The 44,217-nt window shown below is 61.4% G+C and carries 31 protein-coding genes and 8 pseudogenes; 30 read left to right on the forward strand and 9 right to left on the reverse strand.

Annotated features, from left to right (window positions below):
* The 4 genes and pseudogenes from EJ079_RS33860 to EJ079_RS10840 all read right to left on the reverse strand — a co-directional run.
* Positions 1-329 (reverse strand): annotated as a pseudogene (locus EJ079_RS33860) (TCP-1/cpn60 chaperonin family protein); the annotation flags it as partial.
* 10 nt (positions 330-339) lie between these two features.
* Positions 340-965: pseudogene (locus tag EJ079_RS10830) on the reverse strand (TCP-1/cpn60 chaperonin family protein); the annotation flags it as partial.
* Positions 966-1,030: 65 nt separating this feature from the next.
* Positions 1,031-1,255 (reverse strand): annotated as a pseudogene (locus tag EJ079_RS10835) (co-chaperone GroES); the annotation flags it as partial.
* A gap of 61 nt (positions 1,256-1,316) precedes the next feature.
* On the reverse strand, positions 1,317-1,664 hold the full coding sequence (locus tag EJ079_RS10840; protein ID WP_063169239.1) for a hypothetical protein: 348 nt from the start codon (positions 1,662-1,664) through the stop codon (positions 1,317-1,319).
* A 1,011-nt stretch (positions 1,665-2,675) separates the two neighbouring features.
* Between EJ079_RS10840 and EJ079_RS10845 the strand changes: the two genes are divergently transcribed.
* From EJ079_RS10845 to EJ079_RS10875, 7 genes are all read left to right on the forward strand, one after another.
* On the forward strand, positions 2,676-2,999 hold the full coding sequence (locus EJ079_RS10845) for a DUF736 domain-containing protein (protein ID WP_029354915.1): 324 nt from the start codon (positions 2,676-2,678) through the stop codon (positions 2,997-2,999).
* A 180-nt stretch (positions 3,000-3,179) separates the two neighbouring features.
* A complete protein-coding gene (locus EJ079_RS10850) occupies positions 3,180-3,449 on the forward strand; it encodes a helix-turn-helix domain-containing protein (RefSeq protein ID WP_127808966.1) in 270 nt (89 codons plus the stop codon).
* Positions 3,446-3,994 (forward strand): S26 family signal peptidase, encoded by a 549-nt coding sequence (locus EJ079_RS10855; protein WP_029354919.1) that lies wholly within the window; start codon positions 3,446-3,448, stop codon positions 3,992-3,994. Before EJ079_RS10850 ends, EJ079_RS10855 begins: the two co-directional genes overlap by 4 nt.
* Complete coding sequence (locus EJ079_RS10860; protein WP_127808967.1) at positions 3,982-4,665, forward strand: lytic transglycosylase domain-containing protein; 684 nt, start codon at positions 3,982-3,984, stop codon at positions 4,663-4,665. The genes EJ079_RS10855 and EJ079_RS10860 overlap by 13 nt, the downstream gene beginning before the upstream one ends.
* A 178-nt stretch (positions 4,666-4,843) precedes the next feature.
* The gene (gene rlxS, locus EJ079_RS10865; protein ID WP_127808968.1) at positions 4,844-6,814 is read left to right on the forward strand and encodes a relaxase/mobilization nuclease RlxS; all 1,971 of its coding nucleotides are present in this window, start codon (positions 4,844-4,846) and stop codon (positions 6,812-6,814) included.
* Between the two features lie 354 nt (positions 6,815-7,168).
* The gene (locus EJ079_RS10870) at positions 7,169-8,155 is read left to right on the forward strand and encodes an ATP-binding protein (RefSeq protein WP_127808969.1); all 987 of its coding nucleotides are present in this window, start codon (positions 7,169-7,171) and stop codon (positions 8,153-8,155) included.
* 17 nt (positions 8,156-8,172) lie between these two features.
* The gene (locus EJ079_RS10875; protein ID WP_127808970.1) at positions 8,173-10,641 is read left to right on the forward strand and encodes a S8 family peptidase; all 2,469 of its coding nucleotides are present in this window, start codon (positions 8,173-8,175) and stop codon (positions 10,639-10,641) included.
* Positions 10,642-10,847: 206 nt separating this feature from the next.
* Here the strand turns inward: EJ079_RS10875 and EJ079_RS10880 are convergent, their stop codons facing one another.
* Genes EJ079_RS10880 through EJ079_RS10895 form a run of 4 tightly spaced genes read right to left on the reverse strand, consistent with a single transcriptional unit; the run spans position 10,848 to position 13,802 of the window.
* Positions 10,848-12,407, reverse strand: a complete 1,560-nt coding sequence (locus tag EJ079_RS10880) for an E2 ligase fold family C protein (protein ID WP_127808971.1) — start codon at positions 12,405-12,407, stop codon at positions 10,848-10,850.
* Between the two features lie 3 nt (positions 12,408-12,410).
* Positions 12,411-12,899: a Mov34/MPN/PAD-1 family protein gene (locus EJ079_RS10885; protein ID WP_126057777.1), complete on the reverse strand. Its 489-nt coding sequence runs from the start codon at positions 12,897-12,899 to the stop codon at positions 12,411-12,413.
* Positions 12,896-13,513, reverse strand: a complete 618-nt coding sequence (locus EJ079_RS10890; RefSeq protein WP_126057778.1) for a putative metal-binding protein — start codon at positions 13,511-13,513, stop codon at positions 12,896-12,898. The genes EJ079_RS10885 and EJ079_RS10890 overlap by 4 nt, the downstream gene beginning before the upstream one ends.
* Positions 13,506-13,802 carry a DUF2604 domain-containing protein gene (locus tag EJ079_RS10895; RefSeq protein ID WP_127808972.1) on the reverse strand — a complete coding sequence of 99 codons (297 nt, stop codon included), beginning with the start codon at positions 13,800-13,802 and terminating at the stop codon, positions 13,506-13,508. The genes EJ079_RS10890 and EJ079_RS10895 overlap by 8 nt, the downstream gene beginning before the upstream one ends.
* 903 nt (positions 13,803-14,705) lie before the next feature.
* Between EJ079_RS10895 and EJ079_RS10900 the strand changes: the two are divergent.
* From EJ079_RS10900 to EJ079_RS10975, 17 genes and pseudogenes are all read left to right on the forward strand, one after another.
* Positions 14,706-15,547: pseudogene (locus tag EJ079_RS10900) on the forward strand (hypothetical protein).
* 85 nt (positions 15,548-15,632) lie between these two features.
* Positions 15,633-16,680: pseudogene (gene fni / locus EJ079_RS10905) on the forward strand (type 2 isopentenyl-diphosphate Delta-isomerase).
* Positions 16,681-16,766: 86 nt separating this feature from the next.
* Positions 16,767-16,997, forward strand: a pseudogene (locus EJ079_RS33865) (IS5/IS1182 family transposase); the annotation flags it as partial.
* A gap of 665 nt (positions 16,998-17,662) precedes the next feature.
* Entirely contained in the window at positions 17,663-19,969 is a 2,307-nt protein-coding gene (locus EJ079_RS10910; RefSeq protein WP_127808973.1) for a S9 family peptidase, read from the forward strand.
* Positions 19,970-20,804: 835 nt separating this feature from the next.
* A complete protein-coding gene (locus EJ079_RS10915; RefSeq protein WP_245481859.1) occupies positions 20,805-23,915 on the forward strand; it encodes a Ulp1 family isopeptidase in 3,111 nt (1,036 codons plus the stop codon).
* A gap of 479 nt (positions 23,916-24,394) precedes the next feature.
* Positions 24,395-26,419, forward strand: coding sequence for a conjugal transfer protein TraG (locus EJ079_RS10920; RefSeq protein ID WP_127808974.1), 2,025 nt, complete (start codon positions 24,395-24,397; stop codon positions 26,417-26,419).
* A 116-nt stretch (positions 26,420-26,535) separates the two neighbouring features.
* Positions 26,536-26,949, forward strand: coding sequence for a CopG family transcriptional regulator (locus EJ079_RS10925; protein WP_024502849.1), 414 nt, complete (start codon positions 26,536-26,538; stop codon positions 26,947-26,949).
* On the forward strand, positions 26,946-27,914 hold the full coding sequence (trbB, locus tag EJ079_RS10930; RefSeq protein WP_024502850.1) for a P-type conjugative transfer ATPase TrbB: 969 nt from the start codon (positions 26,946-26,948) through the stop codon (positions 27,912-27,914). Before EJ079_RS10925 ends, trbB begins: the two co-directional genes overlap by 4 nt.
* A 12-nt stretch (positions 27,915-27,926) precedes the next feature.
* Positions 27,927-28,235 carry a TrbC/VirB2 family protein gene (locus tag EJ079_RS10935; protein WP_024502851.1) on the forward strand — a complete coding sequence of 103 codons (309 nt, stop codon included), beginning with the start codon at positions 27,927-27,929 and terminating at the stop codon, positions 28,233-28,235.
* Positions 28,235-28,507 (forward strand): VirB3 family type IV secretion system protein, encoded by a 273-nt coding sequence (locus EJ079_RS10940; RefSeq protein ID WP_024502852.1) that lies wholly within the window; start codon positions 28,235-28,237, stop codon positions 28,505-28,507. Before EJ079_RS10935 ends, EJ079_RS10940 begins: the two co-directional genes overlap by 1 nt.
* Positions 28,501-30,951 (forward strand): conjugal transfer protein TrbE, encoded by a 2,451-nt coding sequence (gene trbE, locus EJ079_RS10945; protein ID WP_127808975.1) that lies wholly within the window; start codon positions 28,501-28,503, stop codon positions 30,949-30,951. Before EJ079_RS10940 ends, trbE begins: the two co-directional genes overlap by 7 nt.
* Positions 30,948-31,673, forward strand: a complete 726-nt coding sequence (trbJ, locus tag EJ079_RS10950; RefSeq protein WP_024502854.1) for a P-type conjugative transfer protein TrbJ — start codon at positions 30,948-30,950, stop codon at positions 31,671-31,673. Before trbE ends, trbJ begins: the two co-directional genes overlap by 4 nt.
* Positions 31,674-31,706: 33 nt before the next feature.
* Positions 31,707-33,029, forward strand: coding sequence for a P-type conjugative transfer protein TrbL (gene trbL / locus EJ079_RS10955; RefSeq protein WP_127808976.1), 1,323 nt, complete (start codon positions 31,707-31,709; stop codon positions 33,027-33,029).
* Positions 33,030-33,761 (forward strand): conjugal transfer protein TrbF, encoded by a 732-nt coding sequence (gene trbF, locus EJ079_RS10960; protein WP_127808977.1) that lies wholly within the window; start codon positions 33,030-33,032, stop codon positions 33,759-33,761.
* A 1-nt stretch (position 33,762) separates the two neighbouring features.
* Positions 33,763-34,788 carry a P-type conjugative transfer protein TrbG gene (trbG, locus tag EJ079_RS10965; RefSeq protein ID WP_127232321.1) on the forward strand — a complete coding sequence of 342 codons (1,026 nt, stop codon included), beginning with the start codon at positions 33,763-33,765 and terminating at the stop codon, positions 34,786-34,788.
* On the forward strand, positions 34,785-35,999 hold the full coding sequence (locus EJ079_RS10970) for a TrbI/VirB10 family protein (RefSeq protein ID WP_126057785.1): 1,215 nt from the start codon (positions 34,785-34,787) through the stop codon (positions 35,997-35,999). Before trbG ends, EJ079_RS10970 begins: the two co-directional genes overlap by 4 nt.
* Positions 36,000-36,011: 12 nt before the next feature.
* Positions 36,012-36,255 (forward strand): annotated as a pseudogene (locus EJ079_RS10975) (DUF2274 domain-containing protein).
* A 228-nt stretch (positions 36,256-36,483) separates the two neighbouring features.
* Here EJ079_RS10975 and hemN read toward each other — a convergent pair.
* Positions 36,484-37,833, reverse strand: a complete 1,350-nt coding sequence (gene hemN, locus EJ079_RS10980) for an oxygen-independent coproporphyrinogen III oxidase (protein ID WP_024502860.1) — start codon at positions 37,831-37,833, stop codon at positions 36,484-36,486.
* A gap of 152 nt (positions 37,834-37,985) precedes the next feature.
* On the opposite strand from hemN, the gene EJ079_RS10985 reads away from it, so the two are divergent.
* The 6 genes and pseudogenes from EJ079_RS10985 to ccoG all read left to right on the forward strand — a co-directional run.
* A complete protein-coding gene (locus tag EJ079_RS10985; protein WP_024502861.1) occupies positions 37,986-38,729 on the forward strand; it encodes a Crp/Fnr family transcriptional regulator in 744 nt (247 codons plus the stop codon).
* 491 nt (positions 38,730-39,220) lie between these two features.
* A complete protein-coding gene (gene ccoN / locus EJ079_RS10990; RefSeq protein ID WP_024502862.1) occupies positions 39,221-40,840 on the forward strand; it encodes a cytochrome-c oxidase, cbb3-type subunit I in 1,620 nt (539 codons plus the stop codon).
* Positions 40,840-41,571: a cytochrome-c oxidase, cbb3-type subunit II gene (ccoO, locus tag EJ079_RS10995; protein ID WP_063169224.1), complete on the forward strand. Its 732-nt coding sequence runs from the start codon at positions 40,840-40,842 to the stop codon at positions 41,569-41,571. The genes ccoN and ccoO overlap by 1 nt, the downstream gene beginning before the upstream one ends.
* Positions 41,572-41,582: 11 nt before the next feature.
* Positions 41,583-41,732 (forward strand): cbb3-type cytochrome c oxidase subunit 3, encoded by a 150-nt coding sequence (locus EJ079_RS11000; protein ID WP_024502864.1) that lies wholly within the window; start codon positions 41,583-41,585, stop codon positions 41,730-41,732.
* Positions 41,733-41,734: 2 nt separating this feature from the next.
* Entirely contained in the window at positions 41,735-42,598 is an 864-nt protein-coding gene (gene ccoP, locus EJ079_RS11005) for a cytochrome-c oxidase, cbb3-type subunit III (protein ID WP_063169223.1), read from the forward strand.
* A gap of 167 nt (positions 42,599-42,765) precedes the next feature.
* Positions 42,766-44,217: pseudogene (ccoG, locus tag EJ079_RS11010) on the forward strand (cytochrome c oxidase accessory protein CcoG); the annotation flags it as partial.

The raw sequence follows: 44,217 nt of genomic DNA on the forward strand, positions 1-44,217 counted from the left end.
GCACGACGAACGATGTTGATGCCGGCGGCCTGGTCGGCGTTGACGCCGGTGGCCTTGATGTTGGCCGAAGCGCGCAGCAGGGCTACGCCGCCGCCTGCAACGATGCCTTCTTCGACGGCCGCACGGGTCGCGTTGAGGGCGTCATCGACGCGGTCCTTCTTTTCCTTGACTTCGACTTCCGTCGCACCGCCGACGCGGATCACCGCAACGCCGCCCGCGAGCTTCGCGAGGCGTTCCTGCAGCTTCTCCTTGTCGTAGTCCGAAGTGGTCTCTTCGATCTGCTGCTTGATCTGGGCGACGCGGCCCTGGATCTCGGCCTTCTTGCCGGCCTTGCCGGCGCGCACGACGAACGATGTTGATGCCGGCGGCCTGGTCGGCGTTGACGCCGGTGGCCTTGATGTTGGCCGAAGCGCGCAGCAGGGCTACGCCACCACCAGCAACGATGCCTTCTTCGACGGCCGCGCGGGTCGCGTTGAGGGCGTCATCGACGCGGTCCTTCTTTTCCTTGACTTCGACTTCCGTCGCACCGCCGACGCGGATCACCGCAACGCCGCCGGCGAGCTTCGCCAGACGTTCCTGCAGCTTCTCCTTGTCGTAGTCCGAAGTGGTCTCTTCGATCTGCTGCTTGATCTGCTTGATCTGGGCGACGCGGCCCTGGATCTCGGCCTTCTTGCCGGCGCCAGAACGGTTGCGGTCGTGGTGCCGTCGCCGGCGATGTCGTTGGTCTTCGAAGCAACTTCGCGGACCATCTGCGCGCCCATGTTCTCGAACTTGTCCTCAAGCTCAATTTCCTTGGCGACGGTGACGCCGTCCTTGGTGATGCGCGGGGCGCCGAACGACTTGTCGATGACCACGTTGCGGCCCTTGGGGCCGAGCGTGACCTTCACCGCGTCGGCGAGAATGTTGACGCCGCGCAGCATGCGCTCGCGGGCATCGCGGGAGAATTTTACGTCTTTGGCAGCCATTTTTAGCTCCTGGCAGGGGCTTCAATCGAGCCCGGGAATTCAGTTGACGAAAGGGCCTGATATGAGCCGATGATGCCCATGATGTCGGATTCCTTCATGATCAGAAGGTCTTCGCCATTGAGCTTGACTTCGGTGCCCGACCACTTGCCGAACAGGATGCGGTNCTCGCCTTCCTGCGGCTTTTCCTTTGCCGTGTCGGGGATGATGATCCCGCCAGCGGTCTTGGATTCGGATTCGACCCGGCGAACGACCACGCGGTCATGCAGCGGGCGGAACTTCGACTTTGCCATTTTCGGATTTTTCCCTGGTGCGCTGTTGAGGGGTTTTGTTAGCACTCGCGATGGACGAGTGCTAACGCGATAGTGAGGTAGGCTGTAAGCGGGCACTCGTCAAGACGGACGAGGGCAGGCGAGGAGCTCTGGCCCCCTCCCCGGTGGAACCCAACGCATACGCGGCATCCGCGTTGATGGCTGCGAGCCCCACATTTCCATTGAATTCGGCGTCATGACGCCAACTTGCTCGCGCCGCTTCCAAGTCGTCAGTCGTGCTGCCGTCAGCACGAACATAGGGCTGCGCTTCACTTCCCGTCGAAGCCGCGGCAAGCAGCGTCGCCGTCAGCACGCTCCTTTGCAGATGCTTGCCAAAGGTGGACAGTGAGCGCACCTGCGCCGGGCTGTTGGTGCGAACGTAAGACGTCATTGACAACTCCTTTTTGCAAGTCGAGCCCCTTCTCCACTTTCGGCCGCCGTCGACGCGAAGAAGTCCGCATCGCGTTGAAGACGAGCTGCGAAAAAGAGAAAGATGTGTTTGATGGCTGCGGCCCCAACGGTGCCTTCAGATTTGAGATCACTTCCGCCGCGAGCGGCTGAAGCTCCTCGCAACGTCAAATCGAATCTGCTGCCAAGCCTCCAGGAAAGGAGAGCATTGCTCATCTCGCGCTTGTGCATGCAGTCAACCTCGATCCGTGTTGCCACATCTCAAGAGCAAATGCCGTGCCAAAGCTCACTGGGAAGTGAACGCATGGCTCTCCCTGAAAACCTCACAAACCCAGCATGGTCAATTGTGCGGAACCCGACATGCGTCTTCTGCCACTGTCAGCTTTCGGACAGGCATGACGCGTTTCGCGCCGACCACCGGTCGATCGGTTTTGGGGCCGGTCTGTTCGCCTCATAAGAGCGCGTCACATTGCGTAGCGGTTTCCCGAGCGCCGCCACATGACACTGGACCTGCAGGTAGCACCGGCTTCTCATCCAGCCTTACTTTGGCCCCTTCGCGTATCAAATTCCCGCTGGCGAGCCCTGCTTTCATAGATCGCACCATGCCGGATGTGTGCTCTGGCGCCCGACCCGCTGGCACGATCTCGATCCGGCATAAGGGCGCAGCATCTTTGCAGGCCGTTTCATCCCGGCGTCCTGCTTGGCTGACAGACCGCACTTGGCGAGCGGTCTCCATGCTCTCTCCAAGGACCATCCCTGCAGCTGGCTTGTCGACCTATGGGCGGGTCCGGCCGCCCGAAACCCTCGCGCCATCAGCTTTTTTCCCCGCCGCCTGCGGCGGCTTCCTCGCGCCGCTTCGCTCACAAAAAAGCTGCCCGCTCGGGTCCTTCACTGTCGCTGCGGCCCTGTCGGATTCAGGCGGCCCTGACGCGCCCATTACGGTGCGCCATCGCAGGGGATGGTCCCCGGCGAAACCACAAAAGGAGACTTCGAAATGACCGCGATCGGTTACGTCAACAAGCAGGAAAACGGCGCCTACAAGGGCCAGCTCAAGACGCTCAGCGTCCGCGCCGACATCGATATCGTCCCCAACCAGGCCAAGAGCGCCGATAACCATCCCGACTTCCGGGTGCTTACGCAAGGGGTCGAAGTCGGCGCCGGCTGGATCCGCACCGGCGAGACTTCCGGCAAGGATTATGTGAGCCTGTCGATTGCAGCGCCGGAGTTCGGACCGCGCAAGCTCTACGCCAATCTCGGCCGCGCCGCCGGCCAGGACGATCACGACACCTACGCCATCATCTGGAACCCGGCCGACTGACCGGCCGAGATAAGAGCCTCGCGCCGCAGCCCCGGCGCGGGGCTCATCCCAGGAGTTCCACCCAAACCCCGTCCGCCCTAAAGGGCGGCGAAAACTCTCCCCCGACTCTTCGCCCGTCCCCAAGACGATCTCCCTCGCCCATCCTCGCCCTCGCTTGTCCGAAGCGAAACGAGGATCATCATGGAAGACGAAAACGAACGCGCGGCCCGCGCGAAAAAGGGCAGCCCGTTTCTCAGCACAGCCCAAGCCGCCTTCTATATCGGGCTCTCCCAGCGCACGCTCGAAAAGATGCGGCTCAAGGGCGGCGGCCCGAAATTCCGCAAGCACGGCCGCTATGTCCGCTATCACATCGACGAACTCGACCATTGGTCGAAAGGAAACCCGCAGCACTCCATCGCCGGCGATGGCAAGGCCGGTTCCGGCCAGGGCGGCACGGGAGGCCGTTCATGAGGCGGCGCCCTTCCATCCATCTGATCGGCAGCCGCCTGAGGCGTGTTCGAGCCCGTAAGACGGTCGCCTTGGCCGCGGCCGGTCTCGGTCTTTTGGGCTTCACGGCGCTGGGAAAGCCCACCCCTTGGCTGGTCTGGAACGCCTCGGCCAGCGCGCCGATCGGCCTTTACCGCATCGCTGCGGGAGCGCTGGCGCGTGGCGATCTCGTGCTCGTGCGCCCGCCTGAATACGCGGCGTATCTCGCCGCCGAGCGCAGCTATCTGCCTCGCAATGTGCCGCTGGCAAAACGTCTTGCAGCGCTGCCGGACGATAATGTCTGCGCCTTCAATGACGCCATCATCATCGGCGGCGACATCGTCGCGCGCCGGCTCAAAATCGACGCCGAAGGCCGACCTTTGCCATGGTGGAACGGCTGCCGAGCGCTCGGCGATAACGAGGTTTTCCTGCTCGGCAGCGACAAAAACCGCTCCTTCGACAGCCGCTATTTCGGGCCTGTTCCCACTCAAAATGTCATCGGGAGGCTCGTACCACTATGGACCGAGTGATCCTCCTCTTGTTGGGCATGATCGCCATTGCGCCATGCGCCTGTTCCGCCTCGACCGGCGCTGAGCCGGTCGCCATCTCCCAAAGTCCGCAGCTGCGAAGGTGGCAGACGTTGGTATCGGAAGCAAGCCGGCGCTTCCATATTCCCCAAGCCTGGATCTATGCCGTCATGGCTGCCGAAAGCGGCGGCAAGACAATGCGCGGCGGCCGCCCCATCACCTCCCCCGCTGGCGCCATGGGCCTCATGCAGGTGATGCCCGGCACCTATGAAGAGATGCGGGTCGAACACGGCCTTGGGCCTAACCCCCACGATCCGCGCGACAATATCCTGGCCGGTACGGCCTATCTCAGTGCCATGTATGACCGCTTCGGATTTCCTGGCCTGTTTGGCGCCTACAATGCCGGTCCCGAGCGCTACGCCGGGCATTTGAAGCGTGGCAAACCGCTGCCAGAAGAGACCGTCGAGTACCTCGACCAACTCAAGGCGGCCGGAGTTTCGGCGGCCGACATCGAGGCGTTCGAAAGCCAATCTGTCGCTCCAAAGGCGCAAATCGCTCCTCTCGGACGGTCGCTGTTCTTCATTCATGACGGTGTTCACTCAGGCGTGCGAAACGGCGATCTCTTCGTGCCGCTCGGCAAGGACGGCGCGCAGCCGAAGGAGCCGGTGCGTTAGCCATGGCGGACGGGGGCGCGTCTGGCGGGGCTGGGCGCGTAAGGCAAGATAAAGGTACCGCCTCCAGGAGGCGGTTAAATCTTTGTCTGCACATCGTTTTTCCGGGAGGCTGCCGCCGGTGCCAAGAGGGTTGGACGTGTAAGTGTCTGATTTTGCTTGATATGTCTGGGAGGCTCGCATGAAGGATGACGAGTTCAGGCCGAAGCTCGGCAAAATCGGGTCGCGCGGCTCGAAGGCCGGCAAACGCTATGCCGGCCAGGTTCGTGCGGCGATCAACCGGGCTGGCGGCCGGCCGCAACGCGGTGGTCGCTTCACCGGAATCCGGACAGGGCGCGGCGGGGCGGCCGCCGCACTGCTGAAATCGCGCGACCGGTATGCCGCCTTCCGCCAGCGCCGGGTGATCGTCAAGGCGCGGGTCGTCAAGCTCGCCGGCAAGGGCGCGGACGGGGCGCGTGCCCATCTACGCTATCTTCAGCGCGACGGCGTCACCCGCGAAGGTGAACCTGGCGAGCTCTACGGCGCCGACAGCGGCCGCGTCGACGGCAAGGCGTTCATCGATCGCGCGGACGGCGACCGCCATCAGTTCCGCTTCATCGTCGCTGCCGAAGACGGCATCGAGTACGACGACCTCAAGGCGCTGACGCGGCGGCTCATGGCGCAGATGCAGGAAGACCTCGGCACGAAGCTCGACTGGGTCGCGGTCGATCATTTCAACACCGGCCACCCGCACAGCCACATCATCGTCCGTGGCAGGGACGACCGTGGCGAGAACCTGGTCATCGCGCGCGAATATATCTCATCTGGCATCCGCGAGCGGGCGGCCGAGCTGGTCAGCCTCGATCTCGGTCCGCGAACCGACCGCGAGATTGAGCTTCGCCTGCGCCGGGAAATGGAGCAGGAACGCTTCACCAGCATCGACCGTCGGCTGCTCAGCATGCGTGATGATGACGGCCTGGTCTCGCCGGGCGGTCCCGACGCCATTCGCCAGACGCTGCACCAGGGACGGCTGCGCAAGCTCGAGCGGATGGGTCTGGCCGCGGAGGTCGGCGCTGGCTCCTGGCGCCTCGACGATGAGCTCGAAGCCACGCTGCGCAGCACCGGCGAACGCGGCGACATCATCAAGACCATGCACCGCGAACTGACCGGCAAGGGGCTTGCCCGCAGTGCCGCCGACTGGGTGATCCACGATCGAGCCGGCGAGCCCGTCCAGTCTCTCGTCGGTCGCGTTGTCGCGCGTGGACTGGCCGACGAGATCAATGACCGCCATTACATGATCGTCGACGCCGTCGACGGTAAGAGCCATTGGATCGACATCGGTAGAGGCGAGGCGATGGAAACGATGCCTAATGGCTGCATCGTGCGTGTCGCGCCAAGGAACACCGAGCCGAGGCAGGTCGATCGTACCATCGCCGAAATCGCCGCCGCGCATGGCGGCCGTTACGACGTCGATATGCACCTGAAGCATGACCCATCCGCCACCGAGAGCTTTGCGCGAACGCATGTGCGGCGGCTGGAGGCGATCCGCCGCGCGACCGGCGGCGTCGAGCGAGAGCCGAACGGCACCTGGCTCATCGCGCCGGACCATCTCGATCGCGTCGCGAATTATGAGGGCCAGCGGGCCAGGGCCGAGCCTGTCGTTGCCGACAAGCTCTCCTCAATGGCGCTGGAGCGACAGGTCAGCTTCAACGGCGCCACCTGGCTCGACCGGGAGCTGGTTGCCGATAGACCCGAGCCTTTGCACGGATCCGGCTTCGGCCGCGACGTGAGAGAGGCGCAAGCTCGCCGGCGGCAGTGGCTGATCGCGCAAGGCCTCGCGCATAAAGAACAGGATGGGATCGTCTATCGAGCCAACATGCTTTCGATCCTGCGCCAGCGAGAACTGAACCGTGTTGCTGGCCAACTGTCGGAGGAACTTGGCCTGCCCTATGCCGAAGCGCGATCCGGAGGACGAGTAGAGGGTACGCTCCGCCGCTCCGTCGAGCTTGCCAGCGGAAAATATGCCGTCGTTGAAAAGTCGCGCGAGTTCACGCTGGTGCCATGGCGGCCGGTGCTTGAGCGCCACGTGGGCAAGGAGGTCTCCGGTGTCGTGAGTGGGGAGGGGATTTCATGGACCGTCGGCCGGCAAAGGAGCGGACCTGGTGTTTCGTGAGATGGTGTACAGCTTTTTAGCCAGCGGCGCGGGCAGCCATGCGAGCCCGCGTAGACCTTATGGCCGCACGCCCGCAATCGGTCGCATGGACCTGCCAGGCGGGGCGGCTTTGGAGCGTTCGGACCCGACACGCTGCGTGAGTGGCCAGACTTCGAGCGCTCGAAGATGCGGACTGTTGTCTGCTGGCCGGCGTTATTCCGGCTGGCCTATGACCGCGGCGCAACAGTTCACCGCTGAAGTTGCCACGGGCGAACATCGACAAGAGAAAAAACACCATTGCGCGATACAAATCGCCGTTGAAAGCGTTTAGGTTGCATGCGCTTCGCCAAGTAAACGGATACCCAGAAGAGAGCCATGACCACGGCCCGCCATATCGTGACGCTGCTTAAAAGCCACATTGCCGGCGACGAGGATCGTTTCCTCTCTATCGCGATGCAGCTTGCTGCGCATGAGGCACGTCAAGGCCATGGCAAGCTTGCTCAGGAGCTCAAGGATCTGGTCGACGCAGCCAAGAGCAGGGACGCCCGGATTGCCAAGAGCAGTCGGCCGGTTCCCCTTTTTCAGCCAAAGGGCGAACTCGCAGGCCTCCTGCATGTGCGCTATCCGGACCTGCGACTGACGGACATGATTTTGCCGGACAGTCTGCGCTCGCGCCTGCACCGCGTCCTGGGAGAGCAGCGCCAACAAGCAAGCTTGCGCGAGCACGGGCTTGTTCCCCGTCGCAAACTGCTTCTGGTCGGCCCGCCAGGATCAGGCAAGACGATGACCGCATCGGCATTGGCCGGGGAGCTTCATCTGCCCCTTTTCATGATCGTCCTCGATGGTTTGATCACCAAGTTCATGGGAGAGACTGCCGGAAAGCTGCGGCTTGTTTTTGATGCAATGCAGGCGACGCGGGGCGTCTACTTCTTTGACGAATTCGATGCCATCGGCGCGCGTCGAGGCGAACGCCAGGATGTTGGCGAGATTCGGCGCGTGCTGAATTCGTTTCTGCAGTTTCTCGAGCAAGACGACAGCCACAGCCTGATTATTGCGGCAACAAATCATCCCGAGCTGCTCGACAGAGCTTTGTTCCGCCGTTTCGACGATGTCATCGAATACGCCGTGCCCGATCGGCCGATTATCGAGGCGCTGCTTCGGGCTCGACTCGACCGCTTCGACACCAGAGGGCTTGCCTGGAACGAGGCGATCTCTCAGGCAGAGAGACTGTCGCAGGCCGACATCACCCGCGCGGCCGACGACGCTGCAAAAACCATCATATTGCGGGGGGGGAAGCGGATCACCTCGGAAGCGCTCATCGACGCTCTGAAGGAACGCCGGCAGGCTTCGCTGTCTGAGTAGCGACAGCACAGATCATAATGGCAGACGATTTTCCGCGCGACCGCGCCCATATCCACCTTCGCAACAACGGCATTCGGGAAGCCTATCGGCGGCCCAACCAACTTATACATGCACCGCCGCTGCCGGCGCGTGATCGGGCGTCGCATGCTGCGGCCTTGACGCAATCCATCGAACAAGCGGTCGAAAGTGCACGCCAGCAGATTGCGGCGCGTGACCCCCAGCTGTCGGTCGGCACGCCTGGCTTTTACCTCGAGATCGATCTGCCCATGTCCGGACGGGCGGCCCTCGACCAGTTGGCCGATCGTCGCCAGCACATGGAGCTGGTCGCCGTCCATGAGCCAACTCAACCCGGTGCTCCCATCACAGCGTCGGTGTTCCTGCCGCAAAGCGCGCAAGCCTATTATTTGCGGAAAGTCGAGGCGTATCGAGACGTTGACACTGACCGCGGCAGACCGCGCAACGAGCCGCTCGTCTCCCGCATGGAGACAGTCAGGCTGGCGACTGCACGATCGTTGTTTACCGACCACGACGACCTCTTCCCCCAGGCCGCTGACGAGCAGGTGTGGTGGGAAGTCTGGCTGCGCGACGGTCGCCGCGAGAACTTCGAGCACATTGCCGAAGCCCTGAACATCACTTTGCGCACGCATGCGGTCAGGTTTCCGGAGCGGGTGGTCATGCTGGCACTCGCCAGCACGGCAATGCTCGACCGCATGATTGCGCACAGCGATGTCGTCGCCGAGCTGCGGCGCGCGAAGGATACGCCGTCCTTCTTCATGGGCCTTGGCGGCGCGGAGCAAAGGGACTGGAGCGACGAGCTTCTCGGGCGCGTCAGACCGCCTCAATCCGATATTGCGGTCTGCATTCTCGACAGCGGCGTACGTCGCACCCACCCGTTGATCGAACCCGCACTTGCCGTTGAAGACTGGCACACCGTCAAACCGGCATGGGGCAGCGACGACACACCTGCGTGGAGCGGCCACGGGACGCGAATGGCAGGTGTCGGCCTGTACGGTGATCTGGTCCCGCTCCTGGTCGGAGGCGATCCAGTTCCATTGCCCTTTCGGCTGGAGAGTGTCCGTATCCTTCCGCCAGAAGACGAGGCAAACGATCCAGAACTCTATGGCGCGATCACCGCGGAAGCGATCGCCCGCGCCGAGGTGCAGGCGCCGGAGCGCCGCCGCGCGATCGCAATGGCTGTGACAAGCGCCAGTCCGGCGCGTGGAAGGCCCACATCGTGGTCTGCCGCTATCGACCAACTCTGTTTCGAAGAGGAGCAGCGACGCTTGATCGTTCTCTCTGCCGGCAACATCGGCGATGACCTCATGCCGGCCGAGCATTTGACGCGCAACGATCTGGAAGCAGTCGATGATCCTTCTCAGGCCTGGAATGCGCTGACGGTCGGCGCTTTCACAGAAAAGGTCGATATCATTGACACCGACTTTGCGGGCTACGCTCCGATCGCGCCGGTCGGCGAGCTCTCGCCGCGCAGTCGCACTTCGGTCGTTTGGGACAGGCAGTGGCCGGTGAAGCCCGAGGTCGTCTTCGAAGGGGGCAATCTCGCCCATGACGGTGTGTTGCCTGGCGAGCCGATCGACGATCTGCAGATATTGACCACTTTCTATCGACCCGAACTGCGCCACTTCACCACCCTCGGAGATACGAGCGCGGCAACGGCCCATGCCGCACGGATGGCGGGACTAATTCTATCAGCGCGCCCCGAACTGTGGCCTGAAACGGTTCGCGCCCTGATCGTCCACTCGGCCGAATGGACTCCGGCGATGCGCGCACGCATCGATGCGTGCAACGGAGCGAAGGGCGAGATCCAGGCGCTCGTGCGGCGCTATGGTTACGGCGTGCCAGATCTTGGGCGCGCGCTTCTGTCAACGGTGAACGACCTCACGCTTATCGTTGAAGATGAGCTTCAGCCTTTCCAGCGCGAGGGCGGCGCGGCTGCCAAAACGCGTGACATGAAGCTGCATCGCCTGCCTTGGCCGAAGGAGCAACTCGCGGCGCTCGGCGCTGCCCAGGTCGAGCTCCGCGTCACGCTGTCCTATTTCATCGAACCCAACCCCGGTGAACGCGGATGGACCCGCCGGCATCGTTACGCGTCCCATGGTCTTCGGTTCAGAGTAAAGTCAGCGACCGAGACAGTCGACGAATTCCGAGCCCGCATCAATCAGGCCGCTCGGGACGAGGAGGAAGGGGCGCCTGCTGGAGGCGGAGAAGAGTGGCTGCTCGGCACCTTCCGCGATCGCGGCTCGTTGCACGCCGATTTCTGGTCGGGCAGCGCCGCCGATCTCGCCGAGCGTGACGCGATCGGCGTGTTCCCGGTCGGGGGCTGGTGGAAGGAGAAGCCTTACCTGGAACGCGTCGACGCTCTAGCTCGGTACGCCCTGATTGTGACGATTCGGGCGCCTGGGGTCGATGTTGACATCTTCACACCCGTCGAAGCAGCCCTGACTGTCGAGACGTCGGTCGAGACCTGATGCAGCACTGTCCAAACCGGCCAACAACGGAGGTTTGACCAGCCTCTGGTGCCATGGCGGCTGGTGCTGGATCATCACGTCGGCAACAGGGATCATGCGCGGAGGACGATAGGCCGGCAAAGGAGCGGGCCAAGCGTGTCATAATGGCGCCCATGGTCACGCCCACAAGCCGCGCCCCCTGCGTCTACGGAGAGGTGCGCGTCTGCTTAGGCGGCCGAGACATCGCTTACCTGATCAACGCGCTCGCCGTATTTGCGCCTGTAAGCGGCAATGAAATCGTCGTCGCCACAGATGCAGCGGCCGCTGGAGTCCTTGGCCTTCGGATCGTGCAAGTGAGAGCCAAGGGGGCGCAGAAGATTCACCCGAGTGCTCGTCGTCGGGCTCATGGGAAACCCCGCACTATGTTTGACCAAATCCGCGGCAAGCATAATCCCGGCAAGCACCGACTGAAAGGCCATCGGAACCACAGTTCGAACGCGGCGACTTCCTTCGCTAAGCTGGAACACCAGACCGCCGCAGATAGCCTGCTGATAAAAGGAGCGCAGGGGCTGGCCGACAAACGGGGCTAGCGGTTCAAACGGCACAGCCATCGCTGTAGCCACGCGAACTACAAAGTCGTTGGGAACTCCGGCATTGGTCTGCAGGAGCGTTTTCACCTGCTCGTGTGCTTCCGGTATTCCGAGTTCCTCGGCAATCAGCTGGTGCTCGTCCTTGGATTTTCCGGATGGCAGGTACATGCAACAAAGGCAAGCCTGGCCGTCATCGAAACCATGCCGGGAAATACCGAGATCGTGCTCCTGCGTCCAAGCGTTTGCGATCCATCGCGGCAGTGCACCTTGGACAGCCAGACGGTCGGCGGCGGTGTCAAGCGCCACACCCACTTGGTCGAAGACCCAATTGCCCCGGCGCGCAACATATTCTGCCCACGTCAGAGGGTGCGCCTCGACCTCAAGGGCAGTCGATCTAAGGGCGGTGGCTGCAAGAACCGCTTTGGACATACCAATCTCCGCCTGGCCAGCCAATGCGTAGCGCTGCAGGTTTGAGAGTTCGATCGCTTCGTGATCGATTACATGCAGACGACCCTTGAGATCGGGTTGTCTCGCTAGCGCCCAAAGCGAGCCATGGCCTATCGCACCGAGCCCAACGAGGTGGGTTTCGCCAAGGTCGACTGGGAAGTCGATCGGGCCAGGCTCTCCGGCTTTGGTCTTGTCGTAGCTGCATAGCGAGAGGTCGATGGTTTCGTCCAACTCGGCGCCGGTCAACTGGGCGGCGAAGATAGTTCGAAAGACGTTGGCGGCGCCGAAGCAACTGGCGGCGCCAGCTCCATAAGGCAGCAGACTTGGGCCAGAGCCCACCGGGTCCGTACGCGACAGCTTTGCCGCCCAACCGTCCGATCCCACGAAAAAGATCGGGCACCGGAGTGATGGGCGCGTTACCCCTGCAACGACGCAGACGGTGGCAGACTTGCCGGAACGCCGGATGCCGACTTTTGGATTGATCGACTTTGCCAAGCGCTCCAGCGCTTGGGCTTGAGAGCTCGCCGCGCTGTCCAGCGGGAGTATCGCCAGAACCGGGTAGAGCCTAGCGAGCAATCTCACCGCAAGATCTAGTGTCGCCTGGCCTTCGGCGCAGGAAGCGGCCTGATGGTCGAAGGCGACTGCCACGACCTGCTTTTCAAGAGCTGCTTTGAAGTCTCCCAGATGAAAATCGGCCAGGACCTGAGATGCCGCCGTGGCGGCGCGATCGATGAAGTTAGCGAATGCCATTGTTCAACTCGATATCATGATCATTCGCGACAGTGCCGCGGGAGGGAGCGCATTCCATTTGGCCTTTTCGTCAAGCCGATAGGCGGCGACCCGAGCAAAATCGAAAGGCTCGCGGGCGAAGTTCGGCACTACCAGCGACAGACACCCAACCGTGGTAGCAACCGCATAAGCGTCGTCCGTCGTCGAATGGTAGGCGCGGCCCGGATGGCTGTGAATCTGGGCCAAGAGTTTCAGGCCGCTTTTGTAGAGCCAGACATTGAGCCGGTGCAGTTCTTCGGCCGCAACGATCACGCAAACGCCATCGTTTGTCCGAATGTGACGCTGCGCCGGGATAACCGTCTCTGTTACGGCAAAGTGCCGGTCTTGCTGAACGCCGACCCAGAGCGCCATCCCCTCATTGCCTTCGCGACCAACTGAGCGCAGATGCCCATGCGTGGTCGAGATGCAGCCGCGCGGGAGAGTCACGATCGTTACATCTCTCAAACCAGTCATTCTTGTATCGCCTGAGGGGATACCACCATTCCTACGATTGCCGGTGGGAGTTGAATCTGCAACTGCTCTATAGGAATGATTCCGTACTTGATGATCTTGTCCAGGATGAAGGCCAAACAGCCTTCGCCAGAACCCCGATGAAGCAGCCATGGATCACCTGAATGGGCTGGATTGTCGTGGTATTCCCGGACGCCCGCCATGCACAGGAATGGTTCGTCCTCGGGACTGTTGGCCTGGATGAAGTCCGTCAGCGGCACGGCGTTCTGCTGGATGAGAGCTCCTATCATCTCCGGCGGCGTTCCGGGCAGCGGCGGACGTCTAAGCATTTTCAGGTATAGATCTTTCCGGGCAATCGGATGACGCGTAAACGGATCGACGAAGACCACGGACGGTGGTCTTAAGTCGTAGTCGGTGAAGTCGACCTCGCTCGCTGCGCTGATCACCCGTGGTTTTAACTTGAGGCTTGCGAAAATGAAGAAAGCGCGCGGAAAGGTCGCCTCGATCAAGAAGCAGCCCTGAGCCCGATAGACATCAGCATATGGCCGGAACCGGCCGATCTCCCGATCAAACTTCGCTCGGGAGACCTCCGGATCCACACTTTGGGGTTTAGGCACCTGCGACGCCCGCCTTCAGGCTGAGGAACAGGGTCATAGTATTCGGGAAACCGAAATCGCCAAGCTTCTTGTCGACGTCGAGCAAGTTGCCGGCCTCATCCTTCAATTCCCAATTCTCGGCTGGTTGGGCGACGTTCTGCGTGTTCTCAAGGGCTTTGGTACGAATGACGTGAAGCGGCTGGTTGGGACTGGCTTCGACCTGCGTGGGCTGGCCGTTCACCACCACCGTGATCTCGATCTTGCCCGGTCCGCTGCCGTGATTATCGCCCTTACCCGAATCCTTCGACATTGTCCTACTCCTGTGGCTTGCCAACCGCCCCACGCCCTGGCGCCCACCTGCGAGTGAGACCGGCGGTCTTCAATCGTTCACCCGGCGCCACGGCCGCGAGTACGCGAAAGACAGGGGATAAGCTACCGAATCGGTGCTTGCCTTCTTTTATGGGTGACTTGAGCCGCAAGTAAATGGTCTCAAATTGCTCCTCACAACTATAATCGATTAGAGCAATGCGGAAATATTGGCGACACGCCTATTCATCTGCTCTCTCACTCGCCTGCTCCGTGCTTGGCAAGGGGAGCTTTGACTGCGTCACGCGTCCCCCAAGCAGCCGATTGCGCCGGCAGCGCCGTAGGAACCGTCGTTCAGAGTCTTCACCACTCAAGCAGCCGCATGGATGCAGCCGACGCTCGTCTCCACAAACAGCGCAAGTGGTGCCTTGTTGGATAAGGTCGCCTCGTCCCTGGTGCAGCATCTGTCGGAACGGGTCCGCTGCGAGACCATGCCTCATCATCGCGCATGCGCAGCAGCCGGCGGTCGATGCTCGTAAGGCGTTCTGCTCATTTCGTGGCGAAGGCGCTGCTCGACTCGCGGACATATGCGGGCACCGAGGCGGAGGCTGACCAGTCGGCGCCGCGTTCGCGGATATCGCTTGCAATGTGCTCGCGTGCGTTTGCCGCCGGCGACCTTGCCGTCCTCGCCTGCTATGGCGAGCCGGCGCAAGCGGATTGCTCGATACTGCCGGCGAGGCTGCGGGCCGGCTCCAAACGGCCGTTCACAAGAGCTTGCATTAGCAACTGGCAATCGGATCGATAACTCCGCGATCGCCGTTATGGCGCGGAGATGCGGTCTCGCCGGGTTGTGGCTGGCGCTTCGTTGGGGGCGGCGCGTCGTAGCCGAGGGAGCAGGGGCGGCGCCATGATCCAGACCGAACGCGCGCTGCAGCAGGTGCTTGAGTGGGGGCGTGCCCTGACCGGTTTCGCGGATGAGCATGCTGAGGAAGCGGTAAGGGGCGGCCAGTATATCCTGCAACGCATTCACCCGAGCCTGCGCGGCACCAGCGCCCGCACCGGCCGCGATCCGCTGATCGTGGCGTTCTATCCCGAACTGGCGCTGCTGTTCTGGCTAGACGATTGCAACGACGTTGGCCTGATCGCGCCGGAGCAACTCGCCGCCGTGGAGCAGGCGCTGGGGCACGGCGTACCGTGCGTGCTCTCCGGATTCGAGGGCTGCGCTCAGCTGCGCGCTTCGCTGGCTGCGCTCGCTTACGATCGTCGCGACTATGCTCGGCTTCTCGACTATACCCGGTGCTACTGCGCGGCGCTGCGCGCCGGACACGCGCAGGCGGCAGGGGCGCGACGCTGGTCCGGGAACGTGTTCTGTGCCTGTTGCTGCTGTGGGGGCTGGACATGGCGACCTTGCGCGCGCGTCCAGCGTTTCGCCAGGTCCTGCGGCTCATCTCAGTGATAGGGCGCCTACAGAACGATCTGCATGGACGCGACAAGGACAGGTCGGCCGGCGATAACGCGGCGATCCTGCTTCTGCAGCGCTATCCGGCTATGCCTGTGGTTGAGTTCCTCAACGACGAATTGGCCGGCCATATGCGCATGCTGCACCGGGTGATGGCGGAAGAATGCTTTCCCGCGCCGTGGGGACCGTTGATCGAGGCGATGGCGGCGATCCGCGCGCAGTACTACCAGACTTCGACCAGCCGCTACCGCAGCGACGCTGCAGGGGGAGGCCAGCGTGCGTCGGCCTGAACGCGCCGGAGGCGGCGGCTTGGGCGCGCTGCCGTCGGTTCGATCCGACGCAACGCCGTCGCCCGCTGCTACGGATGGAGCGAGCATGAGCGACACCGCCCTGAGCCGGCGAAAGGACGAACATCTGGACATCGTGCTGGACCGGCGAACGGCGCCGGCCACGGTGGCCGCTGGCTGGGAGTACATCCATTTCGAACACTGCGCACTGCCCGAGTTGGACCTGACGCAGATCGACCTGCGCGCCTCGCTGCTGGGCAAGGCTATGCGCGCGCCGCTGCTGATCAGCTCTATGGCCGGCGGCATGCCACGGGCCGAGGCCATCAACCGGCATTTGAGCGAGGCAGCGCAAGCCTTGGAGATCGCCATGTGCGGTTCGCAGCGTGTGAGCCTGCAATCCCGCAACTCCCAGGGGCTAACGCGCGCGCTGCGCCGCCTGGCGCCAGACATTTCCCTTGCTGGCCAACATCGGCGCCGCGCAACTGCGGGAGGCCGGCGGCCTGGACCTGGCGCGTCGCGCGGTGGACGCGCTGGAGGCCGATGGGCTCATCGTCCATCTCAATCCGCTGCAGGAAGCGGTACAGCCGGAGGGCGACCGCGACTGGCGCGGCGTCCTGGGGCTGATCGCTGGCGTCGCGCGCATCGTGGGCGTGCCGATCGTGGCCAAGGAAGTGGGGGCGGGCCTTTCCGCCTCGGTGGCCTGTGCGCTCGTCGAGGCGGGCGTGGCGGTAATCGATGTCGCCGGCGCCGGCGGCACCAGTTGGGCCGCAGTGGAGGGCGAGCGCGCCCGCAATGCCGCCGACCGTGCAGTGGCGATATCATTCGCCGATTGGGGGATTCCCACCCTGACCAGCGTGCAGGCGGTACGTCGGGCGCTGCCAACGGTGAAGCTGATCGCGTCGGGCGGGATCCGCGATGGCGTCGACGTGGCCAAGGCCATCCGCCTGGGCGCGGACATCGCCGGGCAGGCGGCCAGCGTGCTGGGCGCGGCGACAGTGTCCACCGAGGCCGTTGTCGCGCATTTCGAGATCGTCATCCGCCAGTTGGCCGTCGCCTGCTTCTGCACCGGCTCGGCTGATCTGGTGGCGTTGCGTCAGGCGCGCTTGTTGCCCTCGTCGCATTTGTCCGCCGGTTGATGTCGGCGTCGTCCGCACGCTAACAGCAGGCTGCTGAAATACCTACGCCAAAGAGAGACTATTGATCCCCCTGGCGAGACGGCTCGATTGACGGGAGCGATGTGTTCATGGAGCAGCTGTTCACGATGAAGCGGTTGGAAGATTTCGTTCCAGCCGGTCATCCTGGGCCCGCACCGGCTGATGATCAATGGAGCGCTGGTGCGGCTAGACGGCATCCTTTCCGGCATGTACGCCTGCAGTGCCAAAGGCGGTCGCCCCAGCGTTGCGCCGGAGAAATTGCTGCGGGCCGTGTGTTGCAGGTGTTCTACAGCGTCCGTCGGAATTGATGCAGCAGGTGCTGCTGTGGCAAGGCCAAGACCCGGGAATGCCGTCAGCTTTGATCAGGCGCTTCGGGCCGTCGGAAACGCGCGAAGAGTCCGGCTTTTGAAAAAGCCGAACGCCTCAGATAAAGCCAGAACTCCTTGGGTCACCATCAAACCAATTTGACGCCCCGGGACAATTTCGTCCGGCATTGTCCGGTGTGCGACGATGTTGGGGATGCGACATAGGCGGATTGCCGTGTATTTAAACCGCTTTTCCTTTGGCACGCATATTGCGCCCTATCGGTAAACCTCTTCATGGGCCGGCGGCAATCGCTCGGAGATTGTCGAAATAGCACAATGATTTCTGCCGGGGTGACATCCGGCCCGACTAGAGCAGGACCTTTCAGATGATGCAGAAAAGCAAGCGGCCATACTCGCGGGGAAATAGTCGCGTCAGGGCTGCGTGGACGCTCTTTCCTGGTTGTTTCGGCGGCGGACGCCAACTCTTCAATCGGCACCCGAACCAGTGCCTGGATGTCCAGGGAGCGCCCCTGTTGCGCGTGCCTGGCTGCACCCGCGTGCTGGCTCTCCTCCAAGGCGACGCTCGGCGCTGCTGCAGACCGGCGACGAGAACCCAACTTCAAAATTAGCATTCCGAAAACCGAAAGAAGTGAACAGGTATGTCCAGGATCGGCGCTTTGACGCGCGCGGCATGGCGATCGGCAACTCAGACGCTGGCCAAGGGTTCGAAAAGTTTACACCCGACGCTAGCGCCGGCCGATTTCAAGCGCGCACTTACGATCAACGATCGATATGGCGGGCTCACTGTCAATGTCCCCAAAATGCCTTTCTGGCTGACCGGGGGTGAAGCCTTCGTCTACCGCCGGACTAGCCACGGCGAGCAGCAGTTCATGCAGGTCGATGCTGCCACGGGTTTCAAGCGGCCCGCTTTCGATCAGGCGCGTCTGGCGGCAGCGCTAAACAAGGTGAGCCATGAGAGCTATCAAGCCGGCAATCTTCCGTTCGACCGTTTCGAACTGAGTGAGGATGGTCGCAGGCTCGACTTCCAGATTGAAGACACCCGGTGGAGCTGCGACCTTGCAAGCTATGACTGTACCAGCACCACATTCGATGCAAGGAAAGGGGACCGTAGGGAGCTCAGCCACCGCTACACGCTGCCAGCGGAGAACAACCCCGACAAGAGCAACGCGTCGCCCGACGGCAAATGGATCGCCTATATCAAGAACTGCAACGTTTTCCTGCGCAGCGAGGACGGATTGCAGGATGTTCCTCTGAGCCGGGACGGAGCCGAAGGCAATTGCTACGTCTTTTCGACGCTGAGCTGGTCGCCGGACTCGCGCCACCTCGCCGCTTACCTTGTTCGCCCCGGCTATAGGCGAGAGGTCCGCTACCTCAATTCTTCGACGGACCAGTTGGAGCGGGAATATTCAACAAAATTCTATCCCAGGCCGGGCGATGTCCTTCCGCTGCCCCAGCCAGTCCTGTTCGACATTGCCGGCCGGCGCCAGATCGTGATTGACGGTGCCCTCTTCTCGAACGTCTTCGAACTTTCCCCTCTCCGGTGGTGGGCGGACAGCCGCGGCTTCACTTTCGAATATAACCAGCGCGGGCATCAGCTCTATCGCCTGGTCGAGGTAGACGCCGCCTCGGGCCGCGGGCGCTCCCTGATCGATGAGACCAGCGAGACATTCGTTGATTATTTGCCGCTGGGGCATGGCCAGGAGGATGCCGGAAAAATCTTCCGTTACGATGTCGATGACGGGAAGGAGATCATCTGGGCATCAGAGCGCGACGGGTATGAGCATTTGTATCTTTTCAACGGCCGGACAGGCGCGCTCGAAAACCAGATCACCCGAGGTGAGTGGGTCGTCCGGAGGGTCAACCATGTCGATCCGGTCAAGCGTCAGATCTGGTTCGAGGCGAGCGGGATGAACTCGCAGGAGGACCCCTATTGGGTCCATGCTTACCGCATCGGCTTTGACGGCAAGGGACTGACTGCACTGACGCCCGAACCGGCCAACCACCATATCGAGTTCTCGCCTGACAGGCGCTATTATGTCGATCTCTGGTCACGCATCGATCTGCCCCCGCGCATGGCACTCTACCGCGCCAGCGACAATGCCAAGCTCCAGCAGATCGAGACGGCCGACATTTCCGAGCTCGTCGCCGCAGGCTGGCAGCCGCCGCTCAGTTTCCATTCCAAGGGGCGCGACGGCAAAACTGACATCTGGGGCGTGCTCCACCTGCCAGCCAACTTCGACCCGACGAAGAAATACCCAGTTGTGGAGAAGATCTATGCTGGACCCCACGGCTCCTTCGTCCCAAAATCCTTCTCGCGGTGGACAGAGCCGCTCACGCAGCTGGGCTTCGTCGTTGCTCAGATCGACGGCATGGGCACCAACAACCGCTCCCGCGCCTTCCATGATGTTGCTTGGAAGAATCTGAAGGACGCAGGATTTCCCGATCGCATTCTGTGGCACAAGGCGGCGGCTGCGCAATATCCATGGTACGACATATCCAACGTCGGCATTTTTGGCGCATCCGCCGGCGGCCAGAGTGCAGTCAGCGCGCTGCTCTTTCACCCCGATTTCTACAAGGTCGCCGTCGCCAAAAACGGCTGCTTCGACAACAGGATAGACAAGACCTGGTGGAACGAACTGTGGATGGGGTGGCCGGTCGGCATTGAATATTCGCAATCCTCCGCCGTTGACAATGCTCACAGGCTGCAGGGCAAGCTGATGATCGCGGTCGGCGAAATGGATGATAATGTCGATCCGTTTTGCTCGTTCCAGCTTGCCGATCGACTCATCAAGGCAGGAAAAGATTTTGACATGGTCTACGTTCCTGGTGCCAATCACCATACTCTAGGCACCTACACCGAGCGCAAACTCCTAGACTTCTTCGTTCGCAACATTCTCGGTCAGACCCCGCCCGACTGGAACACCAAACCGATCGAGCTGGAATAGCTTGTGGCTCTTGCAATATGTTAGCTCGCCTTATCGGCTGTAATCAGGGCGAGGCGCGAGCAAATCTGCACCGAAGGACGATCGTGGAGTCTAGGACTTGCGCTGCGTATTGAGGATCGGCTCGCCGCGACGTTGGTCTGAGCAAACTGCTTGATAGGCACGCCTGCAGACCGCGTGTGTGCGATTGCAAAATCCCCTATCAGCCTGGTGTGAAGCGTTCAGGGGAAAAGCCGCACCCAACGCCGCTTCCGCTCGCCGTAACGCTACGGCGGTGCGGCCCACCCGATCCGCTCGACGAGCATTGGAACACATAGGTCCCCGAACGGACGGTTGCCTTGGCAATAGAAGACCTTCGTCGGTCATCGCCGCTGTGGGTGGCAGCCCGTCGGTCTGGAGCTGCCACGATTCTCATCCTCGCGTCACATATGAGCTGAAGCTTTCCGGATCGGGTTTCCAATCGGCATCCAGTTGCTCGGCGATATGGTTGAATTCTGCCCTCAGGACAAGAGTGAGTAGAGCAGCCCCGCTACGAAAATCCTATCGTGGTTCGTTTGACGCATCGACTATTCAGATTGATTGGCGTGATACCCGGCGCGGCCGCAACACGCTAGGCCGTCAACCGCTGAGCAGAAAACCAGCCTTCGCCTTCCGCGGCGGCGGACCTCGTCAGCCTTTCGAAAGCTTGCCTGAGTAGGTTGCTCATGTGATCTGTGGAAGTGAGGATAGCGTGCACCCGTACAAACTGGACATTCATCGTAGCAGCTTGGCTGCAGGTGCAGCACGCCGTACCGCACGAGCAAGCGGCCAGGCCGGCCAAGCCGGTTTTGAGCAGCACTTGGGCGAATTGCAGGCGGCGGATGAGTTGATGAGTGCACCAGGCGAGGATGTCCTCGTCAATGGCTCGAATGGCAAAGGTGAGTTGAGACCAACGAAGAGGCAGAGGATCCAAAGCAATCTGCAGCATGCTGTCACTGAGCGGCAACCAGGTCAGGTTGGTGACTCAGGCGCTCGCGTGATGATGCAACTCCCTGCCCATCAGGTGGGTACATCGGAACGGGAGGCGCAGCTCGCGATGCAGGGGGGTGAGCACGAATACACCCCAGCGCCGCATCTCGATGGGTCGATGCCCTCGACAGTGCAGCCGGATCGTCCAATTGTGGCCCCCGACGGTGCCGACAAGCGTCCTGTTTATTCCAACGATGCCACCGCCATCGAAGGGCTGAAGTCTGCACTCCTTGCGGGTAAAGCCAGGCCGGACACGGTCACTCGCAGCGCAAATTCTCTTTTCGGCTTTAGTCGTTGGCTCTTTCAAAACAAAAAGCCAGGGTTTGCTGCTCGGCTTTACCATCCGTCGCTGAGCCAGGATCTCGAGGAGTACGAGAGTAGGGGTGGTTCCTCCACCGTGGCTGGCGCACTGCGTCAACTGATGAAGTCGATAGGCGGAGCCGCCCCGATTGTGGGTCGCGCTGTCCTGAACCCCCATCCTGACGACGCCGCGCTCACTAGACATTTCAGATCCGCGAGCGGCTACGCAACTGCTCTTAACCATTTCAGTCATTACCTACGTCAAAATGACAAGCTCGGGATTGCGGGCCGGATTTACGATGAATCGCTGGATAAAGATGTTGAGAGCTACAAGGCCGCCTCCTCTAATCGTGGAGCTCCGATCGAATCTGCACTGGTTTATCTCCGCAAGCACCCGCCGCGCGTTATACTCGGGAGTCATCTGGAAAACGCGGTCAGCATGGAGGCTCGTCCCCGTGGCGACGCTGCTCAGCATACCGCACCACAGCAGGGATTCGATTGGCCAGAGGAGCTCCTGCCGGTAGGTTATAAGGAGGGCACCGATCTACCATTGTCTCTCGCCCCAACCGCGCACCAACACCAAGCACCCGACTTTGGAGAGGCCGTCCCTCACTTGAACTGGCGCCACGGCGACCAGGGCGCCCCGGAGGGGCTGGTAGCTGCACGGGACAGGAGCAGCCCGCTGCCAAGCCAGGCGGTGCCACATAAATCTGGACGGGGACTCGCTACGCAGCCCAGATCGTGGGCGGAGAAATCCGCCTCGCCAGAGCTCTTTCGACGGCGGGCGGAGCAGGCTCTGCCGGCGTCCGCCAGAGGTGTGGAGACATCCTCTGCGGTTGATGAAGCCGCCGCTCGCCAAACTTTGGCTTGGTTGCAGCAGGAGATGGAGGGGATCGAACCGATGCAGGATCCTCATAAGGTGGCTACACCGGAATGTGAGGCGCAGCTCGTCAGGCAGAGGGTTGAGCACGAATCCACCCCAGCACCGCATCCCGGAGGTGGTGGGTCGATGCCCTCGACAGTGCAGCCGGATCGTCCAATTGTAGTCCCCAACGGTTCCGACAAGCGTCCTGTCTATTCCAACGATGCGACCGCTATCGAAGGGCTGAGGGCAGCATTCCACGCGGGTAAGGCCAGCGCGAACACGGTCACTTACAATGTAAATTCTCTTTTCGGCTTTAGTCGGTGGCTCCTTCAAAACAACAAGCCAGGGTTTGCTGCTCGGCTTTACCATTCGTCGCTGGATCAGGATCTCAAGGAGTACGAGAGTACGGGTGGTTCCTCCACCGTGGCTGGCGCACTGCGTTACCTCAAGAAGTCGACAGGCGGAGCCCCGATTATGGGTCGCCCTGTCGTGATCCCCTATCCTGACGATGCCGAGCTCATTAGAGATTACAGAGCCGCTTCGACCAAGGAGTACCTGGCAGCGCCTGCGACCGGACGGAATCCAGATACCGTGGGCGGCTATACAACTTTTCTTAGACATTTTAGCCAGTACCTGCGTCAAAATAACAAGCCTGGGATTGCGGCTCGGATTCACGACAAATCGCTGGATAAAGATGTTGAGAGCTTCAAGGCTGTCTCCTATGGTAATAGGCTAAGGATCGGTTCTGCATTGGCTCACCTCCGGGATGTCCTGCCGCGCATTGTGCTCGGGCGCGAAACTGTCCTTGCTGCTCATCCGGCAGACGCAGTCACCAGGCGCGTTGGGGCCGCTGCTGAAGCTGGGCCAGCGGCACCGGCAAGAGCTCCCCAACCCGCCTCGCCAGCAACCGCTAAGCTGCCAGGCACCTACCGCGGCCTTCCACTGGTTGATGTGACCACACTGACGACCAGTTCCTCTGGGGCTCAGATCGGGGCGCTCGATCCGACAGCCCCGTCCAACGTTGCAACGGGGCGGGTGCTCGGCGCCGCCGAATGGCTGAGCGACGCCCATATCCAGAGAGATTACAATTTGCTGGAGGGGCAACTGCAGGGGATCAATCCGGCGCTCGCTGCCCGGACTCGGCTGGTGGATCCTTCCGTATCCCATCTACTGCGACACACGTCGCCGCAAGACGCTCGAGGCATATTGCAGTCCATCTATAATCAAAACAACGCCACAGCCGACTTCCTGTTCTTGCCAGTGAATAATGGCACGGCTACTAGCCCCGGCACCCATTGGTCGCTGCTGCTCGTTGATCGCCGCGACCCCGAAAGGCGGTTCGCCTATCACTACGACTCCCTCCAGCGAGAGGGATATAACGACGTGCCTGCAAAACAGCTCGCAGGACTGCTGAATGCTACCTTGGCGCCAGCCCCCATGGCCAGACAGACGAACCATTATGATTGCGGCGTATTTGTCCTGGAGGGCACGTGGGCGCTGGTTGAACGATTGGTGAAAGGGCAGCGGCCAGACCACGAGCCGCTGCCCCTCGACAACCTCGTTGCCGATCGGCAGGCGCTGCAAGACCGGCTAAGGAGGCGCTTGCCGCACGAGGAAGAGCCGCGGCAGCTGCTGGAGGATGAACCCGCCTCCCCACCGATGATGGCATTCGAGCCAGGGGAACTGCGGCAACTGTTGGAYGACGAGCCTGCCTCCCCACCAATGATGGCGTTCGAGCCAGGGGAACTGCGGCAYCTGTTGGAGGACGAGCCTTGATGGCGTTCGAGCCAGGGGAACTGCGGCAGCTGTTGGAGGATGAACCCGCTTCCCCATCGATGATGGCGTTCGAGCCAGGGGAACTGCGGCAYCTGTTGGAAGACGAGCCTGCCTCTCCACCAATGATGCCGTTCGAGCCAGGGGAACTGCGGCAACTGTTGAATGATGAGCCTGCCTCCACTTGGGCACAAATCAATTCGACCCCACATGCGCGAGCGGACGGTGTTCATCAGCCAGCCCAGGCGCCCTGGCTCCCTGAACGCAGAAGATAACTTTGCGGAGGAGCGGTCACGCAACTGTCGGCGGCGCCGGGCCTCAGGGTGAATGGAGAGGATGGTGTCGCGTGAAGGCGCAACACGCGTGCTGACCGACCTGCATACGTAGGAAGTCGTTCATTGCTCCCAAATCGTATGTGAGGAACATTCCTGTCCCGGCTGCGCCGCGCGATGCTAGGTCGCGTTGTTCAGCGGGCCAAGCCGATGACACCTACGAAGCTACTGATCGGGCAGATCGCCGTTGTGTGCGCAATTGTCATTATCGGCGTATGGACGGCAACCCAATGGTGCGCTCAAATGCTGACCTACCAGACGCCTCTCGGCGCACCATGGTTTCTCTTCGCCGGCTGGCCAATCTACAAGCCGTGGAAGCTGTTTGAATGGTGGTTCCACTTCGATGCTTATGCGCCGGAGGTCTTCGACAAAGCCGGTACGCTTGCAGGCGCCAGCGGATTCCTGGGCTGTGCCGCCGCAATCGCAGGCTCGCTTTTGCGCGCGCGACAGCGCGGGTCGGTTACGACCTATGGGTCTTCACGGTGGGCCACGACTCATGAGGTGGAGACGGCAGGGTTGTTACGGCCGGCGGGCGTTTTCCTCGGTAGGCTGAACGATCGCTATCTGCGCCATGACGGCCCGGAGCACGTCATGGCATTTGCGCCGACGCGTTCGGGCAAGGGCGTGGGGCTGGTTGTTCCAACGCTACTTTCCTGGACCGGGTCTGCCATCATTCATGATATAAAAGGCGAAAATTGGCAGTTGACCTCCGGCTGGCGGTCGAAATTCTCGTACTGCCTTCTGTTCAATCCGACCGACCCGAGATCGGCACGCTACAACCCGCTGCTGGAGGTGCGCAAAGGCCCAGATGAGATCCGGGACGTTCAAAACATCGCCGACATCCTCGTCGATCCCGAGGGCGCGCTGGAGAGACGGAACCACTGGGAGAAGACCAGCCATTCACTTCTAGTTGGCGCCATTTTGCACGTGCTCTACGCTGAAGAGGACAAGACGCTGGCCCGCGTCGCCACCTTCCTGTCGGACCCGCAACGCTCGTTTGCCGCAACGCTACGGCGGATGATGACGACAAACCATCTCGGGACGGGGCATAACCCTCAGGTCCATCCCGTAGTGGCCTCGGCGGCCCGCGAACTCCTGAACAAGTCGGAAAACGAGCGCTCAGGCGTCCTCTCGACCGCCATGTCCTTTCTCGGGCTTTATCGTGATCCAACGGTCGCGGCGGCCACTTCGTCCTGCGACTGGCGCATCGCTGACCTAGTGGATGGAGAGCGACCGCTGTCGCTCTATCTGGTGGTGCCGCCTTCGGATATCTCGCGCACCAAGCCTTTGGTGCGACTGATCTTGAACCAGATCGGCAGGCGGTTGACGGAGCGTCTGGAGGGGGACCCGAAGAAGAGCCGTAAGCATCAGCTGCTCATGATGCTGGACGAGTTTCCGGCGCTCGGTCGCCTCGACTTCTTCGAAACGGCGCTCGCCTTCATGGCAGGTTATGGCATTCGCTCCTATCTGATCGCACAATCTTTGAACCAGGTTTCAAAGGCCTATGGCGAGAACAATGCTATTCTCGACAATTGCCACGTGCGAATTGCCTTTTCCTCCAATGACGAACGCACGGCCAAGCGCATCTCGGATGCCCTCGGCACCGCAACCGAACTTAGGTCGATGCGCAACTATGCGGGCCATCGGCTTGCGCCCTGGCTTTCACATGTCATGGTGAGCCGCCAGGAAACCGCGCGCCCGCTCCTGACGCCAGGCGAGGTGATGCAATTGCCGCCGTCAGACGAATTGGTCCTGGTTTCTGGGTTGCCGCCGATCCGCGCCAAGAAGCTGCGCTATTATCAGGATCAGAATTTCACAGATCGGGTGCTGCCTGCGCCGGTGCTGCACGACGGACCCTATGCGGACTGCCCTGCATCACGCCCGGACGGCTGGACTGGACAAGTGTGCAGCGTCGATAGCCGACTTGCTGCGGACGAGGAAAGCGCCGACGCGCCAGTTGAAGACGAGGGAGGCGTTCAGCAGCAACGCCATCCAAGCCTGCCCGAAGAAGACGTTGTTGTCTCTCAAGAGCCCGATCAGGCCGATCTGTACAAGCCCGCAGACGATGACAGCGAAGCGCTCGCGGACAAGCGTGTCATGGATCGGATTTGCACTGCGGCCCGCGCCTACGGTATCAACGAGGGCAGGGGCGACGATGTCATTCCCGGCTTCTGAAGTCCGCTGAGTTGCAGAGCGCACCTCAGCGTAGATAACGGCCATAAGCAATTTTGAGCGTCTGGCCGATGCTTCTCCCGTCGCCGGCGCAACGCCGGGCCGTCGGAACGAGCCGCATGAAGCCGCACCGCATTCGCCATCAGTTTCTGCTTGAGCCGGAGCTCAGCGAGAAACTGGACAACCTCAGTCGCGATCCGTCAACGACCAAATCAGCGATCGTGGCGAAGGCGATCGAGGCGTTCATCGAGCGGCGTGGCGAGAGCGAGTTCGATCGGCGCTACGGCGTAAGGCTTGACCGGCTCTCCCGCGATCTTGCCCACGTCAGGCGCGATTCCGAGGTGATCCTGGAGAGCCTGGCGCTCTTCATCCGCTTTTCGATCACCCTTCACGCCCACACGCCGGTCCCGGATCGATCAACGCAGGCTATTGCCCAAGAGCGTTTCGAGAAATTCGTTGAGAAGGTCGGCCGCCAGATCGCTTCCGGCAAAAAGTCGCTTAGCAAAGACAATGGTGGGGGAGGGGAAGGATGAGCTCTCATCCCGAGGCCGACCACCGGCGGCGTGTCATGCTGCGCACCGCCATGGGTCCGGCAATCACCGAAGCCCTGGCCGATCCGTCCGTCATCGAGGTGATGGTCAATCCCGACGGCGCGCTGCGACTCGACCGGTTAGGCGAAGGTCGGGTCGATACCGACGTTCACATGCACCCGTCCGAGGCAGAACGTATCATCCGCCTGGTTGCTTCGCACGTGCGCGCCGAGGCGCACGCCGACAACCCGATCGTCAGTGCCGAATTGCCGTCTGGCGAACGCTTCGAAGGCCTGCTGCCACCTGTGGTGTTGGCGCCATGTTTTGCCATCCGCAAGCCCGCCGCGAAAGTCTACACCCTGGCCGACTATGTTGCCGAACGCATCATGCTGCCGCTGCAGGCCGATGCGCTGAAAAAGGCCGTCCGCGAGCGGCGCAACATGCTGATCGCCGGCGGCACTTCCTCGGGGAAGACAACACTCGCCAACGCTCTGCTGGCTGAAGTCGCCGAATGCGACGATCGGGTGATCCTGATCGAGGACACACGCGAACTGCAGTGCGCGGCCAGGGACTGCGTTGCCCTGAGAACAAGGCGGGGCTCGGTCACCCTTGCCGATCTCGTGCGCTCGACGCTGAGGCTCAGGCCGGACCGCATCATCGTGGGCGAGGTGAGGGGCGCGGAAGCGCTCGACATGCTGAAGGCATGGAACACCGGGCACCCAGGCGGCATCGCTACCGTACACGCCAATTCCGCGCGCTCGGCTCTCTATCGCATTGAGCAACTCGCCCAGGAAGCGGTGGTCACCGTTCCCCGCCGGCTCATCGCGGAGGCGATAGATCTGATCGTCTTCATAGCGGGACGCGGCTCGTCGCGCCACATCGACGCAATCGCCGAGGTCACCGGTCTCGACGGCAGCGGCGATTACGCCGTTGCCCCGCTCACGCTTTCGCAACTCCAGCAGCTTTGAAAGGCCTTCCTCATGCGCAAGAAGCTTCGCTTTCTTTCGTCCACAGCGCTCGCGTTTCTTATCACGGCCCCGGTTTATGCCGCCGGCTCCGGCATGCCGTGGGAGCAGCCGCTGCAGCAGATCCTGGAGTCCGTCCAGGGACCGGTCGCCAAGATCGTTGCGGTGATCATCATTATCACCACCGGCCTGACGCTTGCCTTCGGCGACACCGCCGGTGGTTTTCGGCGCCTGATTCAGATCGTCTTCGGTCTGTCGATCGCCTTCGCGGCATCGAGCTTCTTCCTCTCCTTCTTCTCCTTCGGTGGTGGGGCGCTCGTCTGATGGCCGCCGGGGAGCAGCATATCGAGGGCTTCGCAGTACCGGTCCACCGGGCGCTGACCGAGCCGATCCTGCTCGGCGGGGCTCCGCGCGCGGTGGCGATCCTCAACGGTACAGTGGCCGCGGCCATTGGCTTCGGCTTGCAGCAATGGATTGCTGGTCTGGTGCTTTGGATCGCAGGCCACTCGTTAGCGGTGTTTGCCGCAAGACGCGATCCGGACTTCGCCAGCGTGCTTGTGCGCCACCTACGTCTGAAGGGGTGGCTTGCATGCTGAACCTTTCGGAATATCGAAGCAAAGCCGACCGGCTTGCCGACCATCTACCCTGGGCTGCCTTGGTTGCGCCCGGCATCGTGCTCAACAAGGACGGCAGCTTTCAGCGGACGTTGCGGTTCCGCGGCCCGGATCTCGAAAGTGCGACGGAGGCTGAACTCGTCGGCATTTGCGCCCGGGCGAACAATGCTCTCAGACGCCTTGGCTCTGGCTGGGCATTGTTCTTTGAGGCCGAGCGCACAGAAGCGCTGGGCTATCCGAATTCGGATTTTCCTGACGCCGCGTCGTGGCTGGTCGACGAAGAACGCCGCGCTGCTTTCGAGGGGAAGGTAGCGCACTACGAGAGCCGCTATCATCTGACCTTGGTGTTTATGCCACCGCCGGACGCCCAGGCGCGCGCAGAAAGCACGCTCGTCGACTCTCATTATTCCCGAGGAGAAAGAGACTGGCGCCAGGATCTGGCGAGGTTCCGTGACGAGACCAACCGCGTGCTCGATCTCTTCTCGGGTTTCATGTCCGAAGTACGCGTCCTCGATGATGCTCAGACGTTGACCTACCTCCACGGCACGATTTCGCCTCGTCGCCATCCTATCATGGCCCCGGAAACGCCGATATATCTGGATGCAATCCTGGTCGATGCGCCGCTTACCGGTGGCCTGGAGCCGATGCTGGGTGAGCAGCATCTTCGCACACTGACCATCCTCGGCTTTCCGAACCTCACCCGGCCCGGAATCCTCGATACCCTCAATCATCAGGATTTCGCCTATCGCTGGATGACGCGCTTCATTCCGCTCGAGAAAACGGAAGCCACGAAGACGCTGACGCGATTGCGCCGGCAGTGGTTTGCCAAGCGCAAATCGATCGTGGCAATCCTACGCGAGGTCATTACCAACGAGCCGGTCCCGCTTGTCGATAGCGATGCCGACAACAAGGCGCTCGATGCCGACGAAGCCCTTCAGGCATTGGGCGGTGATCATGTGAGTTTCGGCTATCTCACCACCACCGTGACGGTGTGGGGCGAGGATCGCCAAGCCGCTGCAGAGAAGCTTCGCGCGGTCGAGCGCATCATCAATGGGCTCGGCTTCACCACGATCCGAGAAGGCGTCAATGCGGTCGAGGCTTGGCTCGGCTCATTGCCTGGCCATGTCTACGCTAACGTTCGCCAACCGCTCGTTCATACATTGAATCTTGCCCATCTCATGCCGCTGTCGTCGGTTTGGGCCGGTCCTGCGACAAACGAGCATCTCGCGAAAGTCACCCAAACCGAAGCGCCACCGCTTTTCGTTGCCGAGACCAGTGGGTCGACACCGTTTCGGCTTTCCACCCACGTCGAAGATGTCGGCCACATGCTGGTTGTTGGTCCGACCGGCGCCGGCAAGTCGGTTCTGCTTGCTCTGATTGCTCTGCAGTTCAGGCGCTACGCCGGCGCCCAGGTTTATGTCTTCGACAAAGGCAATTCGGCCCGTGCTGCAACACTTGCCATGGGTGGAGAACACCACGCGCTAGGAGCGGACGGTTCCCTTGCCTTTCAGCCACTGCGCAGCATCAACGACCAGGCTAGCCGAAGCTGGGCGGCCGAATGGATCGCCAGCCTTGTTGCCCACGAGAACGTCACCGTCACGCCGGAGGTGAAGGAGGCTATTTGGTCAGCGCTGGCCAGCCTTGCCACCGCGCCGGCGCAGGAACGCACACTGACCGGTCTTTCGGTCCTGCTTCAATCCAATGCGCTGAAGACCGCATTGATGCCCTACACGCTCGACGGTCCCTTCGGCCGCCTGCTCGATGCCGATCATGATGGGCTGGCCTTGTCGGATGTGCAGTGTTTCGAGACCGAGGAGTTAATGCACAGCCAAGGCGCTTTGCTGCCGGTGCTTACCTATCTGTTCCAGCGACTTGAGGAACGGTTCGACGGACGGCCCACGCTGATCATGCTCGACGAGGCGTGGGTCTATCTCGACAATCCGCTGTTCGCCGCCCGCATCCGCGAATGGCTGAAGGTGCTGCGAAAGAAGAACGTGTCGGTTGTCTTCGCTACGCAGTCGCTGGCTGATATCGCGGGCTCTGGCATAGCGCCGGCAATCATCGAAAGCTGCCCGCAGCGCATTTTCCTTCCCAATGATCGTGCCGTGGAACCCCAGGCGCGCACAGCCTACGAGCGCTTCGGTTTAAGCGAGCGGCAGATCGAATTGATCGCCCGCGCCACGCCGAAGCGTCAGTATTATCTGCAATCGCGCCGCGGCAACCGTCTGTTCGAGCTCGAGCTTGGCCCCATCGCTCTTGCGCTTTGCGGTGCTTCCGATCCGGCCACGCAGACTCTGATCGACAGGATCATGTCCGAAGACGGGCAAGGCAGCTTTGCCTCGCAGTTCCTGATCGCGCGCGGCCTCGATTGGGCCGGCGAACTTCTCAAGCAATTCCCTCAACCAGACAAGGAGCAATTCTCATGATGCGGCGACGCCTTCTCTCCGGCCTGATCACCGTTTCCCTGATCGCCAAGCCTATGGCCGACTATGTGCAGCCCGCCTACGCCCTTATCGTGTTCGATCCGTCCAATTATGCGCAGAACGTGCTGACGGCCGCGCGCGCATTGGAGCAGATCAACAACCAGATCCAGTCGCTGCAGAATCAGGCGACCATGCTGCAGAACATGGCGCGCAATCTTCAGCGTCTGGATTTCTCTTCCGTTGGCCAACTCACCGGTTCACTCCATCGCATCGACGGCTTGATGGACCAGGCGAGTGGCCTCAGCTTTGATCTGGGCAAGCTTCAAGACCAGTGGCGCAGCCAATATCCGGAAAGCTACGACGCCACGATCAAAGTCAGCGATGTGGCGAGTGCTGCGCGGGAGCGTTGGCAAACCGCCATGCAGGCGTTCCGCCAGACCATGGGTGTCCAGTCGCAAATCGTCGAGAACGTCCGCGCCGACGGCGATCTGCTCGCCGATCTCGTCAACCGCAGCCAAGGGGCGGCCGGTGCGCTTCAGGCAAGCCAGGCCACCAACCAGCTGATGGCGCTTTCGACAAAACAGCAGATGCAGATCCAGACGCTGCTCGCAACGCAGTTTCGAGCTGAGGCCGAGGATGCCGCCCGCAAGGCCCAGTCAGACGAAGCCGCCCGCGAGATGACGAAGCGATTCTTGGGTACCGGCTCGGCTTATCCCGGCAATTAGTCACGAGTTCATCACGACGAGAAAGGCAGCGGCATGAACGACCTTGGCGTCATCGATCGCTTCATGGAGACCTTCATCCGCTACATCGACAGCGGGTTCGGTCTGCTATCGGGCGACCTCGCCTTCCTCACTACCATTCTGATCGGCATTGACATCACACTTGCCGGCCTGGCGTGGGCGCTCGGCGACGAAACCAGCGTTCTCGGCCGGCTTGTCCGCAAGGTGCTCTATGTTGGCGTCTTCGCCTTCATTCTGAACAATTTCAAGAACCTCGCCGATATCGTTTATCGTTCTTTCGCCGGTCTCGGGATTAAGGCGTCGGCCGGCAATCTGTCGGCAGACAATCTCTTGCGCCCGGGCCGCATTGCCGCGACCGGTTTCGAAGGTGCTTGGCCAATGCTTGACCAAGCCAGTCAGCTCCTGGGCTTCCCGGAAATCTTCGGCAACGCACTGACCATCTTCGTGCTGCTGATGGCCTGGTTCCTGGTCATCATCGCCTTCTTCATCCTTTCCATCCAGCTTTTCATCACCATCCTAGAGTTCAAGCTCACCACGCTGGCAGGTTTTGTTTTGGTTCCATTCGCACTTTGGAACCGTTCAGCGTTCCTGGCCGAACGCGTGCTCGGCCATGTTATCTCGTCAGGCATCAAGGTGATGGTGCTCGCCGTCATTGTCGGTATCGGCTCCACGCTCTTCGGGGAGTTCGCTTCCGCATTGCAAGGCAAGGAGCCGGATCTTGCCGGTGCCATGTCCCAGGTACTGGGCGCACTGGCACTGCTTGGCCTTGGCATTTTTGGGTCCGGGATCGCGTCGGGTCTTGTCTCAGGCGCACCGCAGCTTGGGGCGGGCGCCGCCCTCGGCACGACCGCGGCGGCAGCGGGTGTATCACTCGTTGCTGGAGGCACAGCATTTGCTGGCGCGCGTATGGCAACCAGCGGCGGTCTCGCCGCCATCCGAGCCGGCACAACAATGGGATCGGCTGCTTCCACGTCATGGCAGATCGGGCGCGCAACCTCGCCCGACGCTGGCCTCTCCGGTGTGGCTGCTGGAATGCATGGTGTAACCAGTGCAGCTGGCGGCGCCGCTATACGCATAGCGCGATCCGCCACTGCAAGTGTTGGGCGCAACGCCGATGCCGGGCGCGATGCCGCGTGGACCGCGACCGGCGGCGCGCCGACAGCGTCAATGACCGAACGCTCTGCCGGTTCGGCCACTGTTTCGGCGCCGACGTGGGCAAGGCGCCTACGTTCTGAACAGACCGCCCGGGCAAATCGCCACGCTGCCATGCAAGCTGTCCGAGACGGAGACCGGCCGGGAGGCAGCGCCAACCCCTCTCTCAACGACAAGGATGACTAGATGCTCTTCAAGCGACCCGTGCACCGTTACGGCAAAACACCCGAACCGGTCACGCCGTATCAAAAAGCCGCCCAGCTGTGGGACGAGCGCATCGGCTCATCTCGACTGCAGGCCAGGAACTGGCGGATCATGGCCCTTGGCTGCCTGGCCTTGGCGACCGGGCTTTCCGGCGGACTCGTATGGCAGTCGATGCAAAGCCGTGTCGTGCCTTATGTCGTCGAGGTCGATGGCTTCGGCGAGACGCGCGCCGTCGCGCCGGCGATCCGGAATTATGAGCCCTCGGATGCTCAGATCGCCTGGCATCTCGGCCGCTTCATCCAGAATGTCCGTTCCGTTTCCACCGATCCGGTTTTGGTACGGCAGAACTGGTTGGCAGCGTACGACTTTGCTAGCGATCGCGCAGCGCTCTTCCTCAACGAATACGCCAAGGCGAACGACCCCTTCGGTCAGATCGGAACGCGCAGTGTTTCGGTACAGGTCACCAGCGTGGTCAGAGCCTCCGAAAGTTCATTCCAGGTCAAATGGACCGAGCAGGTGTTTGAGCGCGGAAGCCTTGCCAGCACGATGCGCTGGACTGCGATCCTCACGATCGTGATCCGCTCGCCAAGCAATACGGATCAGCTGCGCAAGAATCCGCTCGGCGTCTTCATCAATGCCATTGACTGGTCACGCGAGCTCGACAGCGCCGTCCCAGCCCCCCTTTCTCCGACGGAGTCCACCAATGAAAGGTAAAATGTCACCGATTCGTGCCGTGCTGATCCTATCGGTGTCGGCAGCGGTCGTTTCCGCTTGTGCATCGAAGAAGGTGCCGCCGCCTGAGATTTCCTATGACGCTGCGGACTTCAAACCGGCCGCGATCGAAAAAGCGCCGGAGAGGCCGATTAGAATTGTCGAGGTGCCAAAACCACTGCCGCTGCCTGGCCAAATGCAGCCCGAGCCCGGCAAGGCCGAGGACAAGCGCCCTCCTGAAGAACGCGTCGCTGATGCCAACAAAGCCGCGACCCAGCAACCCACCAAGTACGGGTATGTTAATGCAGTGCAAGTCTACCCCTTCACCGATGGCGCGCTTTATCAACTCTATGCCGCGCCGGAGCGCGTGACCGACATCGCTCTGCAGCCGGGCGAGAAACTAACCGCCGTGTCGGCTGGCGACACCGTGCGCTGGGTCATTGGCGATACCGCAAGCGGCACCGGTGACAATCAGCGCACCCATGTTCTGGTAAAACCCTTCGCGCCGGGTCTTGCCACCAATGTCGTCATTACGACGGACCGGCGGACCTATCATTTGCAGCTTCAAAGCACCGAGAAGACCGCAATGGCGGCAATCTCCTGGACCTACAGCCAAGACCAGATCATCGCGCTTCGCCAGCGCAATGCTCAAGCCGAGGCAGTTACACCGGTCGCGTCGAATATCGCGCTCGAAAACCTTCGCTTTCGCTACTCAATCAGTGGCGACACACCGCCCTGGAGACCGACGCGAGCCTTCGACGACGGCAGCAAGGTCTATATTGAGTTCCCTCGTCGCATAGATCAGGGCGAGGCGCCACCACTCTTCATCGTCGGCGCAGATGGGAGCAGCGAGCTCGTCAACTATCGCGTGCGCGGCAACTATTACATCGTCGATCGGCTCTTCGCCGCGGCCGAACTTCGCCTCGGCACCAAGCGGCAGCAGGTGATCCGCATCAGCAGGATTGACGGCAGGCAACCGCAACGGCGGATCTCGCTCTTTCGCGGCAGCCGGCGAGGTGAGGGCTCATGATCGAAAATTCCCGCTCTGGCATCCCGCCGAAACTGGATCCCGAGGAACTGCAGCTTCGGGCCTCTCCCCGCCGCGTGGTGCGGTTCAGGCGCGGTGTGATCATCGCGATCGCAGCGCTCGGATCCGGCGCTGTCTTCGGCGTTACCATGATCGCCCTCCAGGGGCCGGCCCTTCGCATCAGGGATCAGGCGGAAGATCTCTACAACACTGAGCGCAAACCAACCGCAGAGGGACTCGATACGCTTCCCCATGACTATTCCGGCATGAAGCCGAAGCCTCCCGTCCTTGGGCTACCTTTGCCGGGCGACCTCGGCCGCCCCATCCTCGAGCGGCAGCGCCAGCTCGGCATCGTGCCGGGCCAAGACATCTCGGCCGAGGAGCAGCGTCTAGCGCAGCAGGCGATCGAAGCGCGTGAATCGCGGGTGCTTTTCCGCGTCGAAAATCGAGCTCAACAGACAGATGTCGGAGAGAGCGTGCAAACTGCTCAGCATCCGTTTGAGGCGCTTCCCCAATCCGAAGCAGGACGCGCGTCAGCCTCGGTGGCGGCGGCGGAAGGCGACCAGAACAATCAGCAGCGAAAGCTTGATTTTCTCAGCCAGCGGAGCACTGGCGGGATCTACAATCCGCATGCGCTTCAGACGCCGATCTCGCCATATCAACTGATGGCTGGCAGCGTGATTGCCGCCAGCCTGATCACCGGCATCAATTCCGATTTGCCGGGCCTTGTGGTCGCGCAAGTCACCGAAAATGTGCACGACACGGTCACGGGCAACATATTGCTGATTCCGCAGGGCTCACGTCTTATCGGCGTCTACGACAGCGTCGTCGCGTTCGGGCAAAAGCGAGCGCTGCTGGTCTGGCAGCGCATTCTGCTGCCCGACGGCTCGTCGGCCGAAATCGACAATCTGCCCGCGAGCGACACCGCCGGCTACGCAGGGCTGGAAGACAAAGTCGATTTCCACACTTGGCAGATGATCAAGGGAGTGGCGCTTGCCACATTGCTCGGTGTCGGCACAGAATTCAGCCTCGGCGAAAACGAGAGCGATCTGGTCAAGGCGATCCGGGAATCAGCCCAGCAGAACGCCAGTCGAGCCGGCCAGCGCATCACCGAAAAAAACCTCAATATCCAGCCCACCATCGTCGTCCGCCCAGGTTGGCCACTGCGCGTCATCGTGCACAAGGACATCGTGCTGCGGCCATACGCCAGTTGAGCAGGAGTTATCATGGCTGACCTGAAACTTGGAAAACTTCCGGACCGAACAGCTTCGAAGATCACCATTACCGTCAGCGCGGAGCTGAGCCAAACACTCAAGGAGTATGCTGCACTTTACCGTCAGACCTATGGTCAGTCTGAAACCGTGGCAGAACTCATTCCTTTTCATGCTGGCGGCGTTTCTGGAAGGCGACCGAGCCTTTGCCAAGGCCAGAAAAGAACGTCTGCCGACGGAGCTTGCCGGAAAATCGTGACTCCTCCGCTAGGGCAGCTGGAACATTGCCTAGCTGTCGCGACCTACCTGCGAAGCATAGGATCAAACACCTTGGAATGCAGGTGTGCGCAAGAGAGGATGTGGAAGGAGATACCGCGCAAGAGCCTAAGTTTGCATTTTCGATTTGATGCGGTAGTCGCCTATGAGCGGTCAAAACGAACGCAGCTGGTTCGCCGATCGACCAAACGGCGAGCGCACTGTGCTTTGCTCAGACCGCCACCGAGTGCCTCGCCGTTCCCCCTTTGAAATATGTATCGAACTTGGCCGCGATGGTTCGAATGAAGGGGCGACTTTCAGTCCGTACGAGGAAACTGTCACCATCGAATTCAAGCGCTCGGGCAGGATCGTGGAGTGCGATGGACCTCGAGCGATGAAGGAGCTGCTCGCCGGCTTTGCCGAACCGCTCCACCAGGTCGACTGCCGAGAAGGCAAAATCACACATCAGCCGCTCGATGATCCAGCCACGGACGCGATCGTCGTCGGAAAGGGCAACGCCGCGCACGGCAGCCAACCCGCCATCCGCAACCATGCGCCCGTAGCCGGAAGTCGAAGCCATGTTCTGCACGTAGCCTTGGCGAAAACGACCGATGGACGAAGGGCCAAGTCCGATGAGTGTCGGGCAGCGATCCTCAGTGTAGCCCTGAAAATTGCGATGCAAAACCCCTGCGCGGGCCGCTATGGCCAGCGCATCGTCGGGCTTCGCGAAATGATCGAGTCCTATTGCCTCATATCCCTTGGCGACAATTGCCCGCGCCGCGAGTTGAGATTGGGCGAAACGCTCAGTGGGACTCGGCAGCCATGCCTCGTCGATCATCGTCTGATGCTTCTTGAACCAGGGCACATGTGCGTAGCCGAACAGGGCCATCCGGTCTGGCTCCAAGGTCAGTGCCTGCGCCACCGTGGAACAGATCGTCTCGCGTGTCTGATTCGGGAGCCCGTAGAGCAGGTCCAGATTGACCGATTCGACGCCCCGCGAACGAACCCCGTCGACGACTGCCTTGGTCTGCAAAAAACTCTGCTCACGATTAATTGCTTTTTGCACTTGCGGATCGAAATCCTGCACGCCGAGGCTCGCCCGCGTTACGCCGATTTGAGCAAGTGCATCAAGGCGCGCCTTGTCCATGTCGTTGGTTTCGATTTCGATGCTGACCGTAGCATCCGGGAGAAGGTCGAAGCTGTCCCGCAAGGCCGCTCCAAGAGCAACCATATCATCGGGCCTCAGAATAGTTGGCGAACCGCCACCGAAGTGGATTGCACGGACATGTGCCTTGCCGCTCACCAGACCGGCAATCGTGACGATTTCGGCATTCAGCGAGCGCAGATAAGCGGCCACCGGCTCATATTGGTGCGTCTGCTTGGTGTGGCAGGCGCAGAACCAGCAGAGCTTGTCGCAGTAAGGAATGTGCAGGTACAGCGAGATTTCGTCGCCGCTTTCCAGCGTCTCCAACCAGCCACGGTAAATGGCAGCATCGATCCCCGAATGGAAATGCGGCGCCGTCGGATAGCTGGTGTAGCGTGGGACGTTCTCGCTGAGTTTGACAGCTATTTCCGATTGCATCTCGCGTTCACCGTGTTGCCCGCCGGAACACTGCACGCATCGCTGAAGCAGACCCTGATCTCGATCAGCCGCGCTCATGGACAAACCGCCGCAGGATTTCTCTACCCTGGATGGGTATCCTGCCGGCAGTTAGGATCGGGTAAGGCGAACGCATGACCTTTCGGCAAGACATTCATAGTTCCGGCATTCCTGTTCTTTGCTTCCCTTGCGAGGCACGGCGTCGCGGTGTCTGCGGTGCGCTCGATCCAGACAATTTGGTTGGGCTCGCCAAGACTTGCTCGCGTCGCCGGATCGAGTCAGGAATGGAGTTAACCGGCGAGGCACAGAACGTCGACAGCTACTCCAACGTGCTTTCAGGCGTGGTAAAGCTATCAAAGAGCCTGTCGGATGGGCGCCAGCAGATCGTCGGTCTCCAGTTTGCACCGGATTTTCTGGGACGTCCTTTCAAGGAGGAAAGCTCGATCAATGCGGAAGCGGCAACAGCAGTCACGCTGTGTTCGTTTCCGCGAGCGGCCGTCGAACGGATGATGAAGGCGTCACGGGAATTCGAGCATCGCCTGCTCAAACAGACGCTGAATGAACTCGATGAGGCGCGCGAGTGGATGGTGACGCTGGGGCGCAAGACAGCTCCGGAAAAGGTGGCGACTTTTCTCCTCATGATGGCCCGGAATATCGATTCCAGTCTCGATGCGGCTTCCGGGTCGGCCTCCTTCGATCTGCCGCTGACGCGTGCCGAAATGTCTGATTTCCTTGGAATCACCAGCGAGACCGTGAGCCGCCAACTGACGCGATTGCGGGCTGACGGGGTGATTCGGATTGAGAACGCACGCCATGTGACGGTGGACAGCATAAGCCGTCTGGAGAAGCGCTGTGGCGGCGGACGCGAGCGGCCCTAAGCGGCGAGGCCATGTCGCATGACTCCGGGGCGGGCCGTGTTTGCCTTTTAATGCGATGTCGCCGCGCCTTCGACGAAGCGGCGTCACGGTCGAGACAAACAGCTTTCGGGCTTTGATAGGAACGTGACCAATCGCCAGGTGTGTTTCGGCACATACCGGCGAAGCATGGTCCTTAATCTGCCACGGCTCGGCGGAACGATCGCGTTCGTTTCCAATGGGATCCGAACAACGTTTGGCAGGGCATCGGCAATAGCATCCAACGCGCGCAGAGCCTTAGCTTTCGCCTCAGCGATCGCGTCTGCGCCCGCCCAACCCAGGGAACGCCTTCCATGAGGGGGTGAGCCCGCGCTGCGTTCCTCGTTCATTCGCCACCTGCTGATTGCGCCGCACAAAATCGTGCGGCCTGACATAGATCAGGGCGAGGGGGCGGCGGCTGCGCGATTAGTGCGCTGCGGATTTGGCATCCACCAGATTCGAGATCGGGATCTGCAATGAAATTCGGCACAGAGATCGTCCTTCTAAGCGTGTTCGCTTTTGCGGCCCTGGTGGCCGCCGGCTTCGGCGTGGATGAACCTTTCCGCCGACACATGTGGGTGTTGTTCTTCGCAGTGGCTGGTTTCACTGCGATCCTGTTGCGCAACACGGAGTTCAGGCCAGCAGCTCCGATTGACCCATCCGCTTACATGGATGGTCCGATCCGCTACGGCGCGATCGCCACCGTGTTCTGGGGTGTCGTCGGCATGCTGGTCGGCGTGGTGATCGCGCTGCAGCTCGCCTACCCCGATCTCAACATCCAGCCCTGGTTCAATTTCGGTCGTTTGCGGCCGTTGCACACATCCGGTGTCGTTTTCGCCTTCGGCGGCAACGCGCTGCTTTGCACGTCTCTGTATGTCGTGCAGCGCACCTGCCGCGCGCGCCTCTTCGGCCGTGATCTCGCCTGGTTCGTCTTCTGGGGCTACCAGCTGTTCATCGTCATGGCCGCGACCGGCTATCTGCTCGGCATCACCGAGGGCCGCGAGTACGCCGAACCCGAATGGTATGTGGATGTCTGGCTGACCATCGTCTGGGTCGCCTACCTCATTCTGTTCCTTGGCACGATCCTGAAGCGCAAGGAACCGCATATCTACGTGGCCAACTGGTTCTACCTGTCGTTCATCGTGACCATCGCGATGCTGCATGTGGTCAACAACCTGTCCATACCAGTCTCGTTCCTGGGCTCCAAGAGCTACTCCGCCTTTTCAGGGGTCCAGGACGCCTTGACGCAATGGTGGTACGGCCACAACGCGGTCGGCTTCTTTCTCACCGCCGGCTTCCTCGGCATGATGTATTATTTCGTGCCCAAGCAGGCGAACCGGCCAGTCTATTCGTACCGGCTGTCGATCGTCCATTTCTGGGCTATCATCTTTCTCTACATCTGGGCCGGGCCGCATCACCTGCACTACACCGCCTTGCCCGATTGGGCGCAGACGCTCGGCATGGTGTTCTCGATCATGCTGTGGATGCCGTCCTGGGGCGGCATGATCAACGGCCTGATGACGCTGTCCGGCGCCTGGGACAAGCTGCGCACCGATCCGATCATCCGCATGATGGTGATGGCCGTCGCCTTCTATGGCATGTCGACCTTCGAAGGCCCCATCATGGCGATCCGGGCGGTCAATTCGCTGTCGCATTATACCGACTGGACCATCGGGCACGTCCATTCGGGTGCGCTCGGCTGGGTCGGCATGATCTCGTTCGGCGCGATCTACTACATGGTCCCGAAGCTCTGGAACCGTCAACGGCTCTACTCGCTGAGGCTCGTCACCTGGCACTTCTGGCTGGCGACACTCGGGATCGTCGTCTACGCCGCGGTGATGTGGGTGTCCGGCATCATGCAGGGCCTGATGTGGCGCGAATATGGCGAGCAGGGCTTCCTGGTCTACTCCTTCGCCGAAACCGTCGCCGCCATGCACCCCTACTATGTCATGCGCGCCATCGGCGGCGCCATGTACCTCTCCGGCGCCCTGATCATGGCCTGGAACATCACCAGGACCATCCTCGGCCACCAGCGCGAGGAGGAGCCGATGCCGAGCCCCGTCGCCATCCGACCTGCGCGATCAGGAGCCAGGTAATGGGCTTGATGGACAAACACGCAATCATCGAGAAGAACGCCACGCTTCTTCTCGTTGGCTCGCTGCTCGTGGTGACGGTCGGCGGCATCGTCGAGATCGCGCCTCTCTTCTATCTCGACAACACGATCGAGAAGGTGGAAGGCATGCGCCCCTATTCGCCGCTCGAACTTGTCGGGCGCAACATCTATATGCGCGAGGGCTGCTACCTCTGTCATAGCCAGATGATCAGGCCGTTCCGCGACGAAGTTGAGCGCTATGGCCACTACAGCCTGGCTGCCGAGTCCATGTACGATCACCCCTTCCAGTGGGGATCGAAGCGCACCGGGCCGGATCTCGCCAGAGTTGGCGACCGCTACTCGAATGCATGGCATGTCGCGCATCTTACCGACCCGCGCTCGGTGGTGCCGGAATCGATCATGCCGAGCTATGGGTTCCTGAAAGACACGCCGATCGACGTGAAGGATTTCTCGACGCATCTGGTCGCCAACAGGCTTGTAGCCGTCCCTTACACCGATGACATGATCGCCCACGCCAATGCGGATCTGGCGGCGCAGGCCGATCCCAATGCCGACACATCAGGCCTTGAGGCGCGTTACCCAAAAGCCAAGATCGGCGACTTCGACGGCAACCCGCAACAGGTCACCGAAATGGATGCCCTGCTCGCCTACCTGCAGATGCTTGGCACACTGGTCGACTTCAAAAATTACGACGAAGCCGCCGGCTACCGCTGAGGAGAACGCTGATGACCTACAATTTGATGCGGGCGTTTGCCGACAGCTGGGGCCTGGTTGCGATGGCGCTGTTCTTCGTGGGGTGCATCGCCTTTGCCCTACGCCCCGGCAGCCGAAGGCTGGCCGACGAAGCGGCCCGCATTCCGCTCGAGGACGAGTGATCATGAGCGACGAGCATATCGATGAAATCTCTGGCGTCTCGACCACCGGCCACGAATGGGATGGTATCCGGGAGCTGAACAACCCGCTTCCCAGATGGTGGGTTATCACTTTTTACGTCACCATTGTCTGGGCGATAGGCTACACCATTGCCTATCCAGCATGGCCTCTGTTGCACTCGGCGACAACGGGTGTGCTCGGCTATTCCAGCCGCAACGAGGTCAGGAACGAGCTGACCGCGGCTGAGGCCGCCAAGGGCAAATATATCTCGGCGGTGGAGTCCAAGAGCGTCTCGGAAATCGCCGCGGACGACGGCCTGCGCGAATTCGCAATCGCCGCCGGTGGCGCCGCTTTCAAGGTCAATTGCGTACAATGTCATGGCTCCGGCGCCCAGGGTTCCAAGGGCTTTCCCAATCTCAACGACGACGACTGGCTGTGGGGCGGCAAGGCCGAGCAGATCCAGCAGACGATTACGCACGGCATCCGCTTCGCATCCGATCCGGACACGCGCCTGTCGGAAATGCCGGCCTTCGGCGACATCATTACCGCCGACCAGATCGCACAAGTCAGCGCCTACGTGGCCAGCCTTTCCGGCAAGGTCCGCGATGCAAGTCTGATCCAACCCGGCGCCAAGGTCTTTGCCGAGAATTGCGTGGCCTGTCACGGCGACAATGCAAAAGGCAACAGGGAATTCGGCGCCCCCGACCTGACCGATGCGATCTGGCTCTATGGATCCGGTGAGACAGCCATCGCCGCACAGGTCCGTGCGCCAAAACAGGGCGTCATGCCGGCCTGGGTTGGCCGTCTCGGCGAGATCAAGGTCAAGGAACTTGCAGTTTATGTCCATTCGCTTGGCGGCGGAGAATAGGAATGGAAGGTCCTATTCTTCGGTCCCCCCTGCCAAGCGGACGAGGCCCGGCGTGAGCCGGGCCTCGACACCATCCCTAATGCGATCTGCACAACCCGGCAAGGCTATCCTACGGCGAGGCTTTACGACAGGTGCCCCTGACATTGGCTGGGAAAGTGGAGTTGCACATGCGTGACAAGACGCAGTTGACAGGGCTCGAAACAGAAACTGTCAATTCCGCCAAAACCCGCAAGCCGCTTTATGCCGCGCGTCAAAAGATCTTTCCGAAGCGCGCCTCGGGCAACTTTCGTCGCTTCAAATGGCTGGTGATGACGATCACACTTGGCATCTATTACCTGGCTGCGTGGCTGCCTTGGGCTCGCGGTCCATTTGCCCCGGACCAGGCAGTCCTGCTCGATCTCGCGAATCGGCGCTTCTACTTCTTCTTCATCGAGATATGGCCCCAGGAATTCTTCTATGTGGCCGGCCTCCTGGTCATGGCGGGCGTCGGTCTTTTCCTGATCACCTCGACTGTCGGCCGTGCCTGGTGCGGCTATGCATGCCCTCAGACGGTGTGGGTCGATCTGTTCCTCGTCGTTGAACGTGCGATCGAGGGGGACCGTAACGCTCGCATGAAACTCGATGCCGGCCCCTGGACCGCCCGCAAGCTGATGCTGCGCTTATCGAAGCACGCCGTCTGGCTGGTCATAGGGGCGGCAACCGGCGGCGCCTGGATTTTCTATTTTGCCGATGCGCCGACGCTGGTTGGCGAACTCTTCACCGGCACCGCGCCACCCGTCGCCTACATCACTGTCGCCGTGCTGACGGCGACGACCTATACGTTCGGCGGTCTGATGCGCGAGCAGGTCTGCACCTACATGTGCCCATGGCCGCGCATCCAGGCAGCGATGCTCGACGAAAGTTCGCTCACCGTCACCTATAATGACTGGCGCGGCGAACCGCGTTCGCGTCATGCGAAGAAGGTGCAAGCTGCAGGGCAGTCCGTCGGCGACTGCGTCGACTGCAATGCCTGCGTCGCNTCGGCAAGGAGCGCGGGCTGATCTCCTACGCGACGCTCTCCGACTACAACACCAATATGATGCTGGCAACCGCGGGCGGCTCCAGTTCAGTCAACCCGTCGCTGGTCAGGACCGCTGATGGCCTGTTCTCCGACAAGGTAGCGCATTTCCACATCCGCAAGATCTTTCGGCCGCGCACCTACGTCTACATGGGCTTGTGGTCGCTGATCGGCCTCGGCCTGCTCTATTCCCTGCTGACGCGCGACCGGCTCGAACTAAACGTGTTGCATGATCGCAATCCTCAGTTCGTCACGCTGTCCGACGGCTCCATCCGCAATGGCTATACCGTCAAGCTGCTCAACATGATCCCGGAGCCGCGGACGCTCGTCGTCACGATCCAAGGCCTGGATGGAGCTGACATGAGCGTGGTCGGCGAAGATATCCCGGCAGGCCGCTCATTCGCCATTCCGGTCGAACCCGACCGCCTGAAAATGCTGAGGGTCTTCGTTCGCCAGCCCGCGGGCCAGATCCGCGCGCCGGCGCAGACTTTCAAGTTCCGCGTCGAGGACAGAGCCAGCTTCGAGTCGAACGAGTACACCGCCACCTTCAACGCGCCGGAGG

Origin of the sequence: Mesorhizobium sp. M7A.F.Ce.TU.012.03.2.1, assembly GCF_004006095.1 — a bacterium.
GTDB lineage: Bacteria > Pseudomonadota > Alphaproteobacteria > Rhizobiales > Rhizobiaceae > Mesorhizobium.

Bases quoted from the DNA above. Each gene is read 5' to 3' on its own strand.
- trbE (WP_127808975.1), top strand. From the start codon at position 28,501: ATGCTGAACCTTTCGGAATATCGAAGCAAAGCCGACCGGCTTGCCGAC.
- trbB (WP_024502850.1), top strand. From the start codon at position 26,946: ATGAGCTCTCATCCCGAGGCCGACCACCGGCGGCGTGTCATGCTGCGC.
- EJ079_RS10860 (WP_127808967.1), top strand. From the start codon at position 3,982: ATGGACCGAGTGATCCTCCTCTTGTTGGGCATGATCGCCATTGCGCCA.
- EJ079_RS10845 (WP_029354915.1), top strand. From the start codon at position 2,676: ATGACCGCGATCGGTTACGTCAACAAGCAGGAAAACGGCGCCTACAAG.
- trbF (WP_127808977.1), top strand. From the start codon at position 33,030: ATGCTCTTCAAGCGACCCGTGCACCGTTACGGCAAAACACCCGAACCG.
- EJ079_RS10885 (WP_126057777.1), bottom strand. From the start codon at position 12,899: ATGACTGGTTTGAGAGATGTAACGATCGTGACTCTCCCGCGCGGCTGC.
- trbJ (WP_024502854.1), top strand. From the start codon at position 30,948: ATGATGCGGCGACGCCTTCTCTCCGGCCTGATCACCGTTTCCCTGATC.
- ccoO (WP_063169224.1), top strand. From the start codon at position 40,840: ATGGGCTTGATGGACAAACACGCAATCATCGAGAAGAACGCCACGCTT.
- rlxS (WP_127808968.1), top strand. From the start codon at position 4,844: ATGAAGGATGACGAGTTCAGGCCGAAGCTCGGCAAAATCGGGTCGCGC.
- EJ079_RS10895 (WP_127808972.1), bottom strand. From the start codon at position 13,802: ATGTCGAAGGATTCGGGTAAGGGCGATAATCACGGCAGCGGACCGGGC.
- EJ079_RS10875 (WP_127808970.1), top strand. From the start codon at position 8,173: ATGGCAGACGATTTTCCGCGCGACCGCGCCCATATCCACCTTCGCAAC.
- EJ079_RS10970 (WP_126057785.1), top strand. From the start codon at position 34,785: ATGATCGAAAATTCCCGCTCTGGCATCCCGCCGAAACTGGATCCCGAG.
- EJ079_RS10840 (WP_063169239.1), bottom strand. From the start codon at position 1,664: ATGACGTCTTACGTTCGCACCAACAGCCCGGCGCAGGTGCGCTCACTG.
- trbL (WP_127808976.1), top strand. From the start codon at position 31,707: ATGAACGACCTTGGCGTCATCGATCGCTTCATGGAGACCTTCATCCGC.
- EJ079_RS10870 (WP_127808969.1), top strand. From the start codon at position 7,169: ATGACCACGGCCCGCCATATCGTGACGCTGCTTAAAAGCCACATTGCC.
- ccoP (WP_063169223.1), top strand. From the start codon at position 41,735: ATGAGCGACGAGCATATCGATGAAATCTCTGGCGTCTCGACCACCGGC.
- ccoN (WP_024502862.1), top strand. From the start codon at position 39,221: ATGAAATTCGGCACAGAGATCGTCCTTCTAAGCGTGTTCGCTTTTGCG.
- trbG (WP_127232321.1), top strand. From the start codon at position 33,763: ATGTCACCGATTCGTGCCGTGCTGATCCTATCGGTGTCGGCAGCGGTC.
- EJ079_RS10910 (WP_127808973.1), top strand. From the start codon at position 17,663: ATGTCCAGGATCGGCGCTTTGACGCGCGCGGCATGGCGATCGGCAACT.
- EJ079_RS10985 (WP_024502861.1), top strand. From the start codon at position 37,986: ATGACCTTTCGGCAAGACATTCATAGTTCCGGCATTCCTGTTCTTTGC.
- hemN (WP_024502860.1), bottom strand. From the start codon at position 37,833: ATGCAATCGGAAATAGCTGTCAAACTCAGCGAGAACGTCCCACGCTAC.
- EJ079_RS10940 (WP_024502852.1), top strand. From the start codon at position 28,235: ATGGCCGCCGGGGAGCAGCATATCGAGGGCTTCGCAGTACCGGTCCAC.
- EJ079_RS10935 (WP_024502851.1), top strand. From the start codon at position 27,927: ATGCGCAAGAAGCTTCGCTTTCTTTCGTCCACAGCGCTCGCGTTTCTT.
- EJ079_RS10925 (WP_024502849.1), top strand. From the start codon at position 26,536: ATGAAGCCGCACCGCATTCGCCATCAGTTTCTGCTTGAGCCGGAGCTC.
- EJ079_RS10920 (WP_127808974.1), top strand. From the start codon at position 24,395: ATGACACCTACGAAGCTACTGATCGGGCAGATCGCCGTTGTGTGCGCA.
- EJ079_RS10855 (WP_029354919.1), top strand. From the start codon at position 3,446: ATGAGGCGGCGCCCTTCCATCCATCTGATCGGCAGCCGCCTGAGGCGT.
- EJ079_RS11000 (WP_024502864.1), top strand. From the start codon at position 41,583: ATGACCTACAATTTGATGCGGGCGTTTGCCGACAGCTGGGGCCTGGTT.
- EJ079_RS10850 (WP_127808966.1), top strand. From the start codon at position 3,180: ATGGAAGACGAAAACGAACGCGCGGCCCGCGCGAAAAAGGGCAGCCCG.
- EJ079_RS10880 (WP_127808971.1), bottom strand. From the start codon at position 12,407: ATGGCATTCGCTAACTTCATCGATCGCGCCGCCACGGCGGCATCTCAG.